This window comes from Glycomyces endophyticus, from assembly GCF_039531525.1.
GTDB classification, from domain to species: Bacteria; Actinomycetota; Actinomycetes; order Mycobacteriales; family Micromonosporaceae; genus Glycomyces; species Glycomyces endophyticus.
This window is the reverse complement of the sequence record NZ_BAAAQF010000004.1, coordinates 1-57,671: the sequence shown is the minus strand read 5'-3', so window position 1 is coordinate 57,671 and position 57,671 is coordinate 1. Positions and strand designations below refer to the sequence as shown.

Annotated in this window: 50 protein-coding genes and 2 pseudogenes; 40 read left to right on the top strand and 12 right to left on the bottom strand. The window is 71.1% G+C overall.

The annotated features are described in order from the left end of the window. The first annotated feature begins 192 nt into the window (after window positions 1–192). On the top strand, window positions 193–1,980 hold the full coding sequence (gene aspS / locus ABD419_RS03490; protein ID WP_344481777.1) for an aspartate--tRNA ligase: 1,788 nt from the start codon (window positions 193–195) through the stop codon (window positions 1,978–1,980). A gap of 177 nt (window positions 1,981–2,157) precedes the next feature. Then, entirely contained in the window at window positions 2,158–3,519 is a 1,362-nt protein-coding gene (locus ABD419_RS03485) for a serine/threonine-protein kinase (RefSeq protein WP_344481775.1), read from the top strand. 56 nt (window positions 3,520–3,575) lie between these two features. Here the strand turns inward: ABD419_RS03485 and ABD419_RS03480 are convergent, their stop codons facing one another. Beyond that, window positions 3,576–4,637, bottom strand: a complete 1,062-nt coding sequence (locus ABD419_RS03480; RefSeq protein ID WP_344481774.1) for a PQQ-dependent sugar dehydrogenase — start codon at window positions 4,635–4,637, stop codon at window positions 3,576–3,578. A 327-nt stretch (window positions 4,638–4,964) separates the two neighbouring features. Between ABD419_RS03480 and ABD419_RS03475 the strand changes: the two genes are divergently transcribed. From ABD419_RS03475 to ABD419_RS03335, 29 genes and pseudogenes are all read left to right on the top strand, one after another. Further along, window positions 4,965–5,825, top strand: a complete 861-nt coding sequence (locus ABD419_RS03475; protein ID WP_344481772.1) for a hypothetical protein — start codon at window positions 4,965–4,967, stop codon at window positions 5,823–5,825. Window positions 5,826–5,964: 139 nt separating this feature from the next. After that, window positions 5,965–7,449, top strand: a pseudogene (locus tag ABD419_RS03470) (replication-associated recombination protein A); the annotation flags it as partial. Next, the gene (locus ABD419_RS03465) at window positions 7,352–7,918 is read left to right on the top strand and encodes a hypothetical protein (protein WP_344481768.1); all 567 of its coding nucleotides are present in this window, start codon (window positions 7,352–7,354) and stop codon (window positions 7,916–7,918) included. The pseudogene ABD419_RS03470 and the gene ABD419_RS03465, both read left to right, overlap by 98 nt. Window positions 7,919–8,103: 185 nt before the next feature. Continuing rightward, complete coding sequence (locus ABD419_RS03460; protein WP_344481766.1) at window positions 8,104–8,577, top strand: DUF948 domain-containing protein; 474 nt, start codon at window positions 8,104–8,106, stop codon at window positions 8,575–8,577. Between the two features lie 44 nt (window positions 8,578–8,621). Continuing rightward, window positions 8,622–8,903 carry a hypothetical protein gene (locus tag ABD419_RS03455; RefSeq protein WP_344481763.1) on the top strand — a complete coding sequence of 94 codons (282 nt, stop codon included), beginning with the start codon at window positions 8,622–8,624 and terminating at the stop codon, window positions 8,901–8,903. Window positions 8,904–8,932: 29 nt separating this feature from the next. Further along, window positions 8,933–11,614, top strand: coding sequence for an alanine--tRNA ligase (gene alaS, locus ABD419_RS03450; RefSeq protein ID WP_344481760.1), 2,682 nt, complete (start codon window positions 8,933–8,935; stop codon window positions 11,612–11,614). Further along, window positions 11,614–12,096 carry a Holliday junction resolvase RuvX gene (gene ruvX / locus ABD419_RS03445; RefSeq protein WP_344481757.1) on the top strand — a complete coding sequence of 161 codons (483 nt, stop codon included), beginning with the start codon at window positions 11,614–11,616 and terminating at the stop codon, window positions 12,094–12,096. The genes alaS and ruvX overlap by 1 nt, the downstream gene beginning before the upstream one ends. A gap of 7 nt (window positions 12,097–12,103) precedes the next feature. Beyond that, window positions 12,104–13,372 (top strand): endolytic transglycosylase MltG, encoded by a 1,269-nt coding sequence (locus tag ABD419_RS03440; RefSeq protein ID WP_344481754.1) that lies wholly within the window; start codon window positions 12,104–12,106, stop codon window positions 13,370–13,372. Next, window positions 13,369–14,187 (top strand): shikimate dehydrogenase, encoded by an 819-nt coding sequence (locus ABD419_RS03435; protein ID WP_344481751.1) that lies wholly within the window; start codon window positions 13,369–13,371, stop codon window positions 14,185–14,187. The genes ABD419_RS03440 and ABD419_RS03435 overlap by 4 nt, the downstream gene beginning before the upstream one ends. Window positions 14,188–14,200: 13 nt before the next feature. Further along, window positions 14,201–14,602, top strand: a complete 402-nt coding sequence (locus ABD419_RS03430) for a thiol-disulfide oxidoreductase DCC family protein (protein ID WP_344481749.1) — start codon at window positions 14,201–14,203, stop codon at window positions 14,600–14,602. A 39-nt stretch (window positions 14,603–14,641) separates the two neighbouring features. Beyond that, window positions 14,642–15,106, top strand: coding sequence for a hypothetical protein (locus tag ABD419_RS03425; RefSeq protein ID WP_344481747.1), 465 nt, complete (start codon window positions 14,642–14,644; stop codon window positions 15,104–15,106). Further along, entirely contained in the window at window positions 15,103–16,020 is a 918-nt protein-coding gene (locus ABD419_RS03420) for an MFS transporter permease (RefSeq protein WP_344481745.1), read from the top strand. Before ABD419_RS03425 ends, ABD419_RS03420 begins: the two co-directional genes overlap by 4 nt. Before the next feature lie 43 nt (window positions 16,021–16,063). Then, a complete protein-coding gene (locus tag ABD419_RS03415; RefSeq protein WP_344481742.1) occupies window positions 16,064–16,531 on the top strand; it encodes a hypothetical protein in 468 nt (155 codons plus the stop codon). After that, complete coding sequence (locus ABD419_RS03410) at window positions 16,528–17,481, top strand: MFS transporter permease (protein ID WP_344481740.1); 954 nt, start codon at window positions 16,528–16,530, stop codon at window positions 17,479–17,481. The genes ABD419_RS03415 and ABD419_RS03410 overlap by 4 nt, the downstream gene beginning before the upstream one ends. A gap of 51 nt (window positions 17,482–17,532) precedes the next feature. After that, complete coding sequence (locus ABD419_RS03405; RefSeq protein ID WP_344481738.1) at window positions 17,533–18,531, top strand: ABC transporter ATP-binding protein; 999 nt, start codon at window positions 17,533–17,535, stop codon at window positions 18,529–18,531. Then, window positions 18,528–19,325 carry an ABC transporter permease gene (locus tag ABD419_RS03400; RefSeq protein ID WP_344481735.1) on the top strand — a complete coding sequence of 266 codons (798 nt, stop codon included), beginning with the start codon at window positions 18,528–18,530 and terminating at the stop codon, window positions 19,323–19,325. The genes ABD419_RS03405 and ABD419_RS03400 overlap by 4 nt, the downstream gene beginning before the upstream one ends. Then, complete coding sequence (locus tag ABD419_RS03395) at window positions 19,318–20,130, top strand: ABC transporter permease (protein ID WP_344481732.1); 813 nt, start codon at window positions 19,318–19,320, stop codon at window positions 20,128–20,130. Before ABD419_RS03400 ends, ABD419_RS03395 begins: the two co-directional genes overlap by 8 nt. A 3-nt stretch (window positions 20,131–20,133) precedes the next feature. Beyond that, window positions 20,134–20,922: an ABC transporter permease gene (locus ABD419_RS03390; protein WP_344481730.1), complete on the top strand. Its 789-nt coding sequence runs from the start codon at window positions 20,134–20,136 to the stop codon at window positions 20,920–20,922. Continuing rightward, window positions 20,912–21,718, top strand: a complete 807-nt coding sequence (locus tag ABD419_RS03385) for an ABC transporter permease (protein WP_344481728.1) — start codon at window positions 20,912–20,914, stop codon at window positions 21,716–21,718. The genes ABD419_RS03390 and ABD419_RS03385 overlap by 11 nt, the downstream gene beginning before the upstream one ends. Before the next feature lie 210 nt (window positions 21,719–21,928). Further along, on the top strand, window positions 21,929–22,861 hold the full coding sequence (locus tag ABD419_RS03380) for a serine protein kinase RIO (RefSeq protein ID WP_344481725.1): 933 nt from the start codon (window positions 21,929–21,931) through the stop codon (window positions 22,859–22,861). Window positions 22,862–22,898: 37 nt separating this feature from the next. Continuing rightward, window positions 22,899–24,782 carry an excinuclease ABC subunit UvrC gene (uvrC, locus tag ABD419_RS03375; protein ID WP_344481723.1) on the top strand — a complete coding sequence of 628 codons (1,884 nt, stop codon included), beginning with the start codon at window positions 22,899–22,901 and terminating at the stop codon, window positions 24,780–24,782. A gap of 93 nt (window positions 24,783–24,875) precedes the next feature. After that, entirely contained in the window at window positions 24,876–25,814 is a 939-nt protein-coding gene (rapZ, locus tag ABD419_RS03370) for an RNase adapter RapZ (protein WP_425555906.1), read from the top strand. A gap of 6 nt (window positions 25,815–25,820) precedes the next feature. After that, window positions 25,821–26,738 carry a gluconeogenesis factor YvcK family protein gene (locus ABD419_RS03365; protein WP_344481721.1) on the top strand — a complete coding sequence of 306 codons (918 nt, stop codon included), beginning with the start codon at window positions 25,821–25,823 and terminating at the stop codon, window positions 26,736–26,738. 3 nt (window positions 26,739–26,741) lie between these two features. Beyond that, the gene (whiA, locus tag ABD419_RS03360; RefSeq protein ID WP_344481719.1) at window positions 26,742–27,728 is read left to right on the top strand and encodes a DNA-binding protein WhiA; all 987 of its coding nucleotides are present in this window, start codon (window positions 26,742–26,744) and stop codon (window positions 27,726–27,728) included. 284 nt (window positions 27,729–28,012) lie between these two features. Next, window positions 28,013–29,008: a type I glyceraldehyde-3-phosphate dehydrogenase gene (gap, locus tag ABD419_RS03355; protein ID WP_344481716.1), complete on the top strand. Its 996-nt coding sequence runs from the start codon at window positions 28,013–28,015 to the stop codon at window positions 29,006–29,008. 7 nt (window positions 29,009–29,015) lie between these two features. Then, the gene (locus ABD419_RS03350) at window positions 29,016–30,212 is read left to right on the top strand and encodes a phosphoglycerate kinase (protein WP_344481713.1); all 1,197 of its coding nucleotides are present in this window, start codon (window positions 29,016–29,018) and stop codon (window positions 30,210–30,212) included. Between the two features lie 2 nt (window positions 30,213–30,214). Then, on the top strand, window positions 30,215–31,000 hold the full coding sequence (gene tpiA, locus ABD419_RS03345; RefSeq protein ID WP_344481711.1) for a triose-phosphate isomerase: 786 nt from the start codon (window positions 30,215–30,217) through the stop codon (window positions 30,998–31,000). Window positions 31,001–31,221: 221 nt separating this feature from the next. Beyond that, complete coding sequence (gene secG, locus ABD419_RS03340; RefSeq protein ID WP_344483409.1) at window positions 31,222–31,467, top strand: preprotein translocase subunit SecG; 246 nt, start codon at window positions 31,222–31,224, stop codon at window positions 31,465–31,467. A gap of 449 nt (window positions 31,468–31,916) precedes the next feature. Continuing rightward, window positions 31,917–32,270, top strand: a complete 354-nt coding sequence (locus ABD419_RS03335) for an RNA polymerase-binding protein RbpA (protein ID WP_344481709.1) — start codon at window positions 31,917–31,919, stop codon at window positions 32,268–32,270. Between the two features lie 174 nt (window positions 32,271–32,444). Here ABD419_RS03335 and pgl read toward each other — a convergent pair whose 3' ends face one another. The 6 genes from pgl to tkt form a co-directional block, all read right to left on the bottom strand. After that, on the bottom strand, window positions 32,445–33,188 hold the full coding sequence (gene pgl / locus ABD419_RS03330) for a 6-phosphogluconolactonase (protein ID WP_344481706.1): 744 nt from the start codon (window positions 33,186–33,188) through the stop codon (window positions 32,445–32,447). Next, the gene (locus ABD419_RS03325; protein WP_344481704.1) at window positions 33,185–34,126 is read right to left on the bottom strand and encodes a glucose-6-phosphate dehydrogenase assembly protein OpcA; all 942 of its coding nucleotides are present in this window, start codon (window positions 34,124–34,126) and stop codon (window positions 33,185–33,187) included. The genes pgl and ABD419_RS03325 overlap by 4 nt, the downstream gene beginning before the upstream one ends. Before the next feature lie 12 nt (window positions 34,127–34,138). Beyond that, window positions 34,139–35,677 carry a glucose-6-phosphate dehydrogenase gene (gene zwf / locus ABD419_RS03320; RefSeq protein WP_344481701.1) on the bottom strand — a complete coding sequence of 513 codons (1,539 nt, stop codon included), beginning with the start codon at window positions 35,675–35,677 and terminating at the stop codon, window positions 34,139–34,141. Further along, entirely contained in the window at window positions 35,678–37,291 is a 1,614-nt protein-coding gene (locus ABD419_RS03315; protein WP_344481699.1) for a glucose-6-phosphate isomerase, read from the bottom strand. Continuing rightward, window positions 37,288–38,409: a transaldolase gene (tal, locus tag ABD419_RS03310; protein ID WP_344481696.1), complete on the bottom strand. Its 1,122-nt coding sequence runs from the start codon at window positions 38,407–38,409 to the stop codon at window positions 37,288–37,290. Before tal ends, ABD419_RS03315 begins: the two co-directional genes overlap by 4 nt. Before the next feature lie 66 nt (window positions 38,410–38,475). Then, window positions 38,476–40,554, bottom strand: coding sequence for a transketolase (gene tkt, locus ABD419_RS03305; RefSeq protein WP_344481694.1), 2,079 nt, complete (start codon window positions 40,552–40,554; stop codon window positions 38,476–38,478). A 213-nt stretch (window positions 40,555–40,767) separates the two neighbouring features. Here tkt and ABD419_RS03300 point away from each other — a divergent pair, with 213 nt between their 5' ends. Next, window positions 40,768–41,751, top strand: a complete 984-nt coding sequence (locus tag ABD419_RS03300) for a heme o synthase (RefSeq protein WP_344481692.1) — start codon at window positions 40,768–40,770, stop codon at window positions 41,749–41,751. 51 nt (window positions 41,752–41,802) lie between these two features. Here ABD419_RS03300 and ABD419_RS03295 read toward each other — a convergent pair whose 3' ends face one another. The 3 genes from ABD419_RS03295 to ABD419_RS03285 all read right to left on the bottom strand — a co-directional run bounded on the left by ABD419_RS03295 (window position 41,803) and on the right by ABD419_RS03285 (window position 44,077). Continuing rightward, a complete protein-coding gene (locus ABD419_RS03295) occupies window positions 41,803–42,519 on the bottom strand; it encodes a polyamine aminopropyltransferase (RefSeq protein ID WP_344481689.1) in 717 nt (238 codons plus the stop codon). A gap of 170 nt (window positions 42,520–42,689) precedes the next feature. After that, window positions 42,690–43,067, bottom strand: coding sequence for a DUF2784 domain-containing protein (locus ABD419_RS03290; protein WP_344481687.1), 378 nt, complete (start codon window positions 43,065–43,067; stop codon window positions 42,690–42,692). Between the two features lie 122 nt (window positions 43,068–43,189). Beyond that, window positions 43,190–44,077, bottom strand: coding sequence for a LysR family transcriptional regulator (locus tag ABD419_RS03285; protein WP_344481684.1), 888 nt, complete (start codon window positions 44,075–44,077; stop codon window positions 43,190–43,192). A gap of 100 nt (window positions 44,078–44,177) precedes the next feature. Here ABD419_RS03285 and kdgD point away from each other — a divergent pair, with 100 nt between their 5' ends. From kdgD to ABD419_RS03255, 6 genes are all read left to right on the top strand, one after another. Continuing rightward, window positions 44,178–45,092 (top strand): 5-dehydro-4-deoxyglucarate dehydratase, encoded by a 915-nt coding sequence (kdgD, locus tag ABD419_RS03280; RefSeq protein WP_344481681.1) that lies wholly within the window; start codon window positions 44,178–44,180, stop codon window positions 45,090–45,092. After that, window positions 45,089–46,495: an aldehyde dehydrogenase (NADP(+)) gene (locus ABD419_RS03275; RefSeq protein WP_344481679.1), complete on the top strand. Its 1,407-nt coding sequence runs from the start codon at window positions 45,089–45,091 to the stop codon at window positions 46,493–46,495. The genes kdgD and ABD419_RS03275 overlap by 4 nt, the downstream gene beginning before the upstream one ends. Further along, a complete protein-coding gene (gudD, locus tag ABD419_RS03270) occupies window positions 46,492–47,811 on the top strand; it encodes a glucarate dehydratase (RefSeq protein ID WP_344481676.1) in 1,320 nt (439 codons plus the stop codon). The genes ABD419_RS03275 and gudD overlap by 4 nt, the downstream gene beginning before the upstream one ends. A gap of 66 nt (window positions 47,812–47,877) precedes the next feature. Continuing rightward, a complete protein-coding gene (locus tag ABD419_RS03265) occupies window positions 47,878–48,882 on the top strand; it encodes a tripartite tricarboxylate transporter substrate binding protein (protein WP_344481674.1) in 1,005 nt (334 codons plus the stop codon). Next, the gene (locus tag ABD419_RS03260; RefSeq protein WP_344481672.1) at window positions 48,879–49,400 is read left to right on the top strand and encodes a tripartite tricarboxylate transporter TctB family protein; all 522 of its coding nucleotides are present in this window, start codon (window positions 48,879–48,881) and stop codon (window positions 49,398–49,400) included. The genes ABD419_RS03265 and ABD419_RS03260 overlap by 4 nt, the downstream gene beginning before the upstream one ends. A 15-nt stretch (window positions 49,401–49,415) precedes the next feature. Further along, complete coding sequence (locus ABD419_RS03255; RefSeq protein WP_344481670.1) at window positions 49,416–50,927, top strand: tripartite tricarboxylate transporter permease; 1,512 nt, start codon at window positions 49,416–49,418, stop codon at window positions 50,925–50,927. Between the two features lie 2 nt (window positions 50,928–50,929). Here ABD419_RS03255 and ABD419_RS03250 read toward each other — a convergent pair whose 3' ends face one another. Beyond that, window positions 50,930–51,694, bottom strand: coding sequence for an IclR family transcriptional regulator (locus ABD419_RS03250; protein WP_344481668.1), 765 nt, complete (start codon window positions 51,692–51,694; stop codon window positions 50,930–50,932). Between the two features lie 96 nt (window positions 51,695–51,790). After that, entirely contained in the window at window positions 51,791–52,930 is a 1,140-nt protein-coding gene (locus ABD419_RS03245; protein ID WP_344483406.1) for an L-talarate/galactarate dehydratase, read from the bottom strand. A 333-nt stretch (window positions 52,931–53,263) separates the two neighbouring features. On the opposite strand from ABD419_RS03245, the gene ABD419_RS03240 reads away from it, so the two are divergent. Beyond that, entirely contained in the window at window positions 53,264–56,563 is a 3,300-nt protein-coding gene (locus tag ABD419_RS03240) for a DUF4132 domain-containing protein (RefSeq protein ID WP_344481665.1), read from the top strand. An 83-nt stretch (window positions 56,564–56,646) separates the two neighbouring features. Then, window positions 56,647–57,671 (top strand): annotated as a pseudogene (locus tag ABD419_RS03235) (hypothetical protein); the annotation flags it as partial.

The window sequence follows — 57,671 nt, the reverse complement described above, 5'->3', positions numbered from 1 at the left end:
CCGCTCCAGCGAGGGACCGCCCGCCCGGACGGGCCCGCTGACGGCCCGCCCCGCCGGGTGACCCCGGCCGTGCCCGTCGATACGCGCGCGACCCGACCGACCCCGCGGTTATACGATTGCGGACAGTGCTCCACGCACCCGGCGCCCGAGCGGCGTCCGTTGATCCGCCAATCGCTAAGGGGTTTTGAGGCCGTGTATCGGACACACCTCGCCGGCACGCTGAGTGCCGCTGACGTCGACCAGCAAGTCACCCTCGCCGGATGGGTGGCGCGTCGCCGCGATCACGGTGGGGTGGAGTTCGTCGATCTGCGCGACGCCTCTGGCGTCGTCCAGGTCGTCTTCCGCGACTCGGAGGCCGCCGAGGCCGCCCAGCGCCTGCGCAACGAGTACTGCGTCTCCGTCACCGGCACCGTCGCGCGCCGCCCCGACGGCAACGAGAACCCGGACCTGCCGACGGGCCAGATCGAGATCAACGCGACGAGCCTCGACGTCCTCTCCGAGTCCGCGCCGCTGCCGTTCCAGATCGACGACCACGTCGACGTCTCCGAGGACGTGCGCCTGCGCCATCGCTACCTCGACCTGCGCCGCTCCGGCCCCAGCCACGCGATCCGCCTGCGCTCCAAGGCCAACCACATCGCGCGCAACCTCCTCGCCGAGGACGGCTACGTCGAGATCGAGACCCCGACGCTGACCCGCTCCACCCCCGAGGGCGCCCGCGACTTCCTCGTGCCCGTGCGCCTCCAGCCCGGCACCTGGTACGCGCTGCCGCAGTCCCCGCAGCTGTTCAAGCAGCTCCTCATGGTCGGCGGCTTCGAGAAGTACTTCCAGATCGCGCGCTGCTACCGCGACGAGGACTTCCGCGCCGACCGCCAGCCCGAGTTCACCCAGCTCGACATCGAGGCGTCCTTCGTCGACCAGGACGACATCATCGACCTGGGCGAGCGCATCGTCGCCGCCCTCTGGGCCGAGCTCGCCGACTACGAGGTCCCGCTGCCGATCCCGCGCCTCCAGTGGCACGACGCCATGGACCGCTACGGCTCCGACAAGCCCGACCTGCGCTTCGGCCAGGAGCTCGTCGAGCTCACCGACTACCTGCGCGGCACCGAGTTCCGCGTCTTCGCCGGTGCGATCGAGGCCGGCGGCTACGTCGGCGCCGTCGTCATGCCCGGCGGCGCCGCCCAGACCCGCAAGGAGCTCGACGGCTGGCAGGACTGGGCCAAGGCGCGCGGCGCCAAGGGCCTCGCCTACATCACCTTCAACGCCGAGACCGGCGAGCCGAAGGGCCCCGTCGCCAAGAACCTGTCCGAGGACCACCTCGCCGGGCTCGCCGACGCCGTCGGCGCCAAGGCCGGCGACGCCGTCTTCTTCGCCGCCGGCGCCGAGCGCCGCAGCGCCCAGGAGCTCCTCGGCGCCGCCCGCCTCGAGGTCGGCAGGCGCACCGGGCTCATCGACCCCGACGCGTGGGCGTTCTGCTGGGTCGTCGACGCCCCGATGTTCGAGCCCACTGACGACGGCGGCTGGACCGCGATCCACCACCCGTTCACCTCCCCGAACCCGGAGTGGGTCGACAAGTTCGAGACCGACCCCGGCAACGCCCTGACGTACGCCTACGACATCGTCCTCAACGGCAACGAGCTCGGCGGCGGGTCCATCCGTATCCACGACGCCAAGGTCCAGAGCCGCGTCTTCGACGTGCTCGGCCTGACGCACGAGGACGCCGAGGAGAAGTTCGGCTTCCTCCTCGACGGCCTCAAGTACGGCGCCCCGCCGCACGGCGGCATCGCCCTCGGCTGGGACCGCGTCTGCATGCTCCTCGCCAAGTCCGACTCGATCCGCGACGTCATCGCGTTCCCGAAGGCCGGAGGCGGCGTCGACCCGCTGACCTCGGCCCCGACGCCGATCACGCCCGAGCAGCGCGCCGAGGCCGGCATCGACTTCGTGCCCGAACCGGAAGCGGGTACCGACCCCGTTGCCTCTTAGCCCTACGATGGCGTAGTGCGCGGCCCGAGCCTCGGCTCGGGCCGCTCTCGTTCGATGTGCTCGGCTGCCCCTCAGCAACTTCCGATGGCAGGAGTCCCGTGGGCGGCGGCCGTGGTCTGATTACGGCTGATATATGTAACATCCGGCCGATGCAGGAGTAAGAGGAGCGGGTTCGACGTGCAGAGCGGGACCTCGGTGGCGGGGCGCTACCGATTGGACGAACGGCTGGCCGCGGGCGGCATGGGGGAGGTCTGGAAGGGCACCGACACCCGCCTGGGCCGCACGGTCGCGATCAAGATCTTGCACGCCGGCCTGTCCAACAGCGACAAGTTCCGCGCCCGCTTCCAGCTCGAGGCCCGCGCCGTCGCCGCCCTCCAGTCGCCCGGCATCGTCGCCCTCTACGACTACGGCGAGGAGACGACCGACGAGGATGGTCTCGTCTCCTACCTGGTCATGGAGCTCGTGCGCGGCCGCTCCCTCGCCGAGATCCTGAAGGACCGCGGCACGCTCCCGCCCGCCGAGGTCATGCAGATCGTCGCCGCCGCGGCCGACGCCCTGGAGACCGCGCACCGCCACGACATCATCCACCGCGACATCAAGCCCGCGAACCTCCTCGTCGACGAGGAGACCGGCGCGGCCAAGATCGTCGACTTCGGCATCTCCGCCGCCCGCGGCGCCTCCGGCCTCACCGAGACCGGCACCGTCATGGGCACCCTCGCGTACGCCTCGCCCGAGCAGCTCAACGGCGCCGAGCTGACCGGCGCCAGCGACCTCTACTCCCTCGGCATCGTCGCCTACGAGGCCCTCATGGGCCGCCCGCCGTTCGTCTCCGACACGCCCGTCGCGGTCATGAACGGCCACATGACGCAGGCCCCGCCGCCGCTCTCCCGCGACATCCCGCCCGGAATCGCCCAGGTCGTGCTCCAGTCCCTCCAGAAGGACCCCAAGGCCCGGTACGCCTCGGCGGCCGACATGGCCCGCTCCGCGCGCGAAGGCCGTGTCGTCACCGGCAACCTCCCGCTCGCCGCGGCGCACGACGGCCAGCAGACCCAGTACTTCGGCTCCGACCAGACCGCCCTCATCGGCGGCGTCGTCGGCGGCGCGGGCGGCGACACCGCAGCCCAGCCCACCAGCCAACTCGGGCAGGCCGACGAGAAGAAGGGCGCGACCCTCTGGTTCATCATCGCGGGCATCATCCTCGCGCTGGCCCTCATCGGCGGCCTGATCTGGTGGATCAACGCCAACAGTGACCGAGGCGAGATCGGCGACGGCAACTCGCCGAGTCCTTCTGAGACGGTCAGCGAAGCCGAGGAGACGACCGAAGAGGCCCCCACGTCGGAAGAGGAGACGGACGACTGGGACCCGACGACCGAGGAGGAGACCTCCGAGGAGCCCTCGTCCGAGGAGCCTTCGTCGGATGAGCCGAGCTCCGAGGAGCCGAGCTCCGAGGAGCCGACGTCCGAGGAGCCGACCGACGAACCGACCGACCCCGACACCAACTCTCCCTCCGAGGAGAACACCGTCCAGGGGCAGGCGTAACACGCAGCAGTGCGGCCCGCGGATCGAATCCGCGGGCCGCTTTCTCGTTCCAGGTTCTACATCGGCGGGTACCGCACGACCCTGTCGGTCCCGTTGCCGTTCGACGTGGTCACCCACAGGTAGCCGTCCGGGCCGAGTTCGACGGTGCGGAGCCGTCCCAGCTCCGAGACCAGGACCGCGACCGGCTCTCCCGCTTCGCCGTCCGCGACCGGGACCGTCCACAGGCGCTGGCCGCGGAGGGCCGCGACGTACGCGGTGTCGCCCACGACTTCGGCCCCTGAAGGCGAGGCCTCCGCGGTGGTCCAGGTGACCAGCGGGTCGACGTACTCGGGCGCGCCGCCGGTGCCCTCGACCTCGGGCCAACCGTAGTTGCCGCCCGCGACGCCGAAGTTCAGCTCGTCCCAGGTGTTCTGGCCGAGTTCGGAGAAGTACAGGTCGCCGTCCTCGTCCCAGGACAGGCCCTGCACGTTGCGGTTGCCCCAGGTGTACACGGGCGAGCCCTCGAACGGGTTGTCCTCGGGCACGCTGCCGTCGGGGTTCACGCGCAGGATCTTGCCGCCGAGGCTGTCGAGGTCCTGGGCGTTCGCGGTGACGTTCGCGTCGCCGGTCGTGATGTACAGCTTGCCGTCCGGGCCGAACGCCAGGCGGCCGCCGTTGTGGTTGAGCGCGGAGGGAATGCCGGTGACGACCGGCTGGGGGTCGAAGGAGTCGAGCGTGAAGCGAACGACCCGGTTGTCCTCCTCTGTGGACAGATAGGCGTAGACCCAGCCGTCGGTGGCGAACGTGGGGGAGACCGCGAGGCCGAGCAGGCCGCGCTCGTCGAACGAGCCGGTGCCCCCGGCCACGTCGAGGGTCCCCAGGACCGCCGGGTCGGCGTCGGTGCCGATGCGCAGCACGTTCCCCGAGTTCCGCTCGGCTACGAGCGCGGAGATCTCGTCGGGGAGGAACGCCAGCCCCCACGGGATCGTGAGGCCGGTGGCGACCGTGTCGCCGTTCGCGAAGTCGAACTGCGGGGTCTGCGCGGGCGCGGGGTCCTCCTGCGCGGAGGCGGTCGCGGTGCCCGCGGCCAGTGCCAGTCCGGCGATCGCCGCGGCGATCGCGGGCAGTCTGCGTCGCATGGATGCTCCTTGTCTCTCGTGGTGCCGGTACGGAAGGCGGAGAAGTCATGACATAGAGGTATTTCAATATAATTGCCATCGTAGACACGATTCGCCCGCTCTGTCCAGGAGTGCCGGTCCGCCGCGCCCGGACAGGCCAGCGATGCCCGGACTGCCGCCCGATCCGCGACCGCGTGACGTTATTCCGGTCACTGCCGCCGGATGCGAACGGCCGCAAACGAGCTGGTAACGAACCCGTCATGTTGCGGTCTCGGTACCCCACCGGGCGGATGCGGTCCCTTATGCTCGGAATCGGAACGCAGATACCCCGACCCCAGGAGCACACCCATGCACTCCCGCACCACGATGCGACTCACCGGCGCCGTCGCCGTCGCCGCCTTCGGGCTCGGCCTGGCCGCCTGCGGCGACGGGTCGAACGACACCACGAGCGGCGGTTCGGGCGACGGCGACAACGCCGCCGCCGCGCTGACGCCCCAGGAGGCCGTCGCGGCCGCCTTCCAGGGCCTCTCCGACGACTCCTACAAGATGGAGTCGTCCATGACCGTCAACGGCGCCGAGTTCGTCGCCATGACCACCGTCGTCGACGGCGACAACGCCCAGTCCACGGGCGACGTCTTCATGAGCGCCATGGCCGAGGCCTCCGGCGAGGAGATCGACCCGAGCATGGCCGCCCTCTTCGGCGACATGCACACCGAGACGATCCTCGTCGGCGAGACCGCCTACATCCAGATCTCCGGCGGCATGTTCGACGGCATGGCCGAGGAGTACGGCGAGGACGCCTGGTTCACCGCCGACGCCACCGAGGGCGACATGGGCGACGTCTACTCGCAGTTCGGCGGCATGGACCTCGCCTCCCAGACCGAGACGATGCTCTCCAGCCTCGAGAACGTCGAGGAGACCGGCGACAACACCTTCACCGGCACCCTCGCCGCCGACTCCGAGGCCCTGTCCGCCTTCACCGAGGGCGCGACGGCCGCCGACGCGGCCGCCCTGGAGTCCATCGAGGTCACCGTGGCGCTCGACGACGAGGGCCTGCTCAAGTCCATGACGATGACGCTGCCCGAGACCGACGGCATGACCATGGTGATGACCTCCGAGGTCGTCGAGATCGGCGGCTCGTACGACATCGCCGCCCCCGACACGGAGAACCTCGTCCCGTTCGAGGAGTTCATGGGCGCCGGCTTCTAGCCGCACCGAGACGACCCCGGGCCGCCGCACCGACCGGTGCGGCGGCCCGCCGCATGTTCCGAACCGGTCGTGGCGCAGACCCGGCGACGGCCCTCACTTCTGCGTCCCGCCCATGCCCATGGCTTACGCTGAGGGCGAGATGGACGCACCAGGCCTGTTCGAAATCGCCCAGCCGCCCGACCCGCACGCCGCGGCGCACGGGAGCGGCATCCTCGGCACCGGCGCGGCCACCGGCGACGAGCCGCTGGCCGTGCGGATGCGACCCCGCACCCTCGACGAGCTGGTGGGCCAGGACCACCTGCTCGGCGCCGGCTCGCCGCTGCGCCAGGTCGTGGAGGGCCGCCAGCCGCTCTCGGTGATCCTGTGGGGCCCGCCCGGCTCCGGCAAGACCACCATCGCGCACCTCGTCGCCCAGTCCGGCGACCGCCGCTTCCGCGCCATGTCGGCGCTGAACTCCGGCGTCAAGGACGTGCGCGCCGCGATCGACGAGGCCCGCCGCGTGCGCCGCACCGGCGGCCCGCAGACGATCCTCTTCATCGACGAGGTCCACCGCTTCACCAAGACCCAGCAGGACTCCCTGCTCGGCGCCGTCGAGGACCGCACCATCACGCTCCTGGCCGCCACCACCGAGAACCCGTACTTCTCCGTGGTCGCCCCGCTGGTGAGCCGCTGCGTGCTCCTGACCCTGCGCGAACTCGACGCGACCGATGTCGGCGAGCTCGTCGACCGCGCCGTCGCCGACGAGCGCGGACTCGACGGCCAGGTCGTGCTCGATCCCGAGGCCCGCGAGCACCTCGTGCGCACCGCCGCCGGCGACGCCCGCAAGGCCCTGACCGCCCTGGAGGCCGCCGCGCTCTCCGCCGGCGAGGACCACCGCGTCACCGTCGCCGTCGTCGAGGCCGCCATCGACACCGCCGCGGTCCGCTACGACCGGGACGGCGACGGGCACTACGACGTCGCCAGCGCCTTCATCAAGAGCCTCCGCGGCTCCGACGTCGACGCCGCGATGCACTACCTGGCGCGGATGGTCGTCGCGGGGGAGGACCCGCGGTTCATCGCCCGCCGCCTCGTGATCTTCGCGTCCGAGGACGTCGGCATGGCCGACCCGACGGCGCTCCAGACCGCCACCGCCGCCGCGACCGCCGTCGAGCGCATCGGCATGCCGGAGGCCCGCATCAACCTCGCGCAGGCCGTCGCGCACCTGGCGACCGCGCCGAAGTCGAACGCGGTCATCACCGCGATCGACGAGGCGATCAAGGACGTGCGGCAGGGGATGATCGGCCCGGTCCCGCCGGACCTGCGCGACGCCCACTACAAGGGCGCGGGCGCGCTCGGCCACGGCGCCGCCTACGTCTACCCGCACGGCGACCCGCGCGGGGTGGTGCCGCAGCGGTACGCGCCCGACGTCGTCGCCGGCCGCGACTACTACCGGCCGACCAGGCACGGCCTGGAGGCCGAGATCGGGCCGCGCCTGGAGAAGCTGCGCCGGATCGTGCGCAGCGCCGACGAGGGGCGGAAGCCGGCCGATGACGACTGACCGCCCGCCGCGCCGGGCCTCCGACCGGGTCGTCCACGCCCTGGAGGGCACCGGGGCGCGCATCGAGCGGCTGCGCATGGGCGTGGTCGCCGTGGTCGCCTCGGCCGTGCTGCTGGTCGCCGCGGTCCTGTTCCTGGGCCGGGCGGTGACCGTGGACCCGACGCGCCGGGCCGCCGACGAGCTGTCGGTGCCGGGCTGGGCCGCGGTGAGCGTGGCCGACGAGACGTACGGCAGCCGCTGGTGCCTGGGGGAGTGCCGGGTCCGGATGCGCACGTGGGCGTCCGAGGGCACCGTCGAGGACACCTCCCAGGTGTACTGGGAGGCCGTGCTGGCCGCGGGCTGGACCCCGGCGGACGCCGGGACCTGCGTCGGCGGCGTCGGCGAGGAGGGCTGCTACGTCCGCGACGAGCTGTACCTCGAGCTGTGGGTCGTCCCGGTGGAGTGCGGCGACCGGTACGAGCTGTGCGTCGGCTCGGAGGTCACGGCCGTGGTCGCGTCCCAGGCGGCGCTGCCGCGGCTGGCCGAGGACCGGCGCGAGGTCGTGGAGGCGGGCTAGTCCCGGGCCCGCCCTGCCCGCGCCGCGCCCCGTTGCGTCGGATGTCCGATCCCGCAAGGTAAGGTCGGGGCTGCGTCGCTTCTACGCGAATACCGGGTCCATTCATCAGCCGCACCGGTCGGTCAATGCTTCAGCGAGGGGGAAGAGCTGTGCCAGGCGAGACGTTGGCAGTGGAGTTCACGAACGTGAGCCTCTGGGAAGTCGCGGTGCTCATCATCGCGGTTGCGTTCTTCATCTTCAGCCTGATGCTCGCCCTGGGCCTGATCCGGAAGCTCAATGGCACGGTCGCCCGGGTCAACAGCGTCCTCGACAAGGTCGACCACGAGATCGGCCCGATCCTGCGCAACGCGAACGCCACGCTCGACAACGTGAACGCCTCGCTCGTCCAGGTCGAGGGCGAGCTGGAGAAGGTCTCGTCGATCACCGGGAACGCCGCGCACATCTCCTCGAACGTCGCGAACATCACGAGCCTGGTCGTGTCGGCCGTCGGCTCCCCGCTGGTGAAGGCCGCCGCGTTCGGGTTCGGCCTGCGCACGGCCGTGAAGAAGCGCAACGAGGGCTACGACGAGGACCAGGTCCGCCGCATGGTCGAGGCGTCCCGCCAGTCCAAGCGCGAGTCGAAGCGCGCCGCCAAGTCGCGCCGCCGCGCCGCGAAGTGACAACGTTCCCGAAAACGGATTGAGGGGTCCCCGTGCTGAAGCGGATGATCTGGGTAGGCATCGGCGTCGTGGTCGGCGTCGTGGTGGTCCGCAAGCTCACCAAGGCGGCCGAGTCGGTCACTCCGGGCGGGGTCGCCGAGCGGATCGGCGATGCCGGTGCTGGAATGAGGGAGTCGCTCAAGTCGTTCTGGGCGGACGTCTCCGAGGCCAAGGCCGCCAAGGAGGCCGAGCTGTACGAGGCGATCGAACGCGGCGAGGACATCTCGCCGCTCCTCACCGAAGACGAAGAAGATGACGACGACCGGTCCCCGAGCCGGCCGTTCTAGCAGTCGCGAGACCTTGAAGGAGGTGCCCCATGGAGACCGCTGAAATCCAACGCCGATTTCTGAAGTTCTTCGAGTCCAACGGCCATACGGTGGTCCCCAGTGCACCGCTGCCGGCGATCGAGGACCCGAACCTGCTGTTCGTCCCCGCGGGCATGGTCCCGTTCGTGCCCTACTTCCTGGGACAGGCGACGCCGGACTGGAACCGCGCCACGTCGGTGCAGAAGTGCATCCGCACGCCCGACATCGACGAGGTCGGCAAGACCTCGCGCCACGGCACGTTCTTCCAGATGAACGGCAACTTCTCCTTCGGGGACTACTTCAAGGAGCAGGCGATCCGCTTCGCCTGGGACCTGACCACCGGCTCGCTCGAGTCCGGCGGCCTGGGCCTGGACGGCGACCGCATCTGGGCCACGGTCTACCTCGACGACGACGAGGCGATCGACATCTGGCACCAGCAGATCGGGCTCCCGCTGGACCGGATCGTGCGCCGCGGCCAGGCCGACAACATGTGGTCCATGGGCATCCCCGGACCCTGCGGCCCCTGCTCGGAGCTGTACTACGACCGCGGGCCCGACTACGGCCCCGAGGGCGGCCCCGAGGTCGACGAGGACCGCTACCTGGAGTTCTGGAACCTCGTGTTCATGCAGAACATCCGCGGCGGCGGCCCCGCGAAAGAGGGCTACGAGATCACCGGCGACCTGCCGAAGAAGAACATCGACACCGGCATGGGCATGGAGCGCATGGCCGCCCTGCTCCAGGGCGTCGACAACATGTACGAGATCGACCAGGTCCGCCCGCTCATCGACAAGGCGTCCGAGCTCACCGGGAAGCGCTACGGCGTCTCCACCAGCCGGACCGCCTCCGAGTCGCACCCGGACGACGTGCGCTTCCGCGTCATCGCCGACCACGTGCGCTCGGCGCTCATGCTCATCGGCGACGGCGTCGCGCCCTCCAACGAGGGCCGCGGCTACGTGCTGCGCCGCATCATGCGCCGCGCGATCCGCGCCGTGCGCCTGCTCGGCTACGACAAGCCCGCGCTGCCCGAGCTGCTGCCGGTCGCGCGCGACTGCATGAGCCCGTCCTACCCCGAGCTCGCGAAGGACTTCGAGCGGATCTCCTCTTACGCCTACGGCGAGGAGGAGGCGTTCCTGAAGACCCTCAAGCACGGCACCACCATCCTCGACACCGCGGTCGCCGAGACCAAGACCGGCGGTGGCACGACCCTGTCCGGGTCCAAGGCGTTCGAGCTGCACGACACGTACGGCTTCCCGATCGACCTGACCCTGGAGATGGCCGAGGAGCAGGGCCTCTCGGTCGACCAGGACGGCTTCCGCCAGCTCATGGCCGAGCAGCGCAAGCGCGCGAAGGCCGACGCGGCGGCGCGCAAGACCGGCCACGCGGACCTGTCCGCGTACTGGCAGCTCCTCCAGGACCAGGGCCCGACCGACTGGAAGGCCTACGAGACCCTCGAGACCGAGTCCCGCGTCGTCGGGCTCCTCTCCGAGGGCAGGCCGGTCCCGGTCGCGACGGCCGGCCAGATCGTCGAGGTCGTGCTCGACCGGACCCCGTTCTACGCGGAGTCCGGCGGCCAGCACGCCGACGCCGGCAAGCTCGTCGGCCCGAACCTCTTCGCCGAGGTCGTCGACGTGCAGCGCCCGGTCAAGAAGCTCGTGGTCCACCAGGTCCGCGTCCTCGAAGGCGAACTCGTCGTCGACGACAAGGTCGAGGCCACCGTCGACCCGGAGTGGCGCCTCGGCGCCCGCCAGGCGCACTCGGGCACCCACGTGGTGCACGCGGCCCTGCGCGAGGTGCTCGGCCCGACCGCGCTCCAGTCCGGCTCCTTCAACCGGCCCGGCTACCTGCGCCTCGACTTCTCGTGGCGCGCGAAGCTCTCGGACGAGACCCGCAGCGAGATCGAAGAGGTCTCGAACAAGGCCGTCCGCGACGACCTGCCGGTCGCCGTCAAGTACATGAGCCTCCCGGAGGCCAAGGACTTCGGCGCGGTCGCGCTGTTCGGCGAGACCTACGACGAGACCGTCCGCGTCGTCGAGATCGGCGGCCCCTGGTCGCGCGAGCTCTGCGGCGGCACGCACGTGTCCCACTCGGCCCAGATCGGCCCGCTCGTCCTCACCGGCGAGTCCTCGGTCGGCTCCGGCCAGCGCCGCGTCGAGGCCGCCACGGGCATGGAGGCGTACCGCTACCTCGCCCGCGAACGCGACCTCGTCTCGCAAATTGCTGACGAGATCGGCGCCCAGCGCGGCGACGTCCTTGAACGCGTCCGCGCGATCCTCCAGCGCTCCAAGGACGCCGAGCGCGAGCTCGCCGCCCTCCAGGCGAAGGCGGTCTCCGGCCGCGCCGTCGAGTTCGCGCAGAACGCGAAGCAGGTCGGCGCCGTCAAGGTCGCCGCGGTCCAGGCGCCCGAGGGCACCAAGGGCGGCGACGTCCGCGACCTCGCGCTGAAGATCCGCGACGCCCTCGGCGAGTCCGAGCCCGGCGTGGCCGCGGTCGTGGCGACCGCCGGCGGCAAGGCCAGCATCGTCGTCGCGGCGAACGCGGCCGCGAAGGCGCAGCACGTGTCCGCGGCGGCGCTGGTCAAGGCCGCGCTGTCCGGCAAGGGCGGCGGCAACGACGACATCGCCCAAGGCGGCGGCGTCCCGGCCGACCAGGCCCCGCAGCTGCTCGACGCGGTCGTCCGCGCCATCGGCGAGTGATGGAAGACGCTCCGACCGGCCCCGCGCCCACCCCCGAGTGGAAGCGGGGCCGTCGTCTCGGCATCGACCTCGGCAAGGCCCGCATCGGTGTCGCCGTGTGCGATCCGGACGGCCTCCTCGCCACCCCGGTCGCGACCGTTCGTCGCGACCTCAAAACCGCTGGTGAGAACATTCCGGCCGATATTCTCGAAATCGCCGAAACGGCCCGGGAATACGATGTGGTCGAAATCGTCGTCGGCCTACCGGTTACTCTTTCGGGTGAGGAGGGGCCGGCAGCCGCCCACACCCGAGCCTGGGTGCAGCGGTTCGCCGACCACGTCTCGCCAACGCCGGTGACCCTGACCGACGAGCGCATGACCACCGCTGTGGCCGTCCGCCGCCTCAACGAAGGCGGGGTGCGCGGGAAGCGGAAGCGCTCCATCGTCGACCAGGCGGCCGCGGTCGAGATCCTCCAGCAATGGTTGGACCGGCGGCGGAGGTAAGCACAGGATGCTCGGCGACTTCAGGACCGAGGACGACCGCTCGGCGGCACCCAGGAGCCACCGGCGCAAGGACTCCGGCAAGTCACTGATCGCCATGACCCTGGTCGTCGCCCTGTTCGGCGTCATCGGTGTCGGCGGCTGGTGGGCGTACAACAACGTCATCAAGGACTACTTCACCGCCGAGGACTTCACCGGCGACGGCAACGGCAACCAGGTCGTGGTGACCGTCGAGTCCGGCTGGCTCGTCTCCGACATCGCCGACGAGCTCGCGGCGCAGGGCGTGGTCGCCTCCGCGAAGGCGTTCCTCAACGCCTCCGAGGACGACGGCGACTCCGGCACCGCCATCCAGGCCGGCTCCTACGCCATGGAGGAGGAGATGTCGGCCGCCTCCGCGCTGGCGTTCATGATCGACCCCGGGAACCTGTCGCTCGACCACGTCGTCATCCCCGAGGGCAAGCGCTCCTTCGAGGTCTACGAGATCCTCTCCGGCTACACGGGTGTCCCGATCGAGGACTTCGAGGCCGCCGCCCAGGACCCGGAGGCGCTCGGCGTCGACCCGGTCTGGTTCGAGGGCTTCTCCGACCGCCAGATCAAGTCCGTCGAGGGCTTCCTGTTCCCGTCGGCGTACGAGTTCGACGAGACCATGACGGCCGTCCAGATGCTCACCGAGATGGTCGCGCGCTTCAACCAGACCATCGAGGAGATCGGCTTCTTCGACAAGCTCGCGACGGTCGCCGACCCCGACCCCGACTACGACCCCAGCGCCATGGAGGAGCAGACCTTCTACCCGCCCACGAACGGCGAGTTCAAGATCTACCCGTGGATGGCGCTCCAGGTCGCCTCGATCGTCCAGTCCGAGTCCGGCATCGCCACCGACGACCCGAAGATCGCCCAGGTCATGTACAACAAGATGTACATCAACCCGTACACGCACGAGCAGACCAACTGCAACTGCTTCGAGTCCGAGGCGATCTGGAACTACGGCCGCCTGCTCAACGGCGAGGACGCGATCACCTCCGGCGAGAACATCGACTGGGGCGCGGTCATGCGCGACCCCGACAACCCGTGGTCGCCCAGCGCCCCCGAGCACGCCGGCTACCTGCCGAGCGCCATCTCCAACCCCGGCGCCGCCGCGCTGGAGTCGGCGGTCGCCCCCGAACCCGGCGACTGGCTGTTCTTCGTGACCGCGTACGACGACGGCTCGGCCCTGTTCGCCGCAACCTACGAGGAGCACTTGGAGAACATCGAGGTGGCCGAGGAGAACGGCATCCAGTGACGCACGCAGCGGTCCTCGGCAAGCCCATCGGGCACTCGCTCTCGCCGGTCATCCACAACGCGGGCTTCGCCGCGGCGGGCCTGGCCGACTGGACCTACACGCGCCACGAGTGCGACGAGTCCGGCCTCGCCGCGTTCGTCGACGGCCTCGACGCGACCTGGGCCGGGCTCTCGCTCACCATGCCGCTCAAGGAGGTCGCGCTCGACGTCGCCACCGAGGCCACCCCGGTCGCCGAGGCCATCGGCGCCGCCAACACGCTCGTCCTGCGCGGCGGGCGCCGGCTCGCCGACAACACGGACGCGCCCGGGATCGTCGACGCGCTCGCCGAGATCGGGATGAAGGACGCCGAGCACGTCGCCGTCCTCGGCGCCGGCGGGTCCGCGCGCGGCGCGCTCGCGGCCGCGCAGCAGCTCGGCGCCGCCGCGGTCACCGTGTACGCGCGCCGCCGCGAGGCCGTCGCCGAGCTCGAACCGGTCGCCGGGCGCCTCGGGCTGCGGCTGCACGCCGCCGACTGGGAGGACGCCGCCCGCGCCGGGCGCGCCGACCTCGTCGTGGCCACGGTCCCCAAGGGCGTCACCGACGACCTGCACCTGGACTGGTCCGCGGACGCGGTCCTGTTCGACATCCTCTACGACCCGTGGCCGACCGCGCTCGCCGCCGGGGCCGAGGCCCGGGGCGTGCGCGTCCTCGACGGGCTCGCGCTCCTGCTCGCGCAGGCCGTCCGCCAGTGGACGCAGTTCACCGGCGTCGAGGACGCCCCGGTCGCGGCGATGCGCCGCGCCCTCTACGACGCGGTCCCGTCCCGGACCGAGTGAAGGACCCGAGACCATGCACGAAGAGCAGCACACGTTCGTCTACGACGGCGACTGCGCGTTCTGCACCAGCTGCGCGAACTTCATCGAGAAGCACGTGCGCACCCGCGCCAAGGTCGTGCCCTGGCAGTGGGCCGACCTCGACGCCCTCGGGATCACCCAGCAGGAGGCCGAGGACGCCGTCCAATGGGTCGAGATCAGCTTCCAGCGCTCGGGCCCCGACGCGATCGCCGTGCTCCTGCGCCGGGCCCAGTGGTACTGGAAGCCGTTCGGCTGGCTCCTGTCGCTCAAGCCCGTCTCGTTCGTCATGTGGCCCCTGTACCGGTGGGTCGCCCGCAACCGCCACCGCCTGCCCGGCGGCACGGCCGCGTGCTCCCTCCCGCAGGCGGAGCGCGACCGCCTCCGCGGGCAGCAGTGAGCATCCTGAGCCTGGATTCCGGTATGCCATACTCTGCCGATGCCCGCTGAGCGCACCGAACGCCCGCTGAGCCGCACCGGCAAGGTCGTCCGCGTCGCGGCCGCCGCCGCGATGGTCCTCGCGCTCATGGCGACCTCCGTCTGGGGCGAGGACGACTTCTTCCCGTTCGCGCCCTTCAAGATGTACTCGCGCGCCACCGACCCCGACGGCTGGGTCAAGAGCACCAACGTCTTCCTCACCGACGCCGAGGGCGAGCGGATCGCGATCGACGACGACGACACCGGATTCCGCCGCGCCGAGCTCGAAGGCCAGCTCACCCGCTTCCGCGAGGACCCGGACCTGCTCGCGCACATCGCCGCGGCGTACGAGGCCGCCCATCCGGGCGACCCCGAGATCGTCGGCGCCGAGATCGTCACCAGGCGGTACGAGCTGGTCGACGGCGAGCGCACCGGCGAGGAGACCGAGGAGATCGTCGCGGTCTGGACCGAGGAGGGGACCGCGTGAGCGTCCGCACCGCCGTGAACGGCTTCTTCTTCGAACCGGTGCCCCTGGGCCGGGTCGCCGCCATGCGCTTCCTCGCCGGGCTCTACGTGTGGATCGAGTGGTGGGCGTACATGCCCTTCATCTTCGGCCACCGGTTCGTGCCCGGCGAGCTGTACCAGCCGCTGTTCATCGGCCGCGTCCTCCCGCTCCCGACCCCCGATTATTGGCTCGTCACCGGCACGCTCGTCGTCATGCTCGCCGCCGCGACGCCCATGATGTTCGGCTACCGGCCCAAGCTCTTCGGCTGGATCCTGTTCGCCGCCTACTTCGAGTGGATGGTCATCGCCAACTCGTACGGGAAGGTCGACCACGCCAGCTTCGGGTTCATGACCCTGCTCCTGGTGCTGTGCATGATGCCGTCCCACGCGAAGTGGGGCGACCGCGAGCACCGCTCGGAGCGCGTCGGCTGGGGCTTCAAACTCGTCCAGCTGGCCGTGGTCTGCACCTACTTCCTGTCCGCGTGGGCGAAGTTCCGCTACGGCGGCTTCGACTGGGCCAACTCGGGGGTCTTCACCTGGGCGATCATCCGCCGCGGCACGGTGTTCTCGAACTGGCTGCTCGACTTCCCCGGGCTCCTGCACGCCGCCCAGTGGGGCATGATCGCCTTCGAGCTGCTCACGCCCGTCGTGCTCCTCGTCTACCGCTGGAAGCGGGTCCAGTACGCGATCGTCGCGTTCCTGTACTGCTTCCACGTCGCCGTCTTCGCCTCCCTCGGCATCAGCTTCCTGCCGCACCTGGTCGCCATGGCCTGCTTCCTGCCGCTGGAGCGGATCGACCCGCGCGAGATCGCGCGGAAGACCAAGGCGCGCTTCACGAGGCGCGACACCGGGCACACCGAGCGCGAACCCGAGCCGCAGTTCGAGTCCGGCGCCTGACGCGGAGCGGCCCGCCCTGGCGGCGCCGTGCCATACTCTTGCCGTGAATGCGGAAGATCCCCACCTCTCCCGGGTCCGGCCGGCGGGGCGCGCCGTGCGCGTCTCGATCACCATGGTCGTGCTCGCCCTCGTCACCGCCACCACCTTCTGGGGCGCCGACGACTTCTTCCCGTTCGCGCCCTTCAAGATGTACTCGTTCTCCAAGGAACTCGACGGCTGGGCCGGCTCGACCCGCGTCGAGGCCGTGAACGAGGAGGGCGAGCGGTTCAGCCTCACCGAGCGCATCACCGGCTTCCGCCGGGCCGAGCTCGAAGGCCAGAAGGGCCGCTTCATCGACGACCCCGAACTCCTCCGGTTCATCGCCGAGGCCTACGAGAACACCAACCCCGAGAAGCCCGAGATCGTCACCGTCGAGATCATCGAGCGCCGCTACCGGCTCGAGGACGGCCACCAGACCGGCGAGGTCATCGAGGTCGTCGAGGCCACCTGGACCCGGGAGGACGACGCGTGACACCGCTCCCCCTGGCCCGCAAGGCCACCGGCTGGTTCTTCCAGCCCGTCGCGCTCGGGCGCGTCGCCGCGATGCGGTTCCTCGCCGGCGCGTTCATCTGGGTGGACTGGTGGTGGTACATGCCGTGGATCCTCGGCCACCGCCACGTCCCCGGCGAGCTGTACCAGCCGCTGTTCATCGCCCGCGTCCTGCCGGTCTTCCCCGTCCCGAACTACTGGATCGTCGTCGGCACCCTCGTCGTGCTGCTCGCCGCCGCCACCCCCATGATGCTCGGCTACAAGCCCCGGCTCTTCGGCTGGATCGTCGCGGTCGCCTACTTCGAGTGGATGATCATCGCGATGTCCTACGGGAAGGTCGACCACGGCAAGTTCGGGTTCCTCCTGCTGCTGTTCCTGCTCCCCACCATGCCGAAGGCCAGATGGGGCGACCGCCGGACCCTCTCCGAGCACGTCGGCTGGGGCTTCAACCTGGTCCAGATCGGCGTCATCTGCACGTACTTCTTCGCCGCCTGGGCCAAGATCCGCTACGGCGGCTGGGAATGGGTCAACTCCGCGACCATGACCTGGGCGATCCTGCGCCGCGGCACCGAGTTCTCGACCTGGCTGCTCGACTACCCGTGGATGCTGCGGGCCTCCCAGTGGGGCATGGTCTGCTTCGAGCTGCTCAGCCCGATCGTCATGTTCGTCGCCGCCAAACGGGTCAAGTACGGCATCGTGGCGTTCTTCTACTGCTTCCACCTGACGGTCTACCTCGCCGTCGAGATCAGCTTCCTGCCCCATATGGTCGCGATGGCGTGCTTCCTGCCGCTGGAGCGCATCCGTCCGCGTGACCTGATTCGCAATCTGCCCCGGGCACCCGGTCTCGTTCGAGCGAAACTCAAGGCCCGCAAGCGTGTCCCGGCGCAGCGGGAAGCCCCCGAACCCCTCCCCGAGGCCGAGCCGGCGTCCTAGGCCGCGGAAACGCGCTTGAGAATTCGGGGCTGATTTTCCTACCGTTGAAGGATGCCGATTCTCGAAGCCCGATCCCTCACCAAGACCTTCCGGAGGCCCGACAAGGCCTCGGGGTTCAAGGGCGCGGTCAAACACCTCGCCCAGCGCAAGTACAAGAACTACACCGCGGTGGACGGCATCGACCTGTCGATCGAGGCGGGCGAGTCGGTGGCCTACGTCGGCCCCAACGGCGCGGGCAAGTCCACCACCGTCAAGCTCCTCACCGGCATCCTGCGCCCCTCCGAGGGGACCGTCCGCGTGATGGGCCGCGACCCGCACACCGAGCGCATCGCCAACGCCCACGACATCGGCGTGCTCTTCGGCCAGCGCACCCAGCTGTGGTGGGACCTGCCCGTCGAGGAGTCCCTGAAGCTCCTCAAACACATGTACGGCGTCTCCGACGCCGACTACCGGGCCCGCATCGCCAAGTTCGACGACCTGCTCGACCTCGGCGAGTTCATGCCCGCGCTCGCCCGGACCCTGTCGCTGGGCCAGCGCATGCGCGCCGACCTCGCGTGCGCGCTCATCCACGCGCCCAAGATGGTCTACCTCGACGAGCCGACCATCGGCCTCGACATCTCCGTCAAGGACCGCCTCCGCGCGTTCCTGCGCGAACTCGTCGACGACGGCACCACGCTCCTGCTCACCAGCCACGACCTCGCCGACATCGAGGAGGTCTGCGAGCGGATCGTCGTCATCGACAAGGGCGCCATCGCCTACGACGGCCCCATCCAGCAGCTCAAGGCCCACTACATCACCACCAAGTCCGTGAACCTGTTCCTGGAGGGCCCCGCCGACGTCGAGGAGCTCAAGCTCAAGTTCCCGCAGTACGAGTGGGCCGCGGGCGAGGCCCCCAGCGAGGTCGTCGCGACCTACGAGTCGCGGCACTTCTCCACCGCCGAGGTCCTCGGCGCCCTCACCGCCGAACTCGCCCCGCGCGACCTCTCGCTCTCCGAGCCGTCCATCGAGGACGTCATCCGCCGCCTCTACGCAGGGGAACTGACCAAGTGACCAGCGCGCTCGCGGTCGACCGCGCCTTCGCGGCCATCGCGTTCAAACGCCGCATCGCCTACAAGGCCCAGTGGCTCATCGCCCTGATCCTCGGCGGGGGCGCCATGCTCGTCTCCATGGCGATGTGGCGCTACCTCCTCGCCGACGGCGCGCTCTCGGGGTACGACTGGGACTCGATGCGCGCCTACATCATCATCGGGTTCATGACCGCGACCGTGGTCTTCGGCGCGGCCGACTGGCACATCGCCGACCGCATCCTCGACGGCCACATCGCGATCGACCTGACCAAGCCCGTGGACTTCCAGCGCGCCCGGGCCGCCGAGTACGTCGGCTCGATGGTCTCCACCGTCCCGACCGTGCTCGTCGGCGTCGCCGGCGCGTGGCTGCTGTTCGACCCGCCCGGACCGGCCTCCGCCACCGCCGGGCTCCTCACCGCCGTCAGCTTCGTCCTCGTGTTCCCGCTGGCGTTCGGCATCACCTACCTCACGGTCCTGGTGTGCTTCTGGACCAAGCGGTACCTCGGCGTCATGTGGCTGCGCGAGGCCCTGCTCGGCTTCTTCTCCGGGATGGTGATCCCCTTGGCGTTCATGCCCTCCTGGCTCCAGGCGATCGCCTGGGCCCTGCCGTTCCCGCACTTCACGACCACGCCCGCCGCCATCTACCTCGGCCGCGTCGACACCGCCGGCGCGCTCGGCCTCCTCGCCGCCGAGGCCGCCTGGGCCGTGGGCCTGTGGTTCGGCGGCCGCATGGTCTTCAACCACGCGGTCAAGAAGGTGACGGTGCACGGTGGCTGACCTCTCCTCCCGCCTGACCGCGCGCCACGTGGGCGGCGTCTACGGCCGCTCGCTCATCGCCCAGATCCGCGCCATCACCGAGTACCCCGGCGACTTCTGGGTCATGGCCTCGGCCGGCGTCATGTGGAACGTCCTCCAGTTCGCGTTCCTCACCGTCCTGTTCGCCACCGTGCCCGACGTCGCCGGCTGGCGCTACCACGAGATGCTCATGCTCTCGGGGCTGCTCACCGTCGCCGCCGGCTCCACCGCGCTCCTGTGCGACGGCGTGTGGAGCACCGGACAGATGGTCCTCAAGGGCGAGATCGACTACCGCATGACCCGGCCCGCGCCCGTGGTCGTGCAGGTCGCCACCACCCACATCGGCATGCAGGGCTTCGGCGAGGTCGGCTTCGGGCTCGTCATGGCCGCCTACGGGTGGATCGGCGCCGGCATGGGCCTCGCCGCCCTGCCCGTCGGCGTCCTCGGCGTGGCCTGCGCGATCGTCATCGAGTGCGCCCTCATCACCGCGCTGTGCGCGGTGAACTTCTGGATCAAGGGCCCGATGTCGAACTTCGCGTTCGTGCTCATCGACCTCCAGCACAACGCCATGACGATGCCCCTGGGGCTGTTCCCGGTCGCGGTGAAGATCGTGACCATGACCGTCGTCCCGGTCGCGTTCGTCAACTTCGTGCCCGTCGCCGTCCTCACCGGGCACCTCTCGGCCGCGTGGCTCGTCGGCCCGCCCCTGGCCGCGGCCGCCTCGGTCCTGGCGGCGCTCGGCGTGTACCGGCTCGGCCTGCGCTCCTACGACTCGTCTGGACACTGACACATGGCAAGCGTCGACCTCGCGCTCGCGACGATCTCGTTCAAGCGCAAGATCGCCTACAAGACCACCTGGCTGTTCTCCGTGCTCTTCGGCGGCTGGTCGCTCCTGGCCGGCCTCGCCGTCTGGAGCAACCTCATCGGCGACGGCGAGATGGGCGGCTACGACTGGCAGGCCATGAAGGCCTACCTCATCGTCGGGTTCCTCACCTCGACCCTCGCGTGGGCCGGCTCCGACTGGGAGATGGCCAACCGCATCCTCGACGGCCTCGTCGCGGTCGACCTCACCAAGCCCGTGGACTTCCAGCGCGCCCGCGCGGGGGAGTACATCGGCGGCATGGCCGCCTCGGTGCCGGCCGCGATCCTCGGCACCGCGGCCGCGGTCCTGATCTTCCGGCCCGCGCCGCCGGACTCGGCGCTCGCGGCGGTCCTCACCGTCGTCAGCGTCCTGTTCATCTTCCCGCTGGCGTTCGGCATCACCTACCTGTCGGTCCTGACCTGCTTCGTGACCCAGCGCTACCTGGGCATCCAGTGGGCCCGCGACACGATGCTGGCGTTCTTCTCGGGGATGATGGTGCCGCTCGCGCTCATGCCGCTGTGGCTCCAAGGGGTCGCCTGGGCGCTCCCGTTCGTCCACTTCACGACCACGCCCGCCTCGATCTACCTCGGCCGCGTCGACACCGCCGGCGCGCTCGGCCTCCTCGCCGCCGAGGCCGCCTGGGCCGTCGGCCTGTGGGTGATCGGGCGGCTCATCTGGTCCCAACTCGTGAAGAAGGTGACCGTCCATGGCGGTTGACGTCTCCGGGTCCCGGCACGCGTTCGGGGTCTACCGCCGCTCGATCGGCGCCTACCTGCGGTCGATCGCCGAGTACCCGGCCGACTTCTGGGTCATGGCCGTCTCCGGCACGTTCTGGCAGATCATGCTGTTCGCGTTCCTGACGATCCTGTTCGGGAACGTCAGCACCATCGACGGCTGGGGCTACCACGAGATGCTCGTCCTCGCCGGGTTCCTCGCCACCTCCTGGTCCTCCACCGCGCTCTTGTGGGACGGCATCTGGGACACCGGGAAGATGATCGTCGAAGGCGACATGGACTACCGGATCACCCGGCCCGCGCCCGTCCTCGTGCAGGTCGGCTCCAAGCACGTCGGCATGCAGGTCTTCGGCGAGGCCACCCTCGGCCTCGTGATGCTCGGCATCGGCTGGACCGGCGCCGGCCTCGGCCTCGGCGCCGTCCCCACCGGCCTGTTCCTCCTGCTGTGCGCCATCGTGATCCAGGCCTCCCTGCTCACGATCGCGAACGCCGCGAACTTCTGGATGAAGGGCCGCACCCCGATCATCGCGTTCATGGTCACCGAACTCCAGAACGAGGCCATGCGCTTCCCGCTGACGATCTTCCCCGCCGCGGTCCGCCTCGTCCTCACCTTCGGCCTCCCGCTCGCCTTCGCCAGCTTCGTGCCCGCCCAGATCCTCACCGGCCGCCTCGACGCGTGGTGGCTCCTGGCCCCGCCGATCGCGGCCGCCGCCAGCGCCGCCGTCGCCGTCTGGGTCTTCCGCATGGGCCTGCGCGCCTACGACTCCGCAGGTCACTGACGTGACGAAAAAAGACTTGCGCGCCGCCGGGGAGGTCCGCTAACGTAGCGTTCGTTGCCCGGAGGCGTACCGCCCCGGGGCTCGCATGGAATGGAGGTGTCTCTGATGGCTGTCGTTGCTCACGCCCGCGCCCTGAAAATCAGTTCACCTCCCGTCGCTCAGCGCTGACGCACACGCGCCGACGGGTCTTCCTCACAGGAGCCTTCCACCTTGCCTCGCAAGCAGCAGTTCACTGAATCCTTCCAGTCCACCAAGCGCAAGCACCGCGACCGTCCCTCTGACGACGTCTTCTCGGCCGAGGACCACGAGCGCTTCGAAGCCATGCGCACCGAGTTCGACGAGATGCCCAACGACGACCGGCCCCCCGCGGGGGACCGCTGGTCGATCTGGTGGGACTCCGAGCCGCTCCAGCGCGGCCCCGAGCCGCACCCGGAGTGGGTCGTCACCGACCACGGCGCCGTCGACTACGAGCTCGGCGTCCTCAAGACCGGCAAGGAGGCCGACGTGTTCCTCATCGAACGCGTCGTCCCCGGCACCGACCGCGCCGTCATCATGGCCTCCAAGCGCTACCGCAGCGCCGAGCACACCCAGTTCAACCGGGCCGGCGACTACACCGTCGGGCGCGCCGCCAAGCGCTCCCGCGACAACCGGGCCATGGCCAAGCGCACCACCTTCGGCCTCGAGCAGGCCGCCGGGCGCTGGGCCGCCGCCGAGTTCGACGCGCTCAAGCGCCTCTACGCGGTCGGCGTCCCCGTGCCCTACCCGGTGCAGGTCCACGGCACCGAGGTCGTCATGGAGTTCATCGGCGACGGCCGCACCGCCGCGCCCCGGCTCGCCGAGACCAGGCCCGACGGGGCCGAGCTCGTCAGCCTCTGGGAGCAGGCCGCCGAGGCCCTGCGCCGCATGACCGAGCTCGGGTTCGCCCACGGCGACCTCTCGCCGTACAACACGGTCGTCCACGAAGGCCGGCTCGTCGTCCTCGACCTCCCGCAGGTCGTCGACATCTACGCGAATCCGCTCGGCATGGATTTCCTGACCCGGGACGTGGAGAACCTCGGCTCGTGGTTCGCCGGCCGCGGGATCCACCGCGAACTGGTGGACGACCTCCACGCCGAGGTCCTGGCACTGGCGGCCCGCCCGTAGCGGCGGCGGTGTCGGGGGCGGGATATAGCCTTGTGCTGTGTCAGTCGATTACCGTCCCGCCCCCGGCACCATCCCCACTCAGCCGGGCGTCTACCGCTTCAGGGACCGCGACCGCCGCGTCATCTACGTCGGCAAGGCCAAGAACCTGCGGAACCGGCTGAACTCGTACTTCGCCGACGAGACCCGCCTCCACGAGCGCACCCGCCGCATGGTCACCACCGCGCGGAGCGTCGAGTGGACCGTCGTCGCCACCGAGGTCGAGGCCCTCCAACTGGAGTGGACCTGGATCAAGGAGTACGACCCGCGCTTCAACGTGATGTTCAAGGACGACAAGTCCTACCCGTGGCTCGCGGTCACCGTGGGGGAGGAGTTCCCCCGCGCCCAGGTCATGCGCGGCACCCGCCGCAAGGGCGTGCGCTACTTCGGGCCCTTCGGCTCCGCGTGGGCCATCCGCCAGACCCTCGACCTGCTCACCCGCGTCTTCCCGATCCGCACCTGCTCCGACACGGAGTTCAAGCGCTGCAACCGGATCAACCGCCCGAACCTCCTCGCCGACATCGGCAAGTGCTCCGCGCCGTGCGTCGGCCGCATCTCCGCCGAGGACTACCGCGAACTCGTCAACGGCTTCTGCGCCTTCATGGCCGGCGAGACCGCGCCCGTCCGCAGGCGCCTCATCGCCGAGATGCAGGCCGCCTCCGAGGCCCTGGAGTTCGAGCGCGCCGCCCGCCTCCGCGACGACCTCGGCGCCCTCGACAAGGTCCTCGAACAGCAGGTCGTCGTCCTCGCCGAGGACGTCGACTGCGACGTCATGGCCGTCGCCGACGACGAGCTCGAAGCCGCCGTCCAGGTCTTCCACGTCCGCAAGGGCCGCATCCGCGGCCAGCGCGGCTGGGTCGTCGACAAGGCCGAGCCCGTCGACCTGCCCGGCCTCGTGGAGCGCTTCTGCCTCCAGTTCTACGGCGAGCAGAACGAGACCGTCCCCAAGGAGGTCCTGGTCCCGGCCTTGCCCGCCGATCACGAGGCCCTCGCCGAGCTCCTGTCCGAGCGCCGCGGCGCCAAGGTCGACCTGCGGGTGCCCCGCCGCGGCGACAAGCGCGCGCTGGCCGAGACCGTCGAGAAGAACGCCCTGGAGAACCTCCAGCGCCACAAGCTCAAGCGCGCCGGGGACCTCACCTCCCGCTCGAAGGCCCTCGAAGAGCTGGCCGACGCCCTGGACCTGCCGGAGGCGCCGCTGCGGATCGAGTGCTACGACGTGTCGCAGTCCCAGGGCGAGGACGTGGTGGCGTCGATGGTCGTCTTCGAGGACGGCCTGCCGCGCAAGAGCGAGTACCGCCGCTTCGTCATCAAGGGCGAGCGGAAGGACGACCTCGCCTCGCTCCAGGAGACGCTGCGCCGCCGCCTCGCGAAGCTCGCCGACCAGCCCGCCGGCTCCCCGGCCGAGGAGGGCGACGAGCCGAAGCGCGGTTTCCACTACCCGCCGCAGCTCCTGGTCGTCGACGGCGGCCAGCCGCAGGTCGCCGCCGCCGAGCAGGTCTTCGCCGAGCTGGGGATCGACACGATCAACCTCGCCGGGCTCGCCAAGCGCCTGGAGGAGATCTGGCTGCCGGGCGAGGAGTTCCCGGTGATCCTCTCGCGCACCTCCGAGGCGCTGTACCTGATGCAGCGCGTGCGCGACGAGGCCCACCGGTTCGCGATCTCCCTGCACCGCAGCCGCCGCCGCAAGAAGATGACGGCCTCCGCCCTCGACTCGGTGCCCGGGCTGGGGGAGTCGAAGAAGAAGGCGCTCCTCAAGGAGTTCGGGTCGGTGAAGCGCCTCCGCGAGGCCGAACTGTCCGATTTGGAGGCTGTGCCCGGAATCGGGCCGAAGCTCGCCGAGGCCTTGCGGACACATCTGCGTAATCCCGATGACAACGGTGATTGAGACAGGGCTGGTACCTATACGATTGTCGATTCGGCCGCTGGGCCGGGGCCGTGTCAGCACGGCGGTTGGAACGGACTCGGGGATACTGGACTTATGGGTGTGGCAGCAGTGCATGCGGGTTCGAGCGACCGCAGCGAATTGGACCTCGTCATCGTCACCGGCATCTCGGGCGGTGGGCGCTCGACCGTGGCGCGCGCACTGGAGAACGTCGGCTACTACGTCATCGACAACCTCCCGGAGTCGCTCGTCGGCCAGGCCGCCGAGCTGGCCGCCGCCGGCGGCGAGGAGGTCCGCCGGACCGCGATGGTCCTCGACGTGCGCTCGCGCGCGTTCATGACCGACCTCGTCGGCGTCATCGAGGACCTCCGCAAGGGCGGCTTCAAGCCGCACCTGGTGTTCGTCGACGCCGACGACGACGTCATCATCCGCCGCTTCGAGAAGGTCCGCCGCGCCCACCCGCTCCAGGGGGACGGGATGCTCGCCGACGGCATCGCCGCCGAGCGCCTCCTGCTCGAACCGGCCCGCGGCTCGGCCGACACCCTGTTCGACACCACGCACCTGAACGAGAACCAGCTGCGGGCCCGCGTCGAGGACGCGTTCCTCGCCCCGTCGTCCCCGCGCCTGCAGTTCACCTGCATGTCGTTCGGGTTCAAGTACGGCATCCCGCGCGACGCCGACTACGTCGCTGACGTACGATTCCTTCCCAACCCGTACTGGGTTCCGGCGCTGCGCGAGCACACCGGCACCGACTCCGACGTCTCGGAGTACGTCCTCGGTCAGGACGGCGCGGAGGAGTTCGTCGAGTCGTACACGGCGCTGCTGCTCGGCACCACCCAGGGTTTCGAGCGGGAGGGCAAGCGCTACATGACGATCGCCATCGGCTGCACCGGCGGCAAGCACCGCAGCGTGGCCATCTCCGAGGAGATCGCCAAGCGCCTGACCGCGGCCGGGTTCCCCGCGAACACCCACCACCGGGACCGCGGGAACGAGTTAGTCCCCCGGAACCGCAACCGACACCCCGATCCGAGGTAACCGCTGATGCAGAAAGTGGTCGCGTTCGGCGGCGGGCGGGGCCTGTCGGCCTCGCTGCGCGCGCTCTCGAAGCTCGACGTCGACCTGACCGCGGTCGTCACGGTCGCCGACGACGGCGGCTCCTCGGGGGACATCCGCGCCACCCGCCCGGTCCTGCCGCCCGGCGACCTGCGCAAGGCCCTCGTCGCGACCGCCGACCCGGCCCGCGCCGAGGCCGCCGAGCTGTTCTCGCACCGCTTCGGCGGCGACGACTTCCTCGCCGGGCACCCGGTCGGCAACATCGTCCTGCTCTCGCTCCTGGAGCGCCACGCGAACCCGGTCGAGGCCGTCGCCGCGGCCGGGCGCATGGTCGGCGCCCGTGCCCGGGTCCTGCCCATGTCCTGCACGCCGCTCGTCATCGAGGCCGACCTCGCCGAGGGCCCGGGCACGCGCACGATCACCGGCCAGCACGACGTGGCCGTCGCCGACGGCCAGGTCGAGGACGTGCGCCTCCTGCCCGCCGACGCCCCGGCCTGCCCCGAGGCCCTCGAAGCGGTGGCCGAGGCCGACTGGCTGGTCTTCGGGCCCGGCTCCTGGTACACCTCCGTGATCCCGCACCTGCTCCTGCCCTCGCTGCGCGAGGGGATCGCCGCGTCGGCGGCCCGCAAGATCGTGGTGCTCAACCTCTCGGAGGAGAAGGAGACGGACGGTCTGACCCTCGCCGGTCACGTCGACACGCTGCGCCGATACGCCGAAGGTGTTCGGTTTCACTACGTCGTGTCAGGCGACGCCCGAACCCTCGCAGATCCCCGCTCGTTGAACAGTGCGGCACAATCGTTGGAGGCCCGGTTGGTCGCGGCGGACCTCGCCGCCGACGGCGTCACGCACGACGTCGCGTCCCTGGCCGCCGTATTGGGAAAGCTGCTGGTCGAAGATGGTGGTTAACGAATGGCGATGACCTCGGAGGTCAAGGACGAGCTCAGTCGCATCGAGGTGACGAAGTCCTGCTGCCAACGCGCCGAACTTGGCGCGCTCTTCCGCTTCGCCGGAGGCCTCCACCTCGTCGGCCAGGGCAACGTGGTCGTCGAGGCCGAGGTCGACGCCGGGAACGTCGCCCGCCGCGCCAAGCGCATGATCAACGACCTGTACCACTACGAGTCCGAGATCCACGTGCTCGTGGCCGCCGGACTGCGCCGCAACAACCACTACCTGCTGCGTGTCATGGCCGACGGCCAGGCGTTCTCCAAGCAGATCGGCCTCACCGACCAGCGCGGCTACCCCGTCCGGGGCCTGCCGAACCATGTGGTCGGCGCCTACCCGTGCTGCGCCGAGGCCGCCTGGCGGGGCGCGTTCCTCGCCCGCGGCTCGCTCACCGAGCCCGGCCGCTCCTCGGCCCTCGAAGTGACCTGCCCCGGCCCCGAGTCCGCGCTGGCGCTCGTCGGCGCGGCCCGCCGCCTCGGCATCTCCGCGAAGTCCCGCGATGTGCGCGGCGTCGACCGCGTCGTCATCCGCGACGGCGACGCCATCGGCGAGCTGCTCACGCGCCTCGGCGCGCACTCGTCGGTCCTCACCTGGGAGGAGCGCCGCGTGCGCCGCGAGGTCCGGGCCACCGCGAACCGCCTCGCGAACTTCGACGACGCGAACCTGCGCCGCTCCGCGCGCGCCGCCGTCGCCGCCGCCGCGAAGGTCACCCGGGCCCTCGAGGTCCTCGCCGACGACGTCCCCGAGCACCTCGCCTCCGCCGGTCGCCTGCGCCTCGAGCACCGCCAGGCGTCCCTGGAGGAGCTCGGCGCCCTCGCCGACCCGCCGCTCACCAAGGACGCGATCGCGGGTCGGATTCGGCGCCTCATCAACATGGCCACGAAACGCGCTCAGGACACCGGCGTCCCGGGACCCGACGACGTGGTCGCCGAAGAGGATGCGCTGGTCGCATAGGGCGGCTTCGCCCCGATTCGACACACCCGCCGTACCCGCCTCGACCACTGCTCCTAGGGTTAGGCTTAACCGCGATGTCACACCCGCGTCCCGGGTGTGACATGATCGGGGGGAACCAGCCGCGGACGGTCCGAGGACCGGAGCGGCTAGGGTCAAGGAGTGCTCGGCGACGAGGCCGAACAGCGATCTGTTCCACCGTCGCTCTTCGGCTGAACGGATCGCGTGCGAGACCGCCTCCGGTCTCATTCAGATATCCGATCCTGTTCTAGCGAGGAGATGGGCACGTGACCATCCGCGTTGGCGTCAACGGCTTCGGCCGCATTGGGCGCAACTTCTTCCGGGCGGTTCTCGCCTCCGGTGCCGATGTCGAAATCGTCGCCTACAACGACCTGGGCGACGCCGAGACCATCGCAAACCTGCTGAAGTACGACTCGATCCTCGGTCGCCTCCCGTACGAGGTCAAGGTCGGCGCCGGCGAGATCACCGTCGACGGCAAGACCATCAAGGCGTTCGCCGAGCGCGACCCCGCGAACATCCCGTGGGACGAGGTGGGGGCCGAGGTCGTCATCGAGTCGACCGGCTTCTTCACCGACGGCACCAAGGCCGCCGCCCACCTGGGCGGCTCGGTCAAGAAGGTCATCATCTCCGCTCCGGCGAAGAACGAGGACCTGACCGTGGTCATGGGCGTCAACCACGACAAGTACGACGCCGAGAACCACCACATCATCTCGAACGCGTCCTGCACCACCAACTGCCTGGCCCCCATGGCCAAGGTCCTGAACGAGTCCGTGGGCATCGAGAAGGGTCTGATGACCACGATCCACGCCTACACGCAGGACCAGAACCTCCAGGACGGTCCCCACAAGGACCCGCGCCGCGCCCGCGCCGCCGCCCTGAACGTCGTGCCCACCACGACCGGCGCCGCCAAGGCCGTCGGCCTGGTGCTGCCCGAGCTCAACGGCAAGCTCGACGGCTACTCGCTGCGCGTCCCGATCGCGACCGGCTCCATCACCGACCTGACCTTCGAGGCCTCCAAGGAGACCACGAAGGAAGAGGTCAACGCCGCGCTCAAGGCCGCCGCCGAGGGCCCGCTCAAGGGCATCCTGTACTACACCGAGGACCCGATCGTCTCCAAGGACATCGAGACCGACCCGCACTCCTGCATCATCGACGGCCTCCTGACCAAGGTCATCGGCAACCAGGTCAAGGTCTTCGGCTGGTACGACAACGAGTGGGGCTTCTCCAACCGCCTCGTCAGCCTCGTCGAACTCGTCGGCTAACGCAGCGATGAAGACGCTCGACGAACTCCTGGTGGAGGGCGTCAACGGTCGGCGCGTACTCGTACGCGCCGACCTCAACGTGCCTCTGGACGGGAAGACCATCACCGACGACGGCCGCATCCGCGCCGTCGCCCCCACGATCAAGGCGCTCGCCGACGCCGGCGCCCGCGTCGTGGTCTGCTCGCACCTGGGCCGCCCGAAGGGCGCGCCCGACCCCGCCTTCACCCTGGCCCCCGTGGCCAAGCGGCTCGGCGAGGTCCTGGGGCGCGAGGTCGCCTTCGCGACCGACACCGTCGGCTCCGACGCCGACGCCAAGGCCGTCGCCCAGGGCGACGGGGACGTCCTCCTGCTGGAGAACCTGCGCTTCAACAAGGGCGAGACCAGCAAGGACGACACCGAGCGGGCCGAGTTCGCCGGGCAGCTCTCCGCGTTCGGCGACCTGTACGTGGACGACGCCTTCGGCGCGGTCCACCGCAAGCACGCCTCCGTGTACGACGTCGCGAAGCTCCTGCCGCACTACGCCGGCTGGCTCATCGCCAAAGAGGTCGAGGTCCTCTCGAAGCTCACCGGCAAGCCGGAGCAGCCCTACGTCGTCATCCTCGGCGGCGCGAAGGTCTCCGACAAGCTCGCGGTCATCGACAACCTGCTCGACAAGGTCGACACGCTCATCGTCGGCGGCGGCATGATGTTCACCTTCCTCGCGGCCAAGGGCTACGAGGTCGGGTCGTCGCTGCTGGAGAAGGACCAGATCGAGGTCTGCCGGAACTACCTGGAGCGCGCCGCCGAACTCGGCGTCGAGCTGCTGCTGCCGGTCGACACGACCACCGCGGCCGAGTTCGCCGCCGACGCCGAGCCGCTCACCGTGTCCGTGGACGCGATCCCGGCCGAGCGCATGGGCCTCGACATCGGCCCCGAGTCCGCGAAGCTCTTCGCCGAGCGGATCGCCGGAGCCAAGACCGTGTTCTGGAACGGCCCCATGGGCGTCTTCGAGTTCCCCGACTACGCCGCGGGCACGAAGACCGTCGCCCAGGCGCTGGTGGACTCCGAGGCGTTCAGCGTGGTCGGCGGCGGCGACTCCGCCGCCGCGGTCCGCACCCTCGGCCTGCCCGAGGACGGCTTCGGCCACATCTCGACCGGCGGCGGCGCGAGCCTCGAATACCTCGAGGGCAAGACGCTCCCCGGCCTGGACGCACTGGAGAAGTGAACATGACTGAGACCCGCAAGCCGCTCATCGCCGGCAACTGGAAGATGAACCTCAACCACCTCGAAGCGATCGCGCTGGTGCAGAAGCTCGCCTTCAGCCTCAACCGCGACCAGCTCGAAGCGGTCGAGACCGTCGTCCTCCCGCCGTTCGTCGACATCCGCAGCGTGCAGACGCTGGTCGACGGCGACAAGCTGGCCATCGGCTTCGGCGCCCAGGACCTGTCGGCGCACCCGTCGGGCGCGTACACCGGCGAGATCGCCGGCTCGATGCTCGCGAAGCTGGGCTGCTCGTACGTGGCCGTCGGCCACTCCGAGCGCCGCCAGTACCACGAGGAGGGCGACGAACTGGTCGCCGCCAAGGTCCGCCAGGCGCTCAACAACGGCATCAGCCCGATCCTGTGCGTCGGCGAGGCGCTGGACGTCCGCGAGGCGGGGAACCACATCTCCCACTCGGTCTCCCAGCTCATCGCCGCCGTCGACGGGCTCACCGAGGAAGAGCTCGCCAACGTCGTCGTCGCCTACGAGCCCGTCTGGGCCATCGGCACCGGCCGCACGGCCAGCGCCGAGGACGCCCAGGAGGTCATCGGCGCCCTGCGTTCGGCCCTCGCCGAGAAGTTCGGCGCGGTGGCGGAGCGGGTCCGCATCCTCTACGGCGGTTCGGTGAAGTCCGGCAACGTCGCCCAGATCATGGGCAAGCCGGACATCGACGGCGCCCTCGTGGGCGGCGCTTCGCTGGACGCCGAGGAGTTCGCCAAGATCGTTCGCTTCCCGGAGCACGCGGGAGCTTAACGAGGTTTCGCCCGCAGCGCACGAGCTGAGCGCTGCGGGCCGCAGACAGGGCCGCCGTACAACGACGTACGGCGGCTCCTTGCGTTCTCGCACCCTTGCGACTCCGAGTCGCAAGGATGCGACTCCCCATTTATGCCGATCGACGGCACTCCGCTAGACTCGTGCGTGGCCCAAGCCCCAAACCGGGCCGTAGTTGTTGAGAGGACACCCGATCACTGATGATGTCGGTTCTGAGCTGGTCCCTGCTGATCATCCTGCTGCTCTCCAGCGCGATCCTTATCCTCATGGTGCTGCTGCACAAAGGTAAGGGCGGCGGCCTGTCGAGCATGTTCGGCGGCGGCATGTCCTCCGTGGCGTCGGGTTCGACGGTCGCTGAGAAGAACCTCACCCGGATCACGATCGGCGTTGGCATCATCTGGTTCGCGAGCATCATCGCGTTCGGCCTCATCATGCGCACGATGGTGTAGGCACCGCAGACTTCGAGTCGGGCCCGGCGAGCACTGCTCGCCGGGCCCGATCGCGTTCACAGGACGGGCGCGCCGGAGCGGCACCTGACCGTGCCGGTGCCGGAGACGAATCCGCTGGAACGGGCCGCCGATGCCCGGCGGGCCGGTCGGACCGGCCGCACGTGTGGGAAGAGCGTTCTGCGGATTCCTTAGGGCTGCAATGACAACGAAAAGCCGGACTCGCAAGGGCCCGGCTCCATATCTCGCACAACCCCCATTCATGACATCTTGCCACTGTGTGCGTTACGTCATAGAATTGCTCCGTGCGGTGCCCCAGCCGCTCCGGCCGCTGACTCCACGGCCACGCCCCGGTGAGTCTCGGTCTTCCTCCCGCTGACGCTCCGGAACCGTGGTCGCGTGCGGCCGACATCCACAGTAGATCCCCCTGTCAGTGAGGAGCGATCACACATATGTCCAACGGACACGCCATCCGCGGCACCCGCATCGGCGCCATCCCGGGTCTCCACTCGGAACGCGGCGAGCCGGTGGCCCGGCAGAACGTCAAGTACTGGTGCGCCAACGGACACGAGACCACACTGCCATTCGCACTGTATGTGGACGTGCCGCAGGAATGGGACTGCACCTGCTGCGGCTGGCCCGCCGGCCCCGACCAGGACAATCCCCCGGAGCAGAGAACCGTCAAGCCGTACAAGACCCATCTCAACTACGTCCGCGAGCGCCGCAGCGAGGAAGAGGCCGAAGACCTCCTCGCCGAAGCCCTCGCCGCCAGAGCCGCCGCCCGCGGCGAGCGATCCCTCTTCTAGTCCCTCGAACATTCTCACGATGAATCCCGGAACCGCCCTTCACATGGTTGGGTGAACGGGCGCAGGCACGCGGCCGACACGGGTCCCACCACCCGGCGCCGCACCGCGCCCCACCAGGCGGCCACGAGAACACCGAGGGCCCGGATCGAATGATCCGGGCCCTCACGCGTGCGTTCAGAACTCCAGGTGCTTCAGGTTCGCCGCGGCGTCCTTGTCGACCAGCCACCGCGTGTGGCCCGCCGCCTCGACCCGGCCCGCGGGAAGCTCGCGCTTCGACAGGGCCTCGTCGACGGCCTCGGCCTTGCCCGCACCCGAGGCGATGATCCACGCCGCCGTCGCGGAGTTGAGTGCCGACATCGTCAGCGAGACGCGCTCCGGCGGCGGCTTCGGGGCCTCGCGCACTCCCACCGCCGCGCCGTCGGCGTCCAGGGCCGGGTTGCCCGGGAACAGCGACGCGACGTGGCCGTCCTCGCCGATCCCCAGGAGCAGCAGGTCGAACGCGGGCACCCCGGAGCCGCCGGCGGCGGTCTCCAGCTCGGCCGCGTACAGTGCCGCCGCCTCCTCGGGCGTGTCCACCACGTCGGAGGCCGCCATCGGGTGCACCCGCTCGGGATCGAGCAGGATGCGGTCCAGGAACGCCGCGCGGGCCTGCGTCTCGTTCCGCTCGGGGTCGCCGGACGGCAGGAACCGCTCGTCGCCCCACCAGAAGTCGACCTTCGACCAGTCCACGACGCTGCGGATCGGCGACTCCAGCACGTACTGGTACACCTTCGCCGCGATCCGGCCGCCCGTGAGCACGATCGAGGCCTCGCCCCGCTGCGCCTGCGCGTCGGCCAGCCGGTTGATCAGCCGCGACGCGACCGCCTCGGCCAGGACCTCGGCGCCCTCGTGGACGATCACGGCACCGGAGCGGCTCATGCCCGGCTCCCCGCGTACTGCTCCTGGAACGTGTCCAGGACCTTCCGGTACGCGGTATCCGGGTCGATGTGCCGCAGCTCTTCGGCGAGCAGCTGCCCGAGGGTCCGGCCCTGGAGCGTCTGGCGGCGCTTGGGCAGCCCCGCCTGGCGCAGGACCGTGGTCCCGTCGGCCTGGCGCTCGACCTCCATCGTCTCCCCGCCCGACATCGTGAACGCCACGGAGGCGATCGCCGGGAGGTGCTCGGAGTTGCGCTCGACCTCGGTGTCGACCACGTCGGGCGCGACGCCCAGGCGCGTGTGCAGCCACGCGGCCATGAGCTGCGCGGACGGGTCGCCGTCGTCGGCCTTGATGGTGATCGAGTCGACCGACTGCGTGACCCCGTCGAAGGCGCTGGCGATGAGCGAGCGCCACAGGCTGATGCGGGTCCAGCAGATGTCGGTGTCGCCGGCCGCGTATGACTCCGCCCGGCGGAACAGCGACTGCACCGGGTCGGCCGCGCGGGCCGAGTAGGTGATGCGGCGGTCGGCGAACGAGCGCAGCTCGTGCTCCAGGCCGTAGCGGACCGGGTCGAGCAGCCACCAGGTCACGACCGGGACGTCCGGCGCGAGCATCGGCAGCACGATCGAGGTCAGGTGCGCGGCGGCCGGGCCGTCGAGGCGCAGGATGATCGCCTCGGCGGACCCGAGGCGGTCGCCCACGGTCACCTCGGCGTCGATCCGCGGCTCGGCGGCGTCGACGTCCCGGGGGATCGCCAGGATCAGCCGGTACGGGTGCTCCTGCGCGGCGAACGAGGAGGCCTTCTCGACCTCTTCGCGCTCGTCCTCGGTGGTCAGGGCGACCAGGTTGAGGGCCAGACCGGAGGCGCCGCCGCCGGTCTCGTGGAGGAGCTTCTCCAGGGCCTTCATGATGTCGCCGGTGGTGGTGTCCTTCAAATGCATGTCAGGACCCTTCTACGCCCGGCGCCAGCGGCGGCCGGACGATTGCAGCATCAGGTCGGCCCCCGCGGGGCCCCAGGTCCCGGACTCGTACGGTTCGGGCTTCGTGGACTTCCAGTACTCCTCGAGCGGGTCGATGACCGCCCAGGACGCGTCCACTTCCTGCGCGTCCGGGAACAGCGTCTTGTCGCCCAGGAGCACGTCCAGGATGAGCCGCTCGTACGCCTCGGGGCTCGACTCGGTGAACGTCTCGCCGTAGCCGAAGCCCATCGAGATGTCCCGCAGCTCCATGCCCGTGCCCGGCACCTTCGAGCCGAACTTCACAGTGATGCCCTCGTCGGGCTGCACGCGGATCACGAGCTGGTTGTTGCCGAGCGTCTTGGTGTCGTAGTCGGCGAACGGCATGTGCGGCGCCTCCTTGAAGACCACCGCGATCTCGGTGACCCGCTTGGGGAGCCGCTTGCCGGTGCGCAGGTAGAACGGCACGCCGTTCCAGCGCCGGTTCTGGATGCCGAGCTGCACCGCCGCGTACGTCTCCGTGGTCGACGCCTGCGGGATGTTCTCCTCCGACAGGTAGCCCTGCACGGGGCGCCCCTGCACCCAGCCGTCGGTGTACTGGCCGCGGATCGCGGTCGACTCGAGGTCGTCATGGAGCTTGATGGCCCGCAGGACCTTCAGCTTCTCGGTGCGGATCTCCTCGGCCTCGAACCCGTTGGGCTGCTCCATCGCGGCGATCGCGAGGAGCTGGAGCACGTGGTTCTGGAGGACGTCGCGGGCGGCGCCGTTGTCGTCGTAGAACCCGGCGCGGGTGCCGATGCCGACGTCCTCGGCCATCGTGATCTGCACGTGGTCGACGTAGTTGGAGTTCCAGATCGGCTCGAACATGGCGTTCGCGAAGCGCAGCGCGAAGATGTTCTGCACCGTCTCCTTGCCGAGGTAGTGGTCGATGCGGAACACGTCCTCGGCGGTGAACACCTCGTCGACGAGGGTGTTCAGGGCCTTCGCGGACTCGCGGTCCTCGCCGAAGGGCTTCTCGACCACGACGCGGCGCCAGCCGCCGCCGTCCTGGCGGTTGTCGGACATGCCGGTCCGCTTGAGCTGCTTGAGCACCAGCGGGAACGCCATCGGCGGGATCGAGAAGTACATCGCGGCGTTGCCGACGATGCCGTGCGTGATGCGCAGCTCGTCGACCGTGGCGTCGAGGCGGTCGAAGGCCTCGTCGTCGTCGAACGCGCCGGGCACGAACTTGAAGTTGCCGGCCAGGCGGGCCCAGACCTCTTCGCGCCACGGGGTGCGCGCGTGGGCCTTGGCCGCCTCGCGGGACATCTCCTCGAACGTCTCGTCGCCCCAGTCGCGGCGGGCGAACCCGACGATGACGAAGGACGCCGGGAGGAGGCCCCGGTTGGCGAGGTCGTAGACCGCCGGGATGAGCTTCTTCTTCGCGAGGTCGCCGGTGACGCCGAAGATCACCAGAGCGCACGGCTCGGGGATGCGCGGCAGCCGCCGGTCGGCCGGGTCGCGGAGCGGGTTGGAGGGCAGGGCTTCGGCGTTCATCTAGCTCAGCTCCCTGACGGCGTGCAGGAGCTGGTTGATCCCGTGCTTGCGGTCGGTCAGGTGGAAGCGCACGAGCGGGCGCTCGCGCGACTCGAGGGCCTGGCGGTCCCCGGCGGCCTGCGCGGCCTGGAGCCCGGCGAACGTGTAGTCGCGGCCCGGGATGACCAGGTCCTCGCCGACCTCGCCGGTGAGCTGCACGAACACGCCGGTCTGGCGGCCGCCCTTGTGGAACTGGCCGGTCGAGTGCAGGAACCGCGGGCCCCAGCCCCAGGTGACCGGGGCGCCGGTGCGCTCGGCCAGCTCGGCGCGGAGCCCCGCGACCGCGGCGTCGTCGATCCGGTCCAGGTAGGCCAGGACCGCGATGTACGCGTCCTCGCGGTCGGCGTTGGTGAGCACCTCGCCGAGCGCGCCCGCGACGGTGTCGGCGTGCGAGCCGTAGATCTCCACCGCGCCGTCCACGGCGTGCGGGCGCTCCTCGGGGAGGCCGTCGGCGAGGATGCGGTTGGTGTTCTCCTTGGACTCGGTCACGTTCGGCTGGTTGAACGGGTCGATCCCGATCAGGTAGCCGGCGTACGCGGTCGCGAGCTCCCACGCGAGGAACTGCGCCCCGAGGGGGCCGTTCACCACGACGTCGGGCATCGCCAGGGCCGAGCCGGTCGGCAGGCCCGTGGAGGAGCCGCCGACGGTGGCGTACACGCGGTCGGCGCCGCCGGCGCCCGCGGCGGCCGGTCCTTCGAGGACGACCGGGAGCGTGCCCTTGCCGTCCTTGCCGAGGGACTCGGCGATGAGCTGCTCGGCCCAGTCGCCCAGGCCCACGACGCCGGTGCCGTCGTCGGCGATGGTGATCGTCGGCTTCGCCGCGATGACCGCGCCGAGCACGAGGGCCGGGTTGTCGCCCTCGCTCTGAATGGTCGTCGCGAACTCCTCGGCCTGCTCGATCAGCTCGGCGACGTCGGCGCCCGCGAGCGCGGTCGGGACGAGCCCGAACGCGGTCAGCGCCGAGTAGCGGCCGCCGACGTTCGCGTCGGCGAGGAACAGGTGCGAGCCCTGCTCGTTCGCGAGCTTCTCGAGCGCGGAGCCGGGGTCGGTGACGAACACGAACCGCTTCGCGGAGTCCTCGACGCCGACGCCCTTGAACGCGGCCTCGAAGGCGCGGCGCTGGGAGTCGGTCTCGACGGTGGACCCGGACTTGGACGACACCACGACGGCGGTGCGGCGCAGGGACGCCTCGCCGAGCTCGGCCACGATCTGGCCGGGGTCGGTGGTGTCGAGGATGCTGATGCCCAGGTCCAGGGTGCGGGAGATGACCTCGGGGGCGAGCGAGGAGCCGCCCATGCCCGCGAGGGCGATGTGGTCGATGCCCTGCTCGGCGAAGTCGGCGCGCAGCTTCGCGAGGGGCTCGACGAGCTCCTTCGACTGCACGAAGGTGTCGACCCAGCCCAGCCGGATCGCGGCTTCGGCCTCGGCCTCGGGACCCCACAGGGTGGCGTCCTTGGCGGCGACCCGCGCGGGGACGTCGTCGGCCTTGAGCCGGTCGACGGCGGCGTTCACGTCGACGCCGGTGGTGACGGCGAGGCCGCCGGCGGCTTCCATCTTGCCCATGGGCTCGCTCACTTCTGTGCTCCGCTCGTCTCGAGCTTGGACTCGATCTGCTCCAGCAGCTGGTTCCAGCTGGTGATGAACTTCTCCACGCCCTCGTCCTCCAGGACGCGGACGACGTCGGCGTAGTCGATCCCGACGCGCTCCAGCTGGAGCATCACGGTGGCCGCGTCCGCGTAGAACGGGCGGATGGTGTCGGACTCGACCTCGCCGTGGTCGGCGAAGTCGTGGATGGTGCCCTCGGGCATGGTGTTGACCGTGCCGGGGGCGATGAGGTCCTCCACGTAGAGGACGTCCCGGTAGTCGGGGTTCTTCACCGAGGTGGAGGCCCACAGCGGACGCTGCGGGACGGCCCCGGCCCGCGCGAGCGCCTCCCAGCGCGGGGACGCGAAGGCGTTCTCGAACTCCTGGTACGCGAGGCGCGCGTTGGCGACGGCGGCCTTGCCCTTGAGGGCCTTGGCCTCGTCGGTGCCGATCCCGTCGAGCCGCTTGTCGATCTCGGAGTCCACGCGGGACACGAAGAACGAGGCGACCGAGTGGATCCGGGACAGGTCGTGGCCGGCGGCCTTGGCGCCCTCCAGGCCCGCCATGTAGGCGTCCATGACCCCGCGGTAGCGGGCGAGGGAGAAGATCAGCGTCACGTTCACGCTGATGCCGGCGCTGATCGCGGCGGTGATGGCGGGGAGTCCGGCCTCGGTGGCCGGGATCTTGATGAGGGTGTTGGGCCGGTCGACGGCCCACCACAGGGCCTTGGCCTCGGCGATCGTCGCCTTGGTGTCGTGGGCCAGCCGCGGGTCGACCTCGATGGAGACGCGGCCGTCCTGGCCCCCGGTCGTCTCGAAGACCGGGGCCAGGACGTCCGCGGCCCAGCGGATGTCGAAGGTGGTGATGGCGCGAGCGGCCTCGTCGACGCTCACTCTGCGGACCGCCAGGTCGGCGATCTGCTCGTCGTAGCCGCTGCCCTTGGTGATGGCGGCGGCGAAGATTGACGGGTTCGACGTGACGCCCGAGACGGACGCCTCGGCGATGAGTTCCTTCAGGTTGCCCGTCTCCAGGCGGTCGCGCGAGATGTCGTCGAGCCAGACCGACACTCCGGCGGCCGACAGGCCCGCGAGGTTCTCGTTCGCGCTCATCGGTTTCCTCCAGCTGTTCAAGCTAGTTAATGATCCGCTGCTTCAGTTCAGTTGTACTCAGTTGTATTACTGCTGTGCCTTCTTGATGGAGGCGCGGGCCGCGTCCGCCACGGCGGCGGCGGTGATCCCGAACTCCTCGTACAACTTCTCGAACGGCGCGGACGCACCGAAGTGTTCCAGGGAGACGCTGACTCCCGCGTCACCCACCAGGCCCCGCCAGGACAGGGCGATGCCGGCCTCGACCGAGACGCGGGCCTTGACGGCCTTCGGCAGCACCGACTCCTTGTACTCCTCGTCCTGCTCCTCGAACCACTCGATGGACGGGACGGACACGACGCGGGCCTTGACGCCCTCGCCGGCGAGGGTCTCGGCGGCCTCGACGGCCAGCTGGACCTCGGAGCCGGAGCCGAGCAGGATCACGTCGGGCGCGCCCTCGGTGTCGAGCAGCGTGTACGCGCCCTTCGCGGCGCCCTCGGCCGAGCCGTACTTCGAGCGGTCCCACACCGGGATGTTCTGGCGGGTCAGCGCGAGCGCGGCCGGGCGGTCGGTCTTGCCGAGCAGCGTCTTCCAGACCACGGCGGTCTCGTTCGCGTCGCCGGGGCGGATGACGTCCAGGCCCGGGATCGCGCGCAGGGCCGCGAGGTGCTCGACCGGCTGGTGGGTCGGGCCGTCCTCGCCGAGGCCGATCGAGTCGTGCGTCCACACGTACACGACCGGGGTCTTCATGAGGGCCGCCAGGCGCACCGCGCCGCGCATGTAGTCGGAGAACACGAGGAACGTGCCGCCGTACGGGCGGGTCGGGCCGTGGAGCTTGATGCCGTTGAGGATCGTGCCCATCGCGAACTCGCGGATGCCGAAGTGGAGGGTCCGGCCGTACGGGTTGCCCGGGTACGCCTTGGTCTGGCGCGACAGCGGCAGGAACGACGGCTCGCCGTCCATCGTGGTGTTGTTCGAGCCGGCGAGGTCGGCGGAGCCGCCCCACAGCTCGGGGAGGACCGGCGCGAGCGCCGAGAGGACCTTGCCGGAGGCGGACCGGGTCGCGACGCCCTTGGCGGACGGCTCGAACTCGGGGAACGCGTCCTCGAAGCCCTCGGGGAACTCGCCCGCCCACAGGCGCTCGTGCAGCGCCTTGCGCTCGGGGTTCGCGGCGGCCCAGTCGTTGAAGTCGGCGCGCCACGCGGAGTGGTGCTCGCGGCCGCGCTCGACGGCGCCGCGCGTGTGGGCCAGGACCTCGTCCGAGACGTGGAAGGACTGGTCGGAGGGGAAGCCGAGGATCTCCTTGGTCGCGGCGATCTCGTCGGCGCCGAGCGCGGAGCCGTGCGCGGCGTACGAGTTCTGCTTCTTCGGGGCGGGCCAGCCGATGATGGTCTTCAGGCGGATCAGCGAGGGCTTGTCGGTGACGGCCTTCGCCTTCTCGATGGCGTGGAAGAGGGCCTTCGGGTCCTCCTTGTACTCGTCGCCGTGGCGCCAGTCCACGTCCTGCACGTGCCAGCCGTAGGCTTCGTAGCGCTTGGCGACGTCCTCGCCGAGGGCGATCTTCGTGTCGTCCTCGATGGAGATCTCGTTGTCGTCGTAGACGACGACGAGGTTGCCCAGCTCCTGCACGCCCGCGATCGAGGAGGCCTCGTGCGTGACGCCCTCCTCGATGTCGCCGTCGGAGGCGATCACGTAGACGAAGTGGTCGAACAGGCTCTCGCCGACCGCGGGCTCGGGGTCGAACAGGCCGCGCTCGCGGCGGGCCGCCATCGCCATGCCGACCGCGGTGGCCAGGCCCTGGCCGAGCGGACCGGTGGTGGTCTCGACGCCGGCGGTGTGGCCCACCTCGGGGTGGCCCGGGGTCAGCGAGCCCCACTGGCGCAGGTTCTTGAGGTCGTCCAGTTCGAGGCCGTACCCGGACAGGTACAGCTGCACGTACAGCGTCAGGCTCGAGTGGCCGCACGAGAGCACGAACCGGTCCCGGCCCTCCCAGTGGGGGTCGCTCGGGTCGTGGCGCATGACCTTCTGGAACAACGTGTGCGCGACCGGGGCGAGGCTCATGGCGGTGCCGGGGTGCCCGTTGCCCGCCTTCTCGACCGCGTCGGCGGCGAGCAGTCGCGCCGTGTCGACCGCTTTCCGGTCGAGCTCGGTCCACTCGAACTGTGCCACTGCGATACTCCTTGGTACTCGTCTTATTTGGGCCTGTGACGTGTGTCTTCTGACCCTACCTACACGGGGTGAACTTTATGCGCACTCTCTCGGGAGGCGGAATTCCGCTCGTTGTGAACCCGCCCACGAGCTAGTCTCGCATTGGAAAGCGCCTGCTAGCAGGCCGTGACCCGCGGCCGGGTCACAACCTCACCGCCCGTACTGTGGGCGGTGATGAACGAGGACCCGACCCAGGCCGTCGCCGACCACCCCCGGCCCGCCCGCAAGCGAATCGAACTGCCCGATCCCGAAGCCGCCGAAGCGGCCCGGCCGGGCCTGCGCACCCTCATCGGCGCCTACGTCTCCCTGACGAAGCCGCGGATCGTGGAGCTGCTCCTCATCACGACCATCCCCGCGATGCTCGTGGCCGCGCGGATGGAGTTCGACGCGCTCCCGTCGCTGACCGCCGTCCTCGCCACCCTCATCGGCGGCGCGCTCGCCGCCGGGTCGGCGAACGCGATCAACTGCTACATCGACCGCGACATCGACCAGCTCATGGCCCGCACCTCGCGGCGCCCCCTCGCCAAGCACCAGATCCCGCCGCGCAACGCCCTCATCTTCGGGCTCGTCATCGGCGCGGTCGCGGTCCTCGGCATGGGCCTCCTCGTCAACTGGCTCGCCGCGCTCCTCACCTTCGGCGCGATCGTCTACTACGACGTCGTCTACACGATCTGGCTCAAGCGGACCACCCCGTACAACACGGTGTGGGGCGGTGCCTGCGGCGCGGCCCCCGTGCTCATCGGCTGGGCCGCGGTCACCGGGCACATGTCCTGGATGGCCTGGGTCCTGTTCGCCGTGGTCTTCCTCTGGCAGCCGCCGCACTTCTACGTGCTCGCGATGAAGTTCAAGGACGACTACGCCGCCGCGGGCATCCCGATGCTCCCCGTCGTCGCCCCCGCCCGCCGCGTCGCGATCGAGTCAGTCGCCTACGGCTGGGCGATGCTCGCCGTCTCCCTCGTCGCCGTGCCGCTCGGCGCGACCTGGCTCTACGGCTCGGTCGCCGTAGTCGCCGGCGGCATGTTCGTGTGGGAGTGCCACAAGCTCCTCGGCCGCGTCAACCGCGGCGAGGACCCCAAGCCGATGCGGCTGTTCCACTGGTCGACCAGCTACCTGACGCTGCTGTTCCTGGCGCTGGCGGTCGACTCCTTCATCATGTAGGCCCTGCGCGAGGGGGCGGGTGATCCACCGGATCACCCGCCCCCTCCGCGTTCAGGCCTTGGTCGCCAGGTAGACGGAGTTCGAGGACTGGCCGCCGGTGTACGGGTTGTCGAACCAGATCTCGCGGTTCTCGACGTCGGTGAAGACCTCGGCGAGGGCCGCCATGAATTCGTCGTCGGCCGGGTCGTCGGACCACATCGCGAAGCAGCCGCCCTCGCGGAGCTTGGCGGCCGCGCCGCGCAGGCCCTCGACGGTGTAGAACGCGGTGTGCGGCTCGTGGAGCACGTGCCGGGGGGTGTGGTCGATGTCGAGGAGGATCGCGTCGTAGCGGCGGTCGGGCTCGCCCGGGTGGAAACTGCCGTCGCCCATGGCCGCGGCGAAGAAGTCGCTCTTGAGCAGGTGGACGAGCGGATCGGCGGCCAGGCCCTCGGTGTCGGGGATCAGCTCCTTGCGGTGCCAGTCGATGACGGCCTCGGAGTACTCGACGACGGTGACCGCTCTGAGGCGGGTGTCCTCCAGGGCCGCCTGGGCGGTGTACCCGAGGCCGAGTCCGCCGACGATCACGTCGAGTCCGGTGCCGGGGGTCCGGGCCAGACCCAGGCGCGCGAGCTCGATCTCGGCGACGGGGAACAGGCTGGACATGAGGTACTCCTCGCCCAGCTTGACCTCGTAGACCTCGGCGCCCGCCTCCTCGTCGTACCGGCGGCGCAGGCTGATCTCGCCCATGGCGGAGGGGCGGGAGTCGAGGACCTCGAATCGAATGCTCATCGGTCAATCGAACCGCGTCCGCATCCTCATGTTCCGCGCGGGGCTGCGGCCGCGTGATCCGGCGGCGCCCTAGGTGGGGGACCGGGCGCATGCAGCGGAACGCCGTCGAACACCCGGGGACCTGGCGCACACTGCGGCACGCCACCGAACACCTGGGGACCGGACGCGCCCTACGACGCGACTTCGGCCGTGCGCCTGCGCCGGAGCCGCACCGCCAGGCCGATCCACGAGACCGCCACGACCGCGGCCGCGCACAGCTGGACCTCGGGCCACAGCTCGGTCGGGTAGACGACGTCGTTGAGGTAGGTGTCGACGAACCCGGCGGGTTCGAGGCCGCTCTGGCCCGCCCGCAGGCGCAGGTGGTGCTCGAGCGGGGTGAGGGGGCAGACGAAGCGGAGGATGCCGTTGAAGGTCCCGTAGACCGCGACCGCGGCGTGGACGAACCAGGTCCGGGGCCAGCGCCACGCGATGAACCCGCCCAGGACCACGTACGCGAGGAACAGGAAGTGGACCGTCATCGTGATGTCGGCCAGGATGCGGTAGACCATGGAGTGACTCCGTGTGCAGCGTCGGCTACGACCCCGTGATTCCATGCTCTCACGGCGACCGGGGTGGTGTCATTCCCGAGGATTCCCAACGGGACCGGGTGCTACACCACCGTCCGAATCGGTCAGACCCGCGCCAGGAGCGCGGACAGCGCCGGGTTGTCGTGGGTGGTGCGCCAGGTGCAGAACAGCTCCACGGTGTCGCGCGGCATGTCCGCGATCTCGCGGAACACCAGGTTCGGGAGGCTCAGGGTCGCGGCCGAGCTGGGGACGAGGGCCACGCCGAGCCCGGCGTTGACGACCGCGGCCACGGTGTGGACCTGGCTGATGTGCTGGACGTACCGCGGCTTGACGCGGGCGTGCTGGAACGCGGCCACCACCAGCTCGTAGAAGTACCAGGCCTCGGAGGGGGAGTAGGTCACCACGTCGTGCTCGCCGACGTCGGCGAGCGACGGCCACTTGTCCAGGCGCGCCAGCGGGTGGTCGCGCGGCGCGGCCAGGACCAGGGAGTCCGTCGCGACCAGGCGCGAGTCGAGGATCTCGGAGCGGGGGACCTGCCGGACCAGGCCCACCTCCAGCTCCCCGGCGAGGAGCGCGTCCAGCTGCGCGTGGGTGACCATCTCGCTGAGGACGAGGTCGACCTCGGGCAGCTCGGCGGCGGCGGTCTTGATCCACTCGCCGAGGACCGTCAGCGCCGAGACCGCGGTGAAGCCGATCCGGATCGTCCCGGCCGTGCCCGCCGCGACGCGCCGCGCCCGCAGCGGCGCGATGTCCGCGGCCGTGAGGAGCCGGCGGGCCTCCTCCAGGAACACCCGCCCCGCCGGGGTGAGGTCGGCGCCGGTGGAGCTGCGGGTGAACAGCGCGAACCCGATCGTGCGCTCCAGGCGCTGGACCTGGCGGCTCAGCGGCGGCTGCGTCATGTGCAGCCGCACCGCCGCCCGCCCGAAGTGGCCCTCCTCGGCGACCGCCACGAAGCCGCGCAACTGGTCGAGGGTGTATCCGCCATCGCTCATACCTTCAAGGTATCGCCCTATGTCCAAACGGTGTTTGACGGGTATCAACGAAGGCTCCTAGGGTACTGTCCATCCCTACGACCACAGGAGTTCCCCCCGAATGACCCGATTCGCCCCCGCGGAGATCCAGACGGCCCTCGGCTCCGGACTGCTGTCCTTCCCGGTGACCCACTTCCGCGACGACCTGTCGTTCGACGAGGAGGCCTACCGCGGGCACCTGGCCCACCTGGCGTCCTTCCCGGCGGCCGGGCTGTTCGCCGCGGGCGGCACCGGCGAGTTCTTCTCCCTCACCGCCGAGGAGACCGCGCGGGTCGTGCGCGCCGCCGTCGACGAGTCCGCCGGCGCCGTCCCGATCGTCGCCCCCGCCGGGCTCGGCACCGCGCAGGCGACCGCGTTCGCCCGCGACGCCGAGGCCGCCGGCGCCGACGCGATCCTCCTGTTCCCGCCCTATCTCACCGAGGCCGGTCAGGACGGGCTCCTCGCCCACGCCAAGGCCGTCTGCGACGCGACCTCCCTGGGCGTCATCGTCTACCACCGCGCGAACGCCGCCTACGACGTCGACACCGTGCGCCGCCTCGCCGACGCCTGCCCGAACTTCATCGGCTTCAAGGACGGCGTCGGCGACATCGAGTTCATGACCCGCCTGTACGCGACCGTCGGCGACCGCCTCCTCTACATCGGCGGCCTCCCCACCGCCGAGACCTTCGCGCTCCCGTACCTCCAGCTCGGCGTCACCACCTACTCCTCGGCGATCTTCAACTTCGTCCCCGAGTTCGCGCTCGCGTTCTACGACGACGTGCGCGCCGGGGACACCGGCGAGGTCTACCGGCGCCTGCGCGAGTTCGTGCTGCCCTACCTGGACGTGCGCAACCTCGGCCGGGGCTACGCCGTCTCGATCGTCAAGGCCGGGATGCGCGCCGTCGGCCGCCCCGCGGGACCCGTCCGCCCGCCCCTGACCGAACTGCGCGACGACGAGTTCGCCGCGCTCGCCGCACTCGTGGAGACCGTGAAATGAGCGAGTTCCCCGAGGTCGACACCGCCGTCGAGGCCGCGACCGCCGCCTTCGGCCCTTACCGGGAGACCCCGCCGGCCGTGCGCGCCGCGCTCCTGGACGCGATCGCCGCCGGGATCGAGGGCCTCGGCGAGGACCTCGCCGCGGTCGTCCACCGCGAGACGAGCCTCCCGCTCGCCCGCGCCCGCTCCGAACAGGGCCGCACCGCGAACCAGCTGCGAATGTTCGCGCGCCTTCTCGAAGGCCCGGACTGGAACCGGCCGCGCATCGCGCCCGGCGACCCCGACCGCGCCCCGCTGCCCCGCCCCGACCTGCGGCTGCGCCACGTCCCGCTCGGGCCCGTCGCCGTCTTCGGCGCCAGCAACTTCCCGCTCGCGTTCTCCGCCGCCGGCGGCGACACCGCCGCCGCGCTCGCCGCGGGCGCGCCCGTCGTCGTCAAGGCCCATGAGGCCCACCCGGACACCTCGCGCCTCGTCGGCGGCGTCATCGGCGACGCCGTCGCCGCGCTCGACCTGCCCGCCGGCGTGTTCACGCTCCTGTTCGGCCCCGGCCGCACCCTCGGCCAGGCGCTCGTGGCCCACCCGGGGATCAAGGCCGTCGCCTTCACCGGTTCGCGCGCCGCCGGGCTCGCCATCGCCGCGACCGCCGCCGCCCGGCCCGTGCCGATCCCCGTGTACGCCGAGATGTCGAGCGTCAACCCGGTGTTCCTGCTGCCCGGCGCGCTCGCCGACGCTCCCGAGGACCTGGCCCGCGGCTTCGCCGGCTCCGCAGTCCTCGGCTCCGGCCAGTTCTGCACCAACCCCGGACTCGTGTTCGCCCGCACCGGGACCGGACTCGACGCGTTCCTCAAGGCCGCGGCCGACGCGTTCGCCGCCACGGCCGCGCAGCCGATGCTCACCGACGGCATCCGCGCCGCCTACGAAGCCGGCCGCGACCGCCTCGAACAGGTCCCCGGCGTCGAACCGCTCGCCCGCGGCACCGGCGACCCCGCCCCCGCGCTCTACCGCGCCGACGCCGCCGCGTTCCTCGCCGAGCCCGTGGTGCGAGACGAGGTCTTCGGCGCGACCTCCCTCATCGTCACCGCCGAGAGCGAGGCCGAGACCCACCGCCTCATCGACGTCCTCGAAGGCCAGCTCACCGCCACCCTCCACACCGGACCCGGTGACCTGGGCGAGGCCGCGCGCCTCCTGCCGCGCCTCGAACTCCTCGCCGGTCGCATCGTCCACGGCGGCTGGCCCACCGGCGTCGAGGTCGGCCCCGCCACCGTCCACGGCGGGCCCTTCCCCGCCACCAGCGACGCCCGCTCGACCTCCGTCGGCACCCTCGCGATCGACCGGTTCCTGCGCCCCGTCGCCTACCAGGACCTGCCCGACGACCTGCTGCCCCGGGAGCTGAAGCGCGCATGACCCCCGTCGTCACCGGCCTCCGCGTCGTCCCCGTCGCCGGACGGGACTCCATGCTGCTCAACCTCTCCGGCGCCCACGCGCCGTTCTTCACCCGCAACCTGGTGATCCTCACCGACGACTCCGGGGCCACCGGCGTCGGCGAGGTCCCCGGCGGGAGCGCCATCGCCCAGACCCTGGAGGACGCCCGCGACCTCGTCGTCGGCCGCCCGATCGGCGCCTGGAACGCGGTCCTCACCGAGGTGCGCCGCCGCTTCGCCGACCGCGACGCCGCCGGGCGCGGCCGCCAGACCTTCGACCAGCGCGTCGAGGTCCACGCCCGCACCGCCCTCGAAGCCGCGCTCCTGGACCTCCTCGGCAAGCACCTCGGCGTGCCCGCCGCCGCCCTCCTCGGCGACGGCGTCCAGCGCGACCGCGTCCCCGTCCTCGGCTACCTGTTCTACATCGGCGACCGGCACAAGACCGACCTCCCGTACCGCGGCGACGACACCGCCGACGACGCCTGGTTCCGCCTGCGCGACCAGGAGGCCCTCACCCCCGAGGCCGTCGTCGCCCTCGCCGAGGCCGCCCGCGCCCGCTACGGGTTCCGCGACTTCAAGCTCAAGGGCGGCGTGCTGCCCGGCCGCGAGGAGGCCGCCGCCGTCACCGCGCTCGCCGAGCGGTTCCCCGACGCGCGGATCACGCTGGACCCCAACGGCGCATGGGCCCTGAACGACGCGATCGCCCTGTGCCGGAACCTGAACGGCGTCTTGGCCTACGCCGAGGACCCGTGCGGCGCCGAGGACGGCTACTCCGGCCGCGAGGTCATGGCCGAGTTCCGCCGCGCCACCGGGATGCCCACGGCCACGAACATGATCGCCTGCGACTGGCGCGAACTCGGCCACGCCGTGCGCGCCGGCGCCGTCGACATCCCCCTCGCCGACCCGCACTTCTGGACCCTGTCCGGCTCGGTGCGCGTCGCCCAGCTCTGCGAGGCGTGGGGCCTCACCTGGGGCTCCCACTCCAACAACCACTTCGACGTGTCGCTGGCGATGTTCACCCACGCCGCCGCGGCCGCCCCCGGCGAGATCACCGCGATCGACACCCACTGGATCTGGCAGGACGGCCAGCGCCTCACCAAGGCGCCCTTCCAGATCCGCGACGGCGAGATCGCCGTCCCGGACGCGCCCGGACTCGGCGTCGAACTCGACCTCGACCAGGTCGAGGCGGCGCACGACCTGTACCTGGCACACGGCCTCGGCGCGCGCGACGACGCCGCGGCCATGCAGTACCTGGTCCCCGGCTGGGCCTTCGACCCGAAACGCCCCTGCCTGGCCTGACCACCCGTCCCCACGATCCGGGACCCCGGTCCCGAGGAACCCGCACACTCAATGAGGAGTCGAGAGATGAACCCCCGCCCCTTCACCCGCCGCGGCATGCTCGCCGGCATCGCCGCGACGCCGGTGGTCGCCCTGACCGCCTGCAACGGCGTCCAAGGCGGCGCCGACGCCGCCGCGGCGGACTTCCCGACCAGAGCCGTCGACTTCTGGGTCCCCTTCGACCCGGGCGGGTCGGGCGACCTGGTCAGCCGCGCGCTCGCCAAGGCCGCCGAGGAGACCCTCGGCGAGTCACTGCCCGTCACCAACAAGCCCGGCGCGAACGGCGCCGTCGGCCTCAAGGAGCTGCTCGCGGGCGACGCCGACGGCTACACGATCTCCCTCGCCGTCAAGTCCCTGTTCGCGATCACGCCGCTCGCGGTCGAGGACCCCGACGCCGTCGTGATCGAGGACTTCCGCATCATCACGACGCTCACCAACGAGGCGTACGTGCTCGTCGTCCACGCCGACTCGGCTTACGAGACCCTGGACGACCTGCTCGCCGCGCCTTCGGTGAACTACGCGACCACCGGTGTGGGCACCGGCTCGCAGCTGTCGGCGCAGCTGCTGTTCGTCGGCGCCGGCGTCGACGCCATTGACGTCCCGTTCGATGGCGGCGCCTCCGCGGTCACCGCGCTGCTCGGCCAGGAGGTCGACGCGGTGTCGGCGTCCCTGGCGGAGACCATGCCGCAGATCGAGGCCGGCGAGCTCCGCCCCATCGCCGTGTTCTCCGAGGAGCGCAGCCCGTTCCTCAACGACGTCCCGACCGCGGTCGAGGCCGGGTACGACGTCGTCGTCGACCAGCGCCGCTTCATCGTCGCCCCCGCGGCGGTGGACGACGAGGTCGCCGGCGTGCTCTCGCTCGCCTTCGAGGAGGCCAAGGAGTCCGCGGAGTACGGCCAGTTCCTCCAGGACAACTTCATGGACCGCTGGGAGGTCGACAACCTCGAGGCGAAGACCCACCTCTCGGAGGCCGCGGCGCAGTACGCGGCGCTCGCCGAGGACGCGGGCCTCCAACTCGGTGACGGTTCATGAGCGAGGCGGTCATGGCCGGTACCGAACCTGAAGCGCCCGAGGAGGAGGCGTTCGAGGAGGCGCGCCCCGGCGGCCGCGTGCAGGCCGTCGTGGCCGGCGTGCTGCCCGTCGCGATCGGCGCGTTCGCGGCCTGGCTCGCGTTCGGGCTGCGGATCGGGAGCCTGACCGACCCCGGGCCGGGGCTGTGGCCCCTCATCGTGGCCGGGCTGCTCGTCGCCTGCGGCGTCGGCATCGCGATCATCGCCGCGACCGCGAAGGCGCACCACGGCACCGAGGCGTTCACCAAGGGCGCCTTCGCCGTCCTGTGCGCCGCGGGCGCGCTCGCGGTCTACGCCTCGCTGTTCGAGGTCGTCGGCTTCGAGGTCCCGACGCTGCTGCTGCTGTTCGCGTGGCTGCGGTTCCTCGGGCGCGAGTCGTGGCTGTCGAGCGCGGTGATCGCGGTCGTCGCCACCGCCGTCGCCTACGCCCTGTTCATCCTCGGCCTCGGTGTGCCGCTGCCGCACATCATCGCCTTCTAGGCCGGAGCCTCCACCATGGACTTCTCTTCCGTGCTCTCCGGCTTCTCGGTGGCGTTCGAGCCGCAGAACCTCCTGTTCTGCCTCATCGGCGTCACCGTGGGGATGCTCATCGGCGTGCTCCCGGGCCTCGGTCCGGCCGCGACGATCGCGATCCTGCTGCCGATCACGTACACCCTCGAACCGACGGCCGCGGTCATCATGCTCGCGGGGATCTTCTACGGCGCCCAGTACGGCGGCACCATCACCTCGGTGCTGCTGCGGATGCCCGGCGAAGCGTCCACAGTGGTCACCGCGCTCGACGGGCACGCCCTGGCGCGCCGGGGCGAGGCCGGGCCCGCGCTCGGCGTCGCCGCGATCGCCTCGTTCATCGGCGGCACCGCCTCGATCCTGCTGCTGACGTTCATCGCGCCCGCCCTCGCGGGGGTCGCGCTGGCGTTCGGACCGGCCGAGTACACGGTGCTGGCGCTCATCGGGATCTTCCTGGTCGGCACCCTGGGCTCCGGGTCGCTCTGGAAGAGCGCCGCGGCCGCGGCGCTCGGCCTGCTCATCGCCACGGTGGGCCTCGACCCGCTGCTCGGCACACCGCGGTTCACCTTCGGCACCGACCAGCTCGCCGACGGCATCGACTTCACCATCGTCGCCATGGGGCTCTTCGGGGTCGGGGAGATCCTGTACAACCTGGAGCACCGCGACCGGCCGCAGCCGGCCGTGCCCGCCTTCGGGCGGGCGATCCCGAGCCGGCTGCACTGGCTCCGCTCGCGGATGGCGATCCTGCGCGGCTCGGTGACGGGCTTCGTGCTCGGCATCCTGCCGGGCGGGGGCGCGACCATGTCGTCGCTGGTGTCGTACGCCGTCGAGAAGCGGGTCGCGAAGGACCCGTCGCGGTTCGGCAAGGGCGCCGTCGAAGGCGTGGCCGGGCCGGAGTCGGCGAACAACGCGGCGGCGACGTCCTCGTTCATCCCGCTGCTGACGCTGGGCATCCCGGCGAACGCGACGATGGCCGTCCTGTTCGGCGCCTTGATGCTCCAGGGCATCACGCCCGGGCCGGGCCTGATGACCGAGCACCCGGACGTGTTCTGGGGCGTCGTCAACTCGATGTACGTGGGGAACCTGCTCCTGCTGGCGCTGAGCATCCCGCTCATCGGGGTGTTCGTGCGGATGCTCCGGGTCCGCCCGGGCGTCCTCGCGCCGCTCACCGTGGTCATCACGATGCTCGGCGTCTACTCGATCCGTAACAACGCCTTCGACATGCTGCTGGTCGTCGGCCTCGGCCTGCTGGGGTACGGGATGCGCAAGCTCGGGTTCGAGCCGGGGCCGTTCGTGCTCGCGTTCGTCCTCGGATCGCTGCTGGAGGCCTCGTTCCGGCGCTCGATGCGCCTGTTCGGCGGCGACGTCACCGAGTTCGTGCAGCGCCCCGTCTCGGGCACGCTGGTCGCGATCCTGGTGCTCACCGCGGTCGTCGTCCCGCTCCTGCGGAGCGTGCGCTCGCGCCAGACGGCCGCGGCGGAACGGGCCGCGGCGGAGTGAACTCAGCCTTCGGGCCGCACGTGGCCGAGCCGGCGGGACACGATCCCGGCCGCCTCGGCCACGAGCGGCCCGAAGGCCTCGCCCGCGATCCGCGCGGTGGGACCGGCGATGCTGACGGCGGCGGCCACCCCGCCGCTCTGCTCGAAGACGGGCGCGCCGAAGCAGGTGCTCCCGGCGTCGAACTCCCCGCGCTCCTCCGACCAGCCGCGCGCCCGCGTCGCCGCGATCTCCTCGCGCAGCGCGTCGGGGTCGGTGATCGTCGCGTCGGTGAACCGCTCCAGGACCAGGTCCGCGACGAGCGCGTCGCACCGGTCCGGAGCGAGCCCCGCCAGGTACGCCTTGCCGATCGCGGTGGCGTGCAGGGGCCTTCGCGCGCCGAGCTCGGACCGCACCTGCACGGTGTGGTGGCCCAGCTCCCGGAACACGAACACGATCTCGCCGCCGCTGAGGACGCCGAGGTTCACGGTCTCCCCGGTCCCGGCCGCGAGGTCGCGCAAGAGCGGGGGAGCGGCGGCGAACACGTCCATGTGCTGCACGGCGGCCATCGCCATCCGCGCGGCCGCGGGCCCGAGCCGCCAGACCCCGTCGCTCGACGTCAGGTACTCGGCGGCCTGGAGCCGCTCGACCAGCCGGTAGACCGCGCTGCGGCTGGCCCCCACGGCCTCCACGAGCTCGGCCGTGGTGGCCCTGCCGCGGACGGTCAGGATCTCGAAGATCTCCAGGGCCCGGTCGAGCGAGCCTTTCGGGGGCGCCTCCGCGCGCGGCATGACGTGGTCCTTCGCAGTCCGTGGCGGCGTACCGGGGCCCGCCGGGTGCCCACCAGCGTAATCGGGGCCCCCGACGGGCCGCCGGGCCGTCCGCGCTCAGGCGCCGAACCGCTCCGACTCGGTCGTCCAGGCCCGGGCCTGCTCGCTCAGGCTCACGCCGATGCCGGGGCGCGCGGGGACGGCCATGCGCCCGCCCTCGGTCTGCAGGCGCTCGTTGAACAGCGGCTCCAGCCAGTCGAAGTGCTCGACCCACGGGTCGTGCTCGTACGCGGCGGCCAGGTGCAGGTGCAGCTCCATGACGTAGTGCGGGGCCATGCGCAGGTTCGCGGCCTCGCCGAGCGCCATGATCTTCAGGAACGGCGTGATGCCGCCGACGCGCGGGGCGTCCGGCTGGATGAAGTCGACGCTGCGGTGCCGGATCAGTTTCGCGTGCTCGGCGACGCTGGTGAGCATCTCGCCGGTCGCGATCGGGGTCGCGAGCTCGCGGGCGAGGTCGGCGTGGCCCTCGGCGTCGTACGCGTCGAGGGGCTCCTCGATCCACGTCAGGTCGAACTCCTCCAGCGCGCGGCCCATGCGCACGGCGGTGCTGCGGTTCCACTGCTGGTTCGCGTCCACCATGAGGTCGATCCGGTCCCCGATCGCCTCCTTGACGGCCGCCACGCGCCGCAGGTCGAGCTTCGTGTCCGGCTGCCCCACCTTGATCTTGACGCCGCCGATGCCGGCCTCCGCGGTGCGCAGCGCGTTCTCGACGACCTCCTCGATCGACGACGACAGGAACCCGCCGGAGGTGTTGTAGCACTCCACCGAGTCCCGGTGCGCGCCCAGCAGCTTCGCGAGCGGCAGGCCCGCGCGCTTGGCTTTGAGGTCCCACAGCGCGATGTCGAACGCCGCGACCGCCTGCGTCGCGAGGCCGCTGCGCCCCACCGACGCCCCGGCCCACACCAGCTTCGTCCAGATCCGCTGGATGTCGCTCGGGTCCTCGCCGATCAGGTCCGGCGCGACCTCGCACGCGTGCGCGAACTGCCCCGCCCCGCCCTTGCGCTTCGAGTACGAGAACCCCACCCCCTCGAACCCGGCCTCGGTCCTGATCTCCGCGAACAGGAACGCCACGTCCCGCAGCGGCTTCTGCCGCCCCGTGAGCACCTTCGCGTCGCTGATCGCCCCCTTGAGCGGCAGCACCGCGGCCGAGACCCGCACCGACTCGATCCGATCGGTACTCGCCTCCCCGCGCGCCAGCGCGCTGAAGTGCCGCTCGTTCGCGGCGCTCGTCTCGGTCGCGCTGGTGAAGTCGAGGAACGTGGACTCGCTCAAGGGATGCTCCCCATCAGTCCCGATGAACGGGACGCAGTGTCGATGAATGGGACCGCCTGAGCATAAGCCACGGGCCCGCCCCGCGCAAGACGCGAACGGGCCCGGAGTGCGTCCCGAAGCGGCGCCGCACGAGTCCGCCGCCTGTTCGAGGCGGTCGGCGCGGGGCGATGTCGCACCGGGACCCTAGTCTCGGGGCATCGCACCCCCGAGGCTTGAAGGACGGATATGGCCGATCACGTTGCACCCCAGGAAGATCAGTTGATCCTGCCCACCGGTTGGGCGTCGCGGGCGCTGTCGCGGCGCGGGCGGCGGGCCGGGAAGCCGGTCGTGCTCGCCGAGGACGCGGCCGAGAAGCTGCGGCGCAAGATCGAGGACCGGGTCGAGAAGATCCGCCTCGCGCTCGCCCTCAAGGAGAACGCCGAGTTCGCCGACGCGGCCGAGGCGTTCATCGCCGGGAAGGCCGACCCGCTCGGGGCCGCCGTCCTCGGGGCGCTCATGTGCGACATCCACAGCAGGCACAACAAGTCGTGGCTCCGCCCCGAGTTCGACGCCTGGGCCGGGCTGCACGGGAGGCCCTTCGCGGTCGCCGCCGCCGTCGTGCGGCTCTCCATCCGCCACGACTCCCACGGCGGCAACGGGTACGAGTTCCGCGTCCTCATCGAGAACGACCTCCACTACAACAGCCCGATCATGCACGAGCACGACCAGGGCGCCGTCGCGGAGATCCGCTCGGTCGTCGCCGACCTCTCCGACGAGGACTACGCCGAGGCCGTCGCCCTCACCGGCCCGCTCCGCGACACCCCGATCCGGCGCGTCGCCGCCGCGGTCGTGCTCCCCGACGAGACCGCCTGGGTCGACGAGACCATGCCCGAGTACGCGCAGATGCGCTCCTACGGCTGGACCGACCGCCTCTTCCTCCACTCCCTCAGCACCACCGAGCAGATCGAGGCCGCCGGGATCGACGCGCTCAACGAGTACTACACCGACACCGGCACCGTCGCGGCCCTCCTCGCCAACCTCGGCCCCGGCGCCCTCCCGATCCTCACCTCGCCGTTCGCGCAGTCCCAGCACCTGCCCATCGACTTCAAGAAGCTCCTCTACCGGGGCATCGCCGCGATCCCCACCGACGACGCCATGACCTACCTGCTCAAGCAGCTCGGCGAAGCCCACGTGTTCGAGTCCGCCGCCGACGCCGTGCAGCGCTTCCCCCAGCGCGCCCTCCGCCTCCTGCTCAAGCTCGCCGCGACCGCCACCGGCGACGCCCGCTTCCGCCTCGTCGCCGTCGGCGGCCTCATCCCCGAGGCCGAGCGCGACCGCCTCGGCGAAGCCGACCGCGAGGCCCTGGAGACGCTCCTCGCCGGCAGCGGCCGCGCCCCCGACGCCGACACCGCCGACCTCCCCGCCCTCCTCACCGCCCCGCCGTGGACCGTCAAGCGCGCCAAGCGCACCCCCGTCGTCATCGACGGCCTCGAAGCCCCCGGCGGCGTCCGGCTGCACTGGGCCCCGGGCGAACAGGAGGAGTGGAGCGGACTCAGCCACTCGTGGGACATGGACGACGACAGCTACTGGAAGGAGCTGGAGGACCCCGCCGTCACACTCGACACCTTCGACTGGCGCATCGAGTCCTTCCTCGCCTACGGCGACCCCGAGAAGGCCAGGCGGTTCCTCGGCCAGTGGATCGAGCACGGCTACTCCGGCTACGAGTACACCGTCCTGCGCATCCTCTCCCGCTTCGGCGAGCCCGTCGTCGAGCGCGCCCTCGCCTCCGCCGAGAACGACCACACGTTCCAGCGCCTCCCCGGCCCGATCCTCAGCACCCGCGCCGCCCGCCTCGCCGCCGAGCGCCTCGACCGGCTCAAGTCCGCCCGCGCCTCGGCCGCGAAGTGGTTCGAGCGCCACGGCCTCGACGCCGTCCCGCACCTCGTGCCCGACGCGCTCGGCGCCGACAAGCAGCGCCGCCGGTACGCCGAGACCGCGCTCCTCCACCTCTCCCTGCGCCACGGCGCCGACGCCGTCGCGGCGCGGGCCGAGTCCTTCGGACCCGAAGCGGCCGCCGCGACCGCCGACCTCCTCGCCGGCGACCCGCTCGAACCGCGCGGCGTCAAGGTCCCCAAGCCCGGCGCCTGGGCCTCCCCGGCCCTCCTCCCGCAGGTCCTCCTCAAGGGCGGCGACCGCGCCCTCCCCGCCGAGTCGGTGCCGCACCTGCTCACCGTGATCGCGCTGGCGGGCCCCGAGTACCCCTACCCGGGCCTCGACGTCGTCGCCGAGACCTGCGACCGCGCCTCCCTCACCCGCTTCGCCCGCGCGCTGTTCCAGCTGTGGATCTCGGTCGGCTCGCCCCCGAAGGACTCGTGGGCGCTCACGCAGCTCGGGCACTTCGCCGAGGACGAGACGGTGTGGATGCTCGCCCCGCTCATCCGCGAATGGCCCGGCCAGTCGCAGCACAAGCGGGCCGTCGCCGGCCTCGGCGTGCTCGGCGCCATCGGCTCCGAGGAGGCCCTGCGCGCCATCCAGGTCATCGCCGACCGCGTGAAGTTCAAGGCGCTCAAGGAGGAGGCGAACCGGCAGATCGCGCACATCGCCGCCGAGCTCGGCCTCACCCGCGAGCAGCTCGCCGACCGGCTCGTGCCGGACTTCGGGCTCGGCGAGGCCGCCGCGCTCGTCCTCGACTACGGGCCGCGCACGTTCACCGTCGGCTTCGACGAGGCGCTCAAGCCCTTCGTCACCGACGAGGCCGGCAAGCCCCGCAAGGTCCTGCCCAAGCCCGGCGCGAAGGACGACCCCGACCTCGCCGGCGCCGCCTACCAGCGCTTCACCGCACTCAAGAAGGAGCTGCGGGCCGTCGCGTCCGACCAGATCGTGCGCCTCGAAGCGGCGATGACGAGCACCCGCACCTGGACCGTGCCGGAGTTCCGGCGATTCTTCGTCGAGCACGCGCTCACCCGGCACCTCGCGCGCCGCCTCGTCTGGACCGCCGAGGCCGGCGAGGAGCGGTTCGGCTTCCGCATCGCCGAGGACGGCTCCTTCAGCGACGTCGAGGAGGAGACCTTCGACCTGCCCGAGGACGCCGCGATCCGCGTCGCCCACCCCGTCCACCTGGGGGACCAGGTCGGCGCCTGGGCCGAGATCCTCGCCGACTACGAGATCCTCCAGCCCTTCGACCAGCTCGACCGCCCCGTCATGGCCTTCACCGAGGAGGAGCTGGCGTTCGGCCGCCTCACCCGCTTCGAAGGGGCCAAAGTGGAGGCCGGGCGGGTCCTCGGCATGGTCAAGCGCGGCTGGCGGCGCGCGTCGCCCGAGGACGGCGGCGTCGAGCCGGGCATCGCGTTCCCGCTCCCCGGCGGCGGATTCGTCACCGTCTCCCTCGACCCCGGGATCTACGTCGGCGCCATCGGCGAGACCCCCGAGCAGACCGTCCAAGCGGTCCGCCTCGCCGACCACGAGCGGTACTGGTGGTCCGACAAGGACGACGCCGACCGCAAGCTCCCCAAGGACATCGACGCGGTCGCCGCCGCCGAGGTCCTCGGCTCGCTGGCCCGCCTCACCGGCCGCGCCTGACCCCCGCCCACTCATCGCCGGGGGCGTCGCCCCGAGGTCGTATCCTCGGGGCGGCACCCCCACCGGACGCTGGAAAGATCCTGATGACCGCACACGCCGCGCCGCCCGCGGACCGCCCCGAACTCCCTGCGGCCTGGGCCGCGAAGCTCCTCCCGCGCAGAGGGAGACGCACCGGGACACCCATAGAGTTCGACCCCGACGCCCCCGACCTCCTCGCCGAGCAGTTCGAGGTCCACGCCGACCTGCTGCAGCAGCTCTTCCACATGAAGAAGAACCGGCGCCACCGCGAGTCCGTCGACGCCTTCGCCGCCGGCGAGCCCGATTTCCGCGGCGCCGTCGCCGTCGGCGAACTGCTCCGCCACGTCGGCCCCCACACCGCCGACTGGTGGACCCGCCTGGAGTTCCAGGCGTGGGTCGCCAGGCACGGCCTCCCGTGGGCGATCGCGGCCTTGATCGAGCGGTACGCGATCCAGCTCCACGGCTGGTACACCGAGGGCGTGCGGCCCCCGCTCAGCCACCTGCACCTCACACAGGCGTCCTGGTACGACTTCCTCACCGTCAACCGCGACCTCGACAGCGGCTTCACCGCCGAGGTGCGCGCGACCCTCGCCGCCGCCTCCGACGACGAGTACGCCGCGGTCGTCGCGGCCGCCGCCGAGCACCGCGACCATCCCGCCAAGCGCTTCGCCGCGATGCTCCTCCTGCCCACCGAGACCGACTGGGTCGCCGAGGCGTGCGCCGAGTACGGCGGCATGCGCGCCTCCTCCGCCACCGACCGCGTGCTCTACCACTCTGTCGAGGACCCCGAGCACCTCGCCACCGCGGGGATCACCGAGATGGCGACCTACGAACTCGAACTCGAGTGCATCGCGGCGCTCGCCGACTCGCTCGGCACCGCGGCCCTCCCGGTCCTCGCCGCCACCCGCGAATCAGAATGGTTCGTCAACGCCGACACCCGAAGGCACCTCGTCAAGGCCATCGCACTCCTCCCGGGCGACGCGGCCGCGGCCTACCTGGTCGCCAGGCTCGACGAGCTCCTCCACCTCGACGGCGCCGACGAGGCCGCGCTCCGCAACCCCGCCGCCGCCCTCCGCACCGTCGCCGACGC

Excerpts from the sequence above, each read along its gene's own strand:
- ABD419_RS03480 (WP_344481774.1), bottom strand. The coding sequence starts at position 4,637 with ATGCGACGCAGACTGCCCGCGATCGCCGCGGCGATCGCCGGACTGGCA.
- ABD419_RS03475 (WP_344481772.1), top strand. The coding sequence starts at position 4,965 with ATGCACTCCCGCACCACGATGCGACTCACCGGCGCCGTCGCCGTCGCC.
- ABD419_RS03465 (WP_344481768.1), top strand. The coding sequence starts at position 7,352 with ATGACGACTGACCGCCCGCCGCGCCGGGCCTCCGACCGGGTCGTCCAC.
- ABD419_RS03455 (WP_344481763.1), top strand. The coding sequence starts at position 8,622 with ATGATCTGGGTAGGCATCGGCGTCGTGGTCGGCGTCGTGGTGGTCCGC.
- alaS (WP_344481760.1), top strand. The coding sequence starts at position 8,933 with ATGGAGACCGCTGAAATCCAACGCCGATTTCTGAAGTTCTTCGAGTCC.
- ruvX (WP_344481757.1), top strand. The coding sequence starts at position 11,614 with ATGGAAGACGCTCCGACCGGCCCCGCGCCCACCCCCGAGTGGAAGCGG.
- ABD419_RS03440 (WP_344481754.1), top strand. The coding sequence starts at position 12,104 with ATGCTCGGCGACTTCAGGACCGAGGACGACCGCTCGGCGGCACCCAGG.
- ABD419_RS03430 (WP_344481749.1), top strand. The coding sequence starts at position 14,201 with ATGCACGAAGAGCAGCACACGTTCGTCTACGACGGCGACTGCGCGTTC.
- ABD419_RS03425 (WP_344481747.1), top strand. The coding sequence starts at position 14,642 with ATGCCCGCTGAGCGCACCGAACGCCCGCTGAGCCGCACCGGCAAGGTC.
- ABD419_RS03405 (WP_344481738.1), top strand. The coding sequence starts at position 17,533 with ATGCCGATTCTCGAAGCCCGATCCCTCACCAAGACCTTCCGGAGGCCC.
- ABD419_RS03390 (WP_344481730.1), top strand. The coding sequence starts at position 20,134 with ATGGCAAGCGTCGACCTCGCGCTCGCGACGATCTCGTTCAAGCGCAAG.
- ABD419_RS03385 (WP_344481728.1), top strand. The coding sequence starts at position 20,912 with ATGGCGGTTGACGTCTCCGGGTCCCGGCACGCGTTCGGGGTCTACCGC.
- rapZ (WP_425555906.1), top strand. The coding sequence starts at position 24,876 with ATGGGTGTGGCAGCAGTGCATGCGGGTTCGAGCGACCGCAGCGAATTG.
- ABD419_RS03365 (WP_344481721.1), top strand. The coding sequence starts at position 25,821 with ATGCAGAAAGTGGTCGCGTTCGGCGGCGGGCGGGGCCTGTCGGCCTCG.
- whiA (WP_344481719.1), top strand. The coding sequence starts at position 26,742 with ATGGCGATGACCTCGGAGGTCAAGGACGAGCTCAGTCGCATCGAGGTG.
- ABD419_RS03350 (WP_344481713.1), top strand. The coding sequence starts at position 29,016 with ATGAAGACGCTCGACGAACTCCTGGTGGAGGGCGTCAACGGTCGGCGC.
- tpiA (WP_344481711.1), top strand. The coding sequence starts at position 30,215 with ATGACTGAGACCCGCAAGCCGCTCATCGCCGGCAACTGGAAGATGAAC.
- secG (WP_344483409.1), top strand. The coding sequence starts at position 31,222 with ATGTCGGTTCTGAGCTGGTCCCTGCTGATCATCCTGCTGCTCTCCAGC.
- ABD419_RS03335 (WP_344481709.1), top strand. The coding sequence starts at position 31,917 with ATGTCCAACGGACACGCCATCCGCGGCACCCGCATCGGCGCCATCCCG.
- pgl (WP_344481706.1), bottom strand. The coding sequence starts at position 33,188 with ATGAGCCGCTCCGGTGCCGTGATCGTCCACGAGGGCGCCGAGGTCCTG.
- ABD419_RS03325 (WP_344481704.1), bottom strand. The coding sequence starts at position 34,126 with ATGCATTTGAAGGACACCACCACCGGCGACATCATGAAGGCCCTGGAG.
- zwf (WP_344481701.1), bottom strand. The coding sequence starts at position 35,677 with ATGAACGCCGAAGCCCTGCCCTCCAACCCGCTCCGCGACCCGGCCGAC.
- tal (WP_344481696.1), bottom strand. The coding sequence starts at position 38,409 with ATGAGCGCGAACGAGAACCTCGCGGGCCTGTCGGCCGCCGGAGTGTCG.
- ABD419_RS03300 (WP_344481692.1), top strand. The coding sequence starts at position 40,768 with ATGAACGAGGACCCGACCCAGGCCGTCGCCGACCACCCCCGGCCCGCC.
- ABD419_RS03295 (WP_344481689.1), bottom strand. The coding sequence starts at position 42,519 with ATGAGCATTCGATTCGAGGTCCTCGACTCCCGCCCCTCCGCCATGGGC.
- ABD419_RS03290 (WP_344481687.1), bottom strand. The coding sequence starts at position 43,067 with ATGGTCTACCGCATCCTGGCCGACATCACGATGACGGTCCACTTCCTG.
- ABD419_RS03285 (WP_344481684.1), bottom strand. The coding sequence starts at position 44,077 with ATGAGCGATGGCGGATACACCCTCGACCAGTTGCGCGGCTTCGTGGCG.
- kdgD (WP_344481681.1), top strand. The coding sequence starts at position 44,178 with ATGACCCGATTCGCCCCCGCGGAGATCCAGACGGCCCTCGGCTCCGGA.
- ABD419_RS03275 (WP_344481679.1), top strand. The coding sequence starts at position 45,089 with ATGAGCGAGTTCCCCGAGGTCGACACCGCCGTCGAGGCCGCGACCGCC.
- gudD (WP_344481676.1), top strand. The coding sequence starts at position 46,492 with ATGACCCCCGTCGTCACCGGCCTCCGCGTCGTCCCCGTCGCCGGACGG.
- ABD419_RS03265 (WP_344481674.1), top strand. The coding sequence starts at position 47,878 with ATGAACCCCCGCCCCTTCACCCGCCGCGGCATGCTCGCCGGCATCGCC.
- ABD419_RS03260 (WP_344481672.1), top strand. The coding sequence starts at position 48,879 with ATGAGCGAGGCGGTCATGGCCGGTACCGAACCTGAAGCGCCCGAGGAG.
- ABD419_RS03255 (WP_344481670.1), top strand. The coding sequence starts at position 49,416 with ATGGACTTCTCTTCCGTGCTCTCCGGCTTCTCGGTGGCGTTCGAGCCG.
- ABD419_RS03250 (WP_344481668.1), bottom strand. The coding sequence starts at position 51,694 with ATGCCGCGCGCGGAGGCGCCCCCGAAAGGCTCGCTCGACCGGGCCCTG.